Origin of the sequence: Bathymodiolus heckerae thiotrophic gill symbiont (genome assembly GCF_900128515.1) — a bacterium.
Lineage (GTDB): Bacteria > Pseudomonadota > Gammaproteobacteria > PS1 > Pseudothioglobaceae > Thioglobus_A.
The window spans coordinates 1-42,365 of the sequence record NZ_FQTP01000005.1 but is presented as its reverse complement, the minus strand read 5'-3'; the positions used below and the strand labels follow the sequence as shown (position 1 = coordinate 42,365).

Here is a 42,365-nt window from a genome sequence, read left to right as displayed (position 1 = left end):
TCAAAGCATATCACCAGAAAAATACTTAATTATTTCTCTAAATTTCTTCTCTGAAATACGGGAACGATTTACATACTTGTTTTTTTACTTTCATAACGGTACTTTAACATGATTTTAAATATGCTTGAGTTGTCATGACCCATACTTAATTATTTTATTTGTTATAATTAAGCAAGTATAGTTAAACTTACAATGGTTTTAGTGAGTTTGATAATTTTATGATGAATCTTTAGGAGAAAAGTATGAGTTTAAATAAGATAGTTACAGTATCTTCATTGCTATTAATTGTAGGGTTTAATAGTGCGTTTGCAGGCACCAAATATAGTGTTGATAGCCATAATTCAATAGTGAATTTCAGCACTATAAAAAAACAATATGTAGTTGAGCCTGCTGTTTTTAAAAATACACAGGGAACAATATCTGACTCGGGCGATGTGGAGATAAGTATTGATTTGAATAGTATTGATACAAAAATAGGAATAAGAGATACTAGAATAGAAGAATTGTTTTTTAAAATAGTAAAATTTCCTAAAGCCACTATTAAAGCAAAAATAGATATGAATAAAATAAAGTCAATATCTTATTATAGAAAAATGGAAATACCTGCTACTTTAGAACTCTATGGCACCACCAAAAAGATAAAATTAAATATTATGGTTGCTAAAACTTATAGAAATAGACTTTTAATTACCTCTATGCAGCCAATAATTGTTAATACTGATGATTATAAAATTCCTGCTGAAAATTTAGTTAACTTAGCTAACACCGTCGGTGGCTTAAGTCTTTCCAATAAGGCGGCAGTTAATTTTGTATTAACCTTTAAGCCCAACAAATAGGCTGAAATAGTCTAAAAAATTATTCAGCCAATTAGCGTAGTGGCTGAATTCAAGGACTGTCAAATTATGCGTTCAAGCCATGATTTTATCCATATATTTAAGTAACTTCCCCTAAAGGGGTGAATAAAACATTATTGGTTCGCTCAACCAATTATCCTGTTCTAATTTGTTAACCCCTGCGCTTAAAGTGGATTGACTAACAAAACACGCACTTGCCACTTTGGAAAAATGCGGATGTTGCTTTAATACTAATAAATAATACAGATTTTTAATTAAAGGCATTGTAATAATCGTTTTTTACGATTATTACAACCAATATTATTCGTTTTACTTAATAACTTTGCTCATTATAATATCATTTAAGTTTTCATTTTATGGAGGCTTAACTGACAGTTAATTCATTAAATAATAGGAGAGAAAATATGTCATTAAAAAACAGTAGAACAGAGCAAAACTTAAAAGATGCTTTTTCAGGAGAGTCTCAGGCAAATCGCCGTTATCTTTATTTTGCGGCAAAAGCAGATATTGAAGGTTGTAACGATGTGGCGGCTGTTTTTCGTTCAACCGCTGAAGGTGAAACGGGACACGCACACGGACATTTGGAGTATTTAGAAGAAGTGGGTGATCCAGCAACAGGTCTTCCGATTGGCGAGACTGCTGATAATCTAAAGGCTGCCATTGCAGGCGAAACACACGAATATACTGATATGTATCCAGGAATGGTTAAAGATGCAAGAGAAGAAGGATTTGATGAAATTGCTGATTGGTTTGAGACATTAGCCAAAGCAGAACGCTCACACGCTAATCGTTTTCAAAAAGCATTAGATAACTTATAAGCTTTTATAAATGGGGTAATTTTTTACCTCATTTATAAGAGTCTATTGATTACTAATATTTTGAGACCTTTGTATAAATATTAGTAATCAATAGACTCATTAAAAGGAGAAATACCATGCAAGAAGGTAATTTACAAGCCCCAACGCGTCACCCATTAGATTGGCAAAACCCTTCATTTTATGATGAAGAATTATTACACAATGAAATGGAGCGCGTCTTTGACTTATGCCATGGTTGTCGGCGTTGTGTTAGTTTGTGTCAATCTTTTCCAGTATTATTCGATTTGATGGATGATTCCAAAACGATGGAGGTTGATGGTGTTGATAAAAAAGATTATCAAAAAGTGGTAGATGAATGTTTCTTATGTGATTTATGTTATATGACCAAATGCCCTTATACACCACCACATGAATGGAATATTGACTTTCCGCATTTGATGTTGCGCGCTAAAGCTGTGCAATTTAAGCAAAAAGGAGCCAGTATTACCAACCAATTATTAGCCTCACCTCAATTGGTTGGTAAAATGGTTAGTTCGTTAAAACTAGCAAAAATTGTTAATAAAATGAATGACTTTAATTGGGTTAGAAAACTGTTAAAGCTTCATCCTCAAGCACTTATTCCTAAATATCATAATAAAACTGCAACTAAATTATTAAGCAAATTATCAAGCGAACACAAAACCGTACAAAGTGATTACAAAGTTGCTATTTTTATCACCTGTTATGGGCAACACAATGACCCACAAATTGTTACTGATTTGGTGGCTGTGTTGCAACACAATGAAGTTGCTGTGCAATTATTACAAAGAACGCAATGTTGCGGTATGCCAAAATTAGAATTAGGCGATATTCAAAGTGCGATGAATTACGCCCAACAAAATAAAACAATCTTATTAGACGCAGTTAATCAGGGTTATAAAATTATGGCACCAATTCCTTCTTGCGTGCTGATGTTTAAAAATGAATTGCCAATGATGCTACCAGCAGATAAAGATATTCAAAAAATTGCCAATGCTTTTGTTGATCCTTTCGAATATTTAGATTTCTTAAATGATAAAGGCGTATTAAATACTGATTTTGAAAATCAAGAGACCGAGGTGCTTTACCATATGGCGTGCCACCAAAGAGTCCAGAATATTGGCACTAAAACTAAGAAAATTCTATCTTTAATTCCTGATATTACACTCAATCTTGCGACACGATGCTCTGGGCATGATGGTACTTATGGGGTAAAAAAACACAGTTATGAGTTTGCCGTAAAAATCGGCAAACCTGTTGCTAAAAAAGTTACCGAAAAAACCGATTATATTGTTAGCGATTGTGTGATGGCAGGCAATCATATCGCACATATTAATGAAGATAAAGTGCCATCAATCCATCCAATAACCTTACTTAAACAAAAATACAGACTATGAAAATATTAACAAAAAATGATTTATTATCTCCTGAAGATTATGCAAAAAAACGCAATGAGTTCAGAACAGAAGTCATTGCGATTAGAAAAAATAGAAGTGTAATGCTTGGTGAGAGTATTCGCCTATTATTTGAAAACCAACAAACCATTCAATATCAAATTCAAGAAATGTTACGCATTGAAAAGATTTTTGAAGTAGCAGAAATTCAAGAAGAATTAGATACTTATAATCCGCTCATTCCAACAGGTAATAATTTAAAAGCCACAATGATATTAGAATACAGCAATGAAGTTGAACGCAAACAAAAATTGAGCCAATTACTTAACATTGAAAAAAATATTTACTTCCAAATTGGCAATCATCAAAAAGTTTTTGCAATTTGTAATGAAGATTTAGAGAGGCAAACCGAAGATAAAACCTCGTCTGTGCATTTTATGCGTTTTGAATTAAACGCAACAATGATAAAAGATTTTCATACTGCCAAAGTTGAAATTATTGCCAATCATGCTAATTATCAAAGCACAACAATATTATCATTAGCACAGAAAGAGCTGCTAGCATTGGATTTTAAAAACAATGTGGAGCGGTGTCATTAATTTTTTTAATAAAAAGGAGATAGAAATGAACAAAAAGACTTTAACCAACGCAACAGGTTCGCCAGTTGCAGACGACAATAATAGTATTACAGTAGGCGAGAGAGGCGCATTAACCTTTGATAATCACTACACTTTTGAAAAATTAGCCCATTTTAATCGTGAACGAATTCCAGAGCGAGTAGTTCATGCTAGAGGCACGGGTACTTATGGCACATTTACTGTTACAAAATCATTAAAGGATAAAACCATTGCTAATTTTTTACAAACAGTTGGTCAACAAACTGAAGTATTTGCACGATTTTCAACGGTTGGCGGCGGACAAGATTCTAGTGATTATGCTAGAGATCCTCGCGGATTTGCCTTAAAGTTTTATACGAGTGAAGGTAATTATGATATGGTAGGCAACAATACGCCTGTCTTCTTTTTGCGTGATGGTATTAATTTTCCTGATTTTATTCATTCACAAAAGAAAAATCCAAAAACAAATTTGCCTGACCCAGCAGCAATGTTTGAGTTTTGGGCAAATCATCCGCAATCATTGCATCAAATTACAATTTTAATGTCGGACAGAGGTATTCCTGCTAGTTATCAACATATGCACGGATTTAGTTCGCATACCTTTAGTTTTTGGAATGAGCAAGGCGAAAGAACTTGGTTTAAATGGCACTTTAAAACCAATCAAGGAATTAAAAACTTAACCAATGACGAGGCTGCAAAAACATGTCCATTTGGCGCACAAGAAGATTTAGTTAATGCAATTGATAAAGGGGACTTTCCAAGTTGGACAGCCAGTGTGCAAATGATGAGTGAAGATAAGGCTAAAAATTATCATCTCAATCCTTTTGATTTAACCAAAGTTTGGTCACACGCAGATTTTCCACTGATTGAAGTTGGGCAACTTGAACTCAATCGTAATGTTGAAAATTACTTTGCTGAAACTGAACAAGCCTGCTTTTCTCCTGGTAATTTAGTCCCCGGTATTGGCACTTCACCTGACAAAATGTTGCAAACAAGGTTATTAGCATACCCAGATGCTCATCGTTATCGTGTTGGTGCTAACGCTAATCAGCTCCCTGTGAATGCTGCAAAATGTCCTGTTAATCACTATCAAAGAGATGGTAAGATGGCAGGAATGTGTCCTGTTGGTGGCGACAAAATTCAAACTGATAAAGTGAATTTTTATCCTAATAATCAAATCAATGACGGTGCACCAAAACCAAAACCTATATTCGCAGAACCTGCAATGCCTGTTGAAAAAAATGCTTGGATAAATCGTTTTGATACGGTTGAAGTAGAGGATTATTATCAACAAGCAGGTGATTTATTTAGGTTAATGAATGAGTCGCAAAAATCTCAACTTACCACCACAATTGCTGAAGGTTTATCACAGGCAACAGCAGAGGTACAACAAGAAATGCTTGCTCAATTTAATAAGGCAGATAGTGATTATGCTCATCGTATAAAAACTATAATGAAAGACTTATAAAGGAGATAAATATGGCAAACGAAGGTTACCACGAAGCAGAGGAAAATTTAACCCAAGCGACTAAGGATATGCACAAAACAATTGTTTCGCTAATGGAGGAATTAGAGGCGGTTGATTGGTATAATCAGCGCATTGATGCGTGTCAAGATGATGAGTTATCGGCGATTTTAAGACATAATCGCGATGAGGAAAAAGAACACGCAGCGATGGTTTTAGAGTGGATTAGACGCAAAGATAAAGCTTTTGATAAAGAGTTAAAAGACTATCTTTTTACTGATAAGCCAATTACCCACTAAACCCAATAAGGGGCGAGAGCCCTTTTTTTATGGAGAAAAAAATGACAAAACATTACGATATGATAGCAATTGGCGCAGGCAGTGGCGGGCTATCGGCAGTAGAACGGGCAGCAGAGTATGGCAAAAAATGCCTCGTTATTGAGGTAAAAACTATGGGTGGTACTTGTGTAAATGTGGGTTGCGTGCCTAAAAAAGTGATGTGGTTTGCAGCTAATGCCGCTACGCAAATTAACAACGCACAGGGGTTTGGGTTTGCAGTTGATGTTAAGAACTTTTCATGGGAAAAACTTAAACAAGGGCGTGATAATTACATCAAAGGCATTACTACTTGGTATGACGGCTATTTGGAAAAACTGGGCATTGATTATATTCATGGCTTTGGCAAGTTGGTAGATAAAAATACGGTGAGTGTAAATGGTGAGACTTATACGGCCAAACATATTGTACTTTCTCCCGGTGGTGAGCCTGCTATGCCGCATATTGAAGGTGCTGAATATGGTATTACTTCTGATGGTTTTTTTGCATTAGAAACATTGCCCAAAAAAGTAGCGGTGATTGGCGGTGGTTATATTGGCGTTGAATTGGCAGGCGTATTAAATGCACTTGGCTCAGAAGTGGCGATTTTTGGCAGAGCAGATACCTTACTCAGAGGTTTCGATTCAATGATTCAAACTGCGCTTGATAAAGACTACACAGCGCATGGTATTACCATTCATCACGGCTCACAAATTAACAAAGTTACCAACAACAAAACCCTTGTTACCAACAAAGGTGAGTTTTCTGGGTTTGATGAAATTATTTGGGCAGTTGGAAGAAACCCAATGACGCAACACCTAGGTCTAGAAAATGCAGGTATAAAATGCGACCAAAAAGGCTTTATTCCAACGGACAAATATCAAGCTACCAATATTGACAATATTTTTGCACTTGGTGATGCCACAGGTCGGGCGCCTCTCACACCTGTGGCAATTGCAGCTGGCAGAAGGCTGTCTGACCGGCTTTATAACAATATGCCTGATAGACACCTAAATTACAACAATATTGCCACCGTGGTGTTTTCACATCCACCGATTGGCACGATTGGACTCACCGAGAATGAGGCTAATGAGCAATGTAAAAAGGTAAAGGTGTATAAATCAGAATTCACCCCAATGGCAGATACCTTGCTTGATCACAAAACCACCACTGCACTAAAGCTGGTTTGTACAGGCGATAACGAAAAGGTGGTGGGTTGTCATATTATGGGGCACGGCGCTGATGAAATGTTACAAGGTTTTGCGGTGGCTATTAAGATGGGTGCAACCAAAAAAGACTTCGATGATACGATTGCCATTCATCCAACCAGTGCAGAAGAATTGGTCACTATGCGCTAGAGGGATTAACGACGATTTGCCTTACGCCATTGATACGGCTTGATGGGCGGCTTATAGAAACCCCAAAAACCCAGTTTTTTTGACTTAGCCGAACCCTCTTCTTGACGATAAGTGTTTTTATAAGAAAATGCCATACCCAACTCTACCATCGCCCTTCCAATATCAGTATTACCCTTGTAAACACGCACTAAAATGCGTTGATAATGATCAATTGCAATCGGGGTGATGAGTAATTTTCCAGAAGTGGTACTTAGCAGTTTTTTTAAATAACCTTCTGCCAGCCGACCGCAATCGATAGTTTGGTGTTGTATTTTTTGGCATGGCTGGGTGATTTCTGGTGTGTCAATACCCGCAATACGCATTTGCACGCTCACGCTGTCGCCATCAACAATATACAAGGTTTTTTCGCTATTTAGCGTAAAACTATCAATAGCAATGGCGTTACTTACCAACAAAAATAACAGAAAAAATAATTTCATTCAAAGTCGCAAACTAGCGGTAAAATCAATCATTTTATTATATTTTAATACTCAGTGAGTGCATTAGAGAAAATTCGATTTGATGAGAAGGGGCTGATACCAGCCATCGCCCAAGATTTTGTAACGGGCGAAGTTTTGATGTTTGCTTGGATGAATCAAGCATCTTTATCTTTAACCATTGAAAAGCAACAAGCGGTTTATTATTCTCGTACGCGTAAAAAATTGTGGTTTAAGGGCGAAGAATCAGGACACACGCAAAAAATCAAAGAAATCTATACCGACTGTGATAATGATGTTATCCTGCTTAAAGTAGAGCAAGTCGGTGGTATTGCTTGCCACACAGGCAGAAAATCTTGCTTTTTTCAAAAATTAAATGGTAATAACTGGGCGAGCGTTGCCGAAGTATTAAAAGACCCAAAAGAGATTTATGGATAGTGTATTAAAAGAATTAGAGGATGTTTTAGAACAAAGAAAAGCCGCTAAGGCGGATGAGTCTTATGTTGCCTCTTTATACGCCAAGGGAGAGGATGAGATTTTGAAAAAAATTGCCGAGGAAGCTGCCGAGGTAATTATGGCGACTAAAGACGACATCAATGATAAAATCATCTACAAAGTGGCAGATCTTTGGTTTCATACATTGGTATTACTTCGCCTTAAAGGGATAGAAGTGGACGCAATAACAAATGAATTATCCAGGCGTTTTGGCTTGTCTGGTTTAGAAGAAAAAGCCAATAGAAATAACTAATAAATAAGAAAAATACAATGGAATTTATAAAACTTGTGCTGATAGGTGTTATTTTTTATGGCATCTTTATTTTATTTAAGAAAGAAATCGAAAATATTAAAAATAGCAACGATCCTGCCAATACTTGGAAAACAAGAACCATTGTGTATGGTATATTAACGCTTGTCGCTCTTCCATCTATAATATTCGCTATAATATTTGCAATTCTTGCACATAAATCTTATAAAAATGGAAAATTAGAGTTGATAGATGCTAATAGTGATTTAGTACGCTTAGAGAAGTTAAAAGATCTTCTAGAATCTGATGCTATTTCAAAAGAAGAATTTAAGGTTGAAAAAAGTAAAATATTAAATAAGACCTGATCGAATTTCATTGCTTAATTATGCGCATTTGCCAGAGCTGTTTAAGCCGCAACGCCGTATTGATGTTTTAGAGTTGCCAAGTGCCGATGAAAAGCTAGCCATTTTTCAATATTCAATGGATTTTTTATTGGATCAGGGTTATGTTTATATTGGCATGGATCATTTTGCTTTGCCTGAAAACCCTTTGGCCGTTGCTCAAAAAGAAGGGCATTTGTATTGTAATTTCCAAGGTTGTGCAACGCATGCAGATTGTGATATTGTTGGCTTAGGACTTGGCTCTATCGGCCAAGTTGGTGATAGTTTTTCTCAAAATGAGAAAAATATTGAGCAATATTATCAGCGCATTGAGGCTGGGGAGTTGCCAGTGATCAAAGGCCAGTTAATTAACGACGATGACAAAATCAGACGTGCAGTGATTATGGATTTAATTTGTCATTTTGAGTTGGATTTTGCCAAAGTCGAAAATGAGTTCGACATTCGTTTTAATGATTACTTTTCAGATTCGTTGGCAGCACTTGGCGAAATGCACGAAGATGGGCTTTTGCAATTGGACGAATATTCAATCAAAGTGATGGAAAAAGGCAGGCTGTTAATTCGTAATATTTGCATGGTATTTGATGCTTATTTAGCCAGCAGTAAAACCCAGTTTTCAAAAACTATCTAATCACGTCAAAATCTGCACCAAGTGTTAATTTGAAGGTATTTTGTTTAAAGCTAGGGTTTATTTTTAGCTTACTAAAAGATACCAAAATTTGCTGATCCAATCGATTGTTGAGCTTGATTGCAGCTAATTTTTTATCCACAAAACCAAAACTTAAAGTATCGTCTTGTTGCGTGCTATACCAGCGAACACCTTGTTGACTATCTGTAAAACTAGGTAGTGTATCGAGCTGATCAGGGCGATTAATGAGCCAATATAGTGGTGTATTTTTTAACGCCTCAGTAGAGCGCATGCTGGCTTGTTCTAATTCATAATCAACCAGCCATAATTCATTATCGGTTAATAATAATGTTTGCTCAAAAGGTAGATCGGTTTGCCAAATAAACTGTGCAGGACGTTTAAATTTTAAACTACCAGAGGTGTTGGCTAGCACCGCACCAGTATTGCTATAGGTTTGTTGACTGAAGTTGGCGCTGAGTGATTCAAATGAATTAAAAAAAGCACTAAATTCATTACTGGCGGTACTCAAGCTTGAATAGCAAACGGCCAATACCGACAACCATTTAACCATCAGTACTAATTGGCTCTGGCGCTAACACTTGACGATTACCAGCGCTATTCATGGTGCTAACAACGCCTGCGGCCTCCATGTCTTCAATGATGCGTGCAGCGCGGTTATAACCAATGCGCATACGACGCTGTAAGCTCGAAATAGAGGCTCTTCTTGATGAGGTAACGATTTGTACTGCTTCGTCATATAGTGCATCCATTTCACCCGTAGCAACTGATTTGGCGCCAGTTGATGACTCATGTGAATCTTGTGATTCGCTATGCGCATTAAGAATGCCATCAAGGTAGTTGGTTTCAGAATTTTCTTTTAAGAAATTGACCACGCGCAAGATTTCATCATCATCTACAAAAGCGCCATGCACACGGACAAGGTGTGACATGCCAGGACTCATGTAGAGCATATCACCCATGCCTAACAGCTGCTCGGCACCACCTTGATCAAGAACGGTGCGTGAGTCAACCTTGGAAGATACCTTAAAGGCAATACGGGTTGGTACGTTAGATTTGATTAAGCCAGTAATTACATCAACACTTGGGCGCTGTGTGGCGATGATAATATGAATACCTGCAGCACGTGCTTTTTGTGCCAAGCGTACAATTAATGCTTCAACACGTTTAGCTTTAGCACGATCTTCTTGGGCTAGGGCGCCAAGCATATCAGCAAATTCATCAATCACCAGCATGATTAATGGCAGAGTATCAAGCTCTGGTGCTTTCTCGCCTTCTTCTGCAGTATTTTTATTAAAACTAGGGTCTAATAATGGCTCGCCTTTATCTCTGAATTTTTTAAGCTTATCGTTAAAGCCATCAATGTTGCGCACACCAAATTTAGCCAATAGCGCATAACGACGTTCCATCTCATTCACACACCACCAAAGCGCTGAAGCGGCTTCGTTCATGTCAGTGACGACTGGTGTTAATAGGTGCGGAATGTCGGCATAAATAGCCAATTCAACAATTTTTGGATCAATCATGATGATGCGTACATCTTCAGGTTTGGCCTTGTAAAGCACACTTAAAATCATCGCGTTAAGGCCAACCGACTTACCCATTCCAGTTGCACCAGCCACGAGTAAGTGCGGCATTTTTGCTAAATTTGCAATCACCGGCTTGCCATTAATATCTTTGCCAAGCCCCATACTTAAGGTTGATTTTGAAGCTGCAAATTCTTGTGAAGCAAGCACTTCTTTAAGGCCGATCATCTCTCTAGATTCGTTAGGAATTTCTAGTCCGATCACCGGCTTGCCAGGAATTACATCTACAATTCTCACGCTTTCTACTAACAGTGCGCGAGCCAAATCCTTGCTTAGGTTGATGATTTGTGAAACTTTAACGCCTGGCGCAAGGGAGAGTTCAAATTGGGTAATAACTGGCCCAGGCGTTACAGTTGTGACATTAACCTCAAAGCCAAAATCTTTAAGTTTGAGCTCAACTTGGCGTGACATGTCTTCTAAAACTTTCTCAGAAAATCCTTGAGTGTTGACGACTGGCTCGTCCAACAAATCAAGATCCGGCAATCCGGCAACTGCACCTGTATTAAATAAGTTGGATGATGCAGGCTTGTTAATTTTCTTGGTTTTTTTAAATTTGGACTCTTTAACTTTGTCAACAACATCAGGTTTGTTAATAGTCGGTTTGTTGAGTTTGGCTTGTGCGCGTTTTTGTTTAAGATTGGCGAAGAAAGTGGCTAAAAATTCACCGGTAGAAGAAAAAATATTAATCCAAGAGGCGCTTGTGGCAACACTAAAGCTGATCATCATGATGCTCAAGTAAATAATCAATGAAGTGCCACCAAACAAAACGCCAAAATAATCATGCATGCTAATACCAAGATCGCCGCCAGAAGCACCAATATTGGCAAAATTTTGGGCAAGAAAAGCGCTACTAAAAGCGATTAATACGAGCAGCGCAAGCGTGCGAATAAACACCAAAGATTTGTTTGAAGTGCGTTGTTCAGCATTTTTATGGATGCGCCAGCCCAGCCAAACCAGAGAAATAGGAATGATATAAGCACTATAGCCAAAAATAGATAGCGAGATATCACTTAAATAAGCACCAAAAATACCAGCGAAGTTGGCTACTGAGCTATCAAGTGCAATGTCACCAGACAAAGGGGTTTCATGGACTGAATGAGTAAATAGTGCCGCTAAATAAACCAGACCAATTGCCACCAAAGAAATAAACAGAATTTCACTACTGGCTTTTGTGCGCGGTTTGTTCAAGTTTTTTTTGGATTTTATGGTGGTATTTTTTTTCAAGGGGATTTGCGCTTGCTTTATAATGTCTGTATCTAAAAGGCTGATTTTAGTCTGTGTATAAGTATAAAGGATTGAAGTAGAAATGAGTGAAAATAAACATTGTAAGGTATTGATCGTGGGTTCTGGCCCTGCGGGTTATTCAGCGGCTGTATATGCGGCACGTGCAAATTTAAATCCAGTTATTGTAAGTGGCCTAGAGCAAGGTGGCCAATTAATGACAACTACTGAGGTTGATAATTGGCCGGGCGACGATGCGGGTGTTCAAGGTCCTGAATTAATGGAGCGCATGAAAAAACACGCTGAGCGCTTTAATACTGAAATAATTAACGACTACATTACTCAGGTTGATTTCTCAAAACGCCCGTTCACATTATCGGGTGGCTCAACTACTTATACGGCTGATGCGGTTATCATTGCCACAGGTGCTTCGGCACGCTACTTAGGCTTAGAATCAGAAGAGGCGTTCAAAGGCAAAGGTGTTTCTGCTTGCGCGACGTGCGATGGATTTTTCTACCGTGGCCAGAAAGTAGCGGTTGTGGGTGGAGGTAATACCGCAGTTGAAGAAGCACTGTTCTTGGCCAATATTGCAGATCATGTGACCATTATTCATCGTAAAAACAAATTCTCTAGTGAAAAAATTCTATCTGAGCAATTAATCGAGAAATCAAAAACTGGCAACATTACCATTGAGTACAACCAAAATCTTGATGAGGTTCTTGGTGACAACATGGGTGTTACCGGATTACGCTTAAAAGATAACGATGGCGCCACTAAAGAAATCGACGTGCACGGCGTGTTTATTGCCATTGGTCATACGCCAAATACAGGTATTTTCGAAGGTCACTTAGATATGAGTCACGGCTATTTGCACGTTCAAAGCGGCACACAGGGCAATGCAACACAAACTTCAGTAGAAGGCGTATTTGCAGCGGGTGATGTGGCAGACCATATTTATCGTCAAGCAATTACCTCTGCAGGTTCAGGCTGTATGGCGGCACTCGATGCTGAGAGATTTTTAGGCGAGTAGTTTTTAGTTTTAAGGTTGTTTTTATTGGTATAATTCTGACTTTTATGGCCGCATAGCTCAGTTGGTAGAGCAAGGGATTGAAAATCCCTGTGTCCCTAGTTCAATTCTAGGTGCGGCCACCACATTTAAACTATTGTAAAACAGACTTTATTATAGTTTAACTTTTACTTTATTCATACAAATTTTTATTAATTTAAGGATTTTATGGATAAAGTTATTCAAATATTTAAATCAAAATACACTCAAAACAATGGTTTTGAGTGTATTTTTGCGTTTGAAAAACTCTTTTATACACCCCTAAAAAATCTTAAAATCTCTTTAATAGGCAGTGTTTTAGGCGTTCCGTACAACTTGCACAGCTTCCGCCTAGGTTGCACACTTGGTAGTAAAAATGCAAAAACTAATCCTTGCTCTAATAGCCTTAAGCGCTTAATATTTATATTGCTTGCACAGCTTCCGCCTAGGTTGCACAGCTTCCGCCTAGGTTGCACACTTTTCCGCCTAGGTTGCACAAAACTTCCGCCTAGGTTGCACAAAACTTCCGCCTCACTTGCATTCAAAACCTGCTTTTTACACTTAAAAAACATCACTATTTTAAGAAAAATAAGCGCTACAAGTGTCATTATTAAAGCGTTTTTATCAAATTTATTTTACTTGCACAGCTTCCGCCTAGGTTGCACACCCTATAACTATAACAATAGAATAACTTTAATAACAATGTTTAGGAGTATAAAAAATGCCTAATTTTGCTTTGCAAGAAAAACAAGGAGAACTTAACTTTGTTTTCGAAAGTAAACAAATCAATAAATATTTTATTGCGACTGCACTTGCAGCAGCAAAGTGTCATTTTCAAAATATAAACACAAGAAGATTTTGGAGTTTTGCTTATGAAAAAATTAGATCGTCCAAAAAACTAACGGCCAATCAAAATTTTTATATCAAAGATGAGGATTTTTTAAACAACCATCCAATGATTAAATCTAAAAAAATAGGCGTAGAAGAAACCATGTCAGCAATTGTTGCTGATATTAAAAAGAATAATTTTTATCGTGCTTTTCAGCAAAATATGCCATTTGATGATACGGATATATCAATTGTTTCGGCGATCCGAAGAGAAAAATATCGCGGCCAAACGCGTATTCGTCTTAATCAGGATTTTATTAATTTTATTAATACTGAAGTTAATAGATTTGGAGAGCCTAACTATGTTTCGGTTGAAAAAACACCGTTATTAAAATGCAAAACTAATGAAATTTACGATTTGTTCATGCTACTAAAAAAATGGGAAAAAGCCTTTCCTAAAAACCAAAAAGACTGGAACAAAAATAAAAAATATGGTGTATTTGAAATAACGACTCAAGCAATCAGAAACCATCTTCATTTTCCTAGTGAAAACCAACTAACCAGCACAGCACTAACTCGAAGCTTAAAAAGTAAATGTAAACAGATAAATGCCTATGGAGATATTCAAGTTATTGTTGATATTATCAAAATCAGTAACAAAACAGCAGGATATCATTTTGAAATAACGCCAGTTAAGGTGGTTAAGGTGGTTAAGGTGGTCAAGGTGGTTAATGAGCAGCCAACCACTGATAATGCTGTAATTGCGCTAATGATGAGCATTGGAATTAAAGGCAGAGCAACTTCAAACATTTTAAGACAATACACTCAGGATGAAATAAAAATGGCGTTTAGCAATATTCAGGAGAAAGACCCTGCTGAGATAAATAGCAGCAATATGGCTTTCCTATTAGGCATTCTTCATAAACAAACAGGCAAAAAATATGTGCACAAATAACAGGGTGTGCAACCTGGGCGGAAGCTGTGCACATAAAAAATAATTATGATTAAAAAAATCAAAAGCAAATTAGAAAAATATCTTGCAATGTCTAGCTCTTCTAATGAGTATGAAGCTGCTATTGCTCAAAGAAGGTTATTAAGTTTGTTAGCAGAGCACAATCTTAATATTTCTGATATTGGTGTTGAAGCCTCTGAGGTAGAAACAGTAGATAAAGATATCTTCTACGCACCAGGACTACCATTCATTAAGAACTTTGTTTTTGATGTCGCAAAACTGTATTTTTGTAAAGTTTCGTCTTTAAGTATTTCAAGAACAGAAATACGCTATACAGTGTATGGCAAAGATACCAATAGGTTTTATGTGGTGTCTTTATTAAAAACTATTATCGCAAAAATTGACGCACAATCTAAGGGCGACTCTTATTCTCATTATGGGAAGCAAGACAAGTCATACATAGCTAGTTTCAGAAATTCCACTTCACTAACAATTGCCAAAAGAGCAAGAATGTTAAAACGAGAGGCTGAAAATCAAAATATAGAAACAGAAAGTGGTGGCACCCTACCTGCTTTGAATACTTTATACAAGCAAGAAAATGACTTGTTAGAAGGTTATTTTTCTGAAAATAGCATTACGTTTAATGCTGTAACCATTAATCAAGGGTCTACTGAAAATTATGCTGGATGGGAAGCGGGCCATCATTATGGAGAAAGTGTTGGATTAAAGGTTGATATTGACAAGAAGGCTGATAAACAAAAAGCAAAAAAGATTGGTTGTTATGCAAGTTAATACAGTATTGATTAAGCGCTTGAAGGTACCGTGTTTAATGAGGCACGGTGATGACTGAATTGTTGCTTCTTATTGGTGGATTTTGGCTTTTGCAGAGTTCGGATACAACTCTTGAAGGTGTTGAGCCGCTTGTTAAAGACAAAGAGCAGCAGGCGCACTTTGTACAGGCTAATTCCATCCAGCACAATAAAAAAGTTAATCAAACTTCAGAATTTGAAATAATTAACAAAAACGGTATTTGGATATTTGCGCCAGTACAGACCAAAACCCAAAAGAATAAGGTAGTTAATAATCAACAGGATTTATCAGGCAGATTTATTACTTTGCCAGATGGATCAAAAATTGAGAGAGGGTTTTAATTATGGATGAACTTCTTGCGTTTGTTATAGCTGCACTGATAATTGGTTTAGGTGGCTTTATGCTTGGTACAGAAATAGCCACTAACAATTTTCAAAAACAAGCTGCAACCACTGCTTGTGCACAGTACAGCACCGATACTGGTAAGTTTGAATGGATTAATGATGATGTTAAATTGAATATGAGTGCACTAGACGAAAGTATAGAAGAGAAATAAAAATGACAAACAAAACAAAGGAAAACAACAATGAAGCAACTTAAAAATACATTAATTTCAAGCGTGATCGTACTAGCAACAGCGGGTGCGTATTCGACCGCCAATGCAAAGCAGCTAATAACCAATGCAGACGTAATTGAACAGATGAACCAAACCAAGCAACAAGCACAACAAGATCTGATTGCAGAAAAACTAAAAGCTACTTTTGCTAAAACAACATTTACCAATCTTGAATCGTCAATCATGGACGGTTTATGGCAAGCTGAAATTAGCAACCAGGTGGTTTATTTTAATCCTGATCAGGAGTTAATATTCTTTGGCGAAATCTATGACAAAAACGGACTATCACTGTCTGAACAAACTCGCCTTAAGTGGCAAGCCAAACGAACAGCCAAGTTAGATGTATCAAGTGCACTAGTCATTGGCAACGGTCCAATTGAAATCATTGAATTTACCGATCCTGATTGTCCGTTTTGTCAACGATTTAGTGAGTGGGCTGATACCAAGAATGCGCAGTATCAACAAGCTAATAACGGCAAAGACTTATTCACTCGTAAAGTAGTGATGACACCGATTGCTTCACTTCATCCAAATGCACATAAAGAGGCGGTACACGTACTTTGTGTAGCTAAAGATGATCAAACCAATGTAGATACTCATGAAGCTCTATCGCAGGTTCTTAAAGGCACGATTAGCTATGCAGACATGCTAGATTGCGATGAAGGTAAGGATCGTTTAAAACAGCACGAATCAATCTCGGAGTCATTTGGTATATCAGCAACACCAACCTTGGTGATTGATGGGCAAGTGATCCAAGGATTTAACCAAGCCAAGCTTGATCAGATTGTTAGAGCAAAGCTTAACACCTCTCAAGAGAGTACTAAACAGAACCAAATAACAGGAGATGAATAATATGAGTGACTACAGCATAGATGAATATCATCAAAGCAATTTAGATTACATTCTAGATCAATTAAAAGATAAGCCGAATAATGCTAATTTTATTAAGCAAATTTTAGAAGTAAGCAACATCGAAGTTTGATTTAGGTATAAGTAATATTTTTTAAATAGATACAGACGGATATTTTAACAACAAAAGGAGTGATGAAAATGAATAGAAAAAACATCAAAAAAACGCTAGCAACAGGGGTGGTTTTACTAACACTTGGTATGACTAGTACAACTGCTAACGCATTGCAAAAATATGAATATATTGTCATTAAGATATTTGAAAAATATGAAAAAGAAGATGTGGACAGACGTCAGAGCTTTGGAGACATCAAGATTTGGGTGAATAAAACCAAAACCAAGCGACTAAATGAGATGGGTAAGCTTGGATGGGAGTACATACACGATGAGCCTACTGGGCAAGATGGTTTAAAGAGCTTATGGTTTAAGCGACCAATTAACTAGAACACAATCAGTAACAATAACAAGGAAAACAAAATGAACAAATCAGATTTAATAGAAGCAATCGCAACGCAAACAGGCTTAACCAAGGCAGATGCAGGCAAGGCGCTTAATGCAACAACCAGTACTATTACAAGTGCAATGTCTAAAGGTGAAAGTGTGCAGCTTATCGGCTTTGGCACGTTTTTAGTCAGAGATCGAGCAGCTCGTACAGGGCGTAATCCACAAACAGGTGTAGAGATTCAAATCAAAGCCTCTAAGGTTGCTGCTTTTAAAGCGGGCAAACAACTTAAAGAAACTGTTAACAAATAAACAATAACGAATTTGGATTTTATCAAGAATGATTAAAGATAGTCTTTTTTGATGAGGCTAGATAACCAAAAAAATAAACCTTACAGGAAACAATAAAATGAAAAAACAACTACAAAAAACAAACCAATTTTTAAACAATAATAAAGGTTACATTGCTTTAGGTGCTACCTTAATGTTGGCCAGTGTTGATGCGAGTGCATTTACAGCGCCAACAGCCACAACTGATTTTTTATACGATGCTTATGATGTGGTGATTAATAAACTCTCAAAAGGTGGTGTAGGCTTTGCCGTTGGTGCTGCTATGACACTTGGTGCGGCTGTTGCTGCTATGAAAGGTAGTTATGTTATTGCTGGAACAACATTAGTTGCTGCGTTTATCGGTGCAAAACTAGACACTGTAACAACCTCTCTTGGCATGGTTACTTCGTTTTTATAAGAATGTATTATTTTTCAAACGAGCTACACTCAAAACATCGAGTGCTGGGACTTGATGCAGACGATATACCGATGTTGATGATTGTTTATTCCTTGGCGCTTTACGTTTCTTTTTCAACGCTATGGATTACAGTGCCTTTATTCATTGTCTATTACAAAACCAAGCAACAAAGATCTAGAGGATTTTTAAGGCATTTGCTTTATTCGGTTCAAATGGACAATGTAAGCATGTACCCAAGCGCCAAAACACTTTACTTTAAACAATAAAATATGAATTTAAATTTATTACAAACGACTAACGCACTAAAGAAGCAAGAAGTCAATCTACTGCGCGGAAGTTTCGTGGTGTTTTTACTGATTAGTATTTTTAATTACAGCTCTATTGAATCGATTAAAAATAATGAAAAAATTATCGTCAAAACCCTAAATCAATCCAGTCAGTTTTGGGTCTCAAGTGTGGATGCTAGTGATGAGTATTTGGTTGATTTTGGTTTGTACGCTGCGCAACTTAAAAATAATGTCACCCCGTCAAATGTTAAATTAAATTTTGCCAAATTATTAGAACTGGTACATCCATCAAGCCACGAGTCAATCAAGCAGCAGTTAAAAGATGAGGCTACGCAAATACAACGTTATAGTCGAAATGCTTATACATTTAATGTCACTAAAACAGATATTAATCGTAAAACGCAGCAAATCTTTATTAAGGGTGGTGCAACCAGATGGACAAACTCAGGCAAAAAGCAGCCACAACGAAAAACACTAACCATTGGTTATCGTATTGACAATGCGCTGTTTACTATTACTTCAATTAAGGAAGAAAACTATGAATAACATCAAGACAATCATTGGAATTGGGCTACTGTACGTTTTAATGAATAACGCTTCAGCCATTGTGGTGATGCCAGAGATTACGACTGTAGTACCTGTATCAAGTACGGATATGACACGACTCAAATGTGTACACGGTCAAATTAGTGCAGTAGATTATGTTGCAGGTACTGGATTGATTCACACAACACATAAAAATAATAAAAATACAATTATTAATTTTCAGCAATTAGATGATGGTGTTGAGCGCAAGATTATTAGTGCTAAAGTAAGTTTCGGCATTATTTGTGCAGACGAATATTATCAGCTGGTGTTAGATCCACAGCCAATGGAAACTCAGGTTATTCAGTTGCAATTGCCAGAGCTAAAAATTACAGCCAAAAGCAATAAAACAAGCAATGAAAATAAATCCAATGAGCAAGTGTTGCTGGACTTAATTAAACAATCACGTGACCAGTCTTTCAATCAAAAGATCAGTTTAGATGAAAAAATCTACTTAGGCGATCTACAGCTTAAGCTGCTCAATGAAACCAATGTTGCTGGCACGAATTATCAAATTAAACGCTTTGTAATAACTTCAAATAAAGAGGCCAGTCTAAGTGAAAAAGATTTTATTAATACCAAGCTTGGATCTGGGAATATTAGAGCGATTTCATTAGATGATCAGCAGTTGAATAAAGCTAAAAACTACACGTATTTACATCTTGTTTTAGATAGAGGAAATTAGTATGTTTGAGGATATTAAAGCCAATTTTGAAAATTTAGACAAAACCAAACAATTGCGTTTAAAGCAGTTAGGTGTAGGTTTAACTATTATATTGATTTTCTACATAGCATGGGGAACTCAAAGTGAGGAGATTGTTAAAACAACAATCGAGCAGGATAAAAAACAAATATCAAGTGTTCAAATCACCAATGGTGAAATTTTTGAAAATGATATGACTGATGAGTTGAATGAATTAAAAGCCACACTTAAAGAAACTCAAAAAGCCAATCAAGATTTGAAAAAAATGTTTGAGTTTGCAACCATGTCTAATGCCAATGATATTATTGACAATTCAGATACTAAAACATTTTCAAACTCTGAAAGCGCGTCTTTTCCACCACCACCAGCAAGAGGGTCGCCAATACAAAGCTTTCAAGACTCTGGCAATCAGCCACTTATCAATATGCAACCACAATGGATAGGTGGCATCGTGCATGAGTCTTATGAAAAACTAACAACCAGTAAGGCAACGACCGATATTGAAAATCAAAAAAAAAGAGTATTTAAACTTACACCGAGTTTTATGACAGGATTCCTACTTACAGGAATGGACGCAATGACTATTGAAGGTACAAATGACACGCCAGAACCGATGATGATACGTGTACAAGCACCTGCGGTATTGCCTAATGAAGTTAAAGCTAATCTTAAGGGTTGTTTTGTGGTTGCAGAGGGTTATGGCAATCTTGCAACCCATAGAGTTGATGCCAAACTTGTGAGTTTGAGTTGTATTGATATTGCTGGAAAAAGTGTTATTTTTGAAAAAATTAAGGGCTACGTTCAAGATGGAGATGGTAAACGCGGTATCAAAGGCCAGCCTATTCATCGAGCAGGGTCATTATTGGCAAGAAGTGTACTAGCTGGTGTGTTTGAAGGTATTGGTGGCGCACTAACAAATGCTGCACAAACTACAAGTGTGTCTTCTCTAGGACAAGTCAATACCACACCTAGAGATAACTTGTCTGATGCTGCACTAGGTGGTGGTATCTCTTCAGGGGCAAAAGACATACGCTCATTATTTCTACAACTAGCCAAGCAGTCTTCACCTGTTATTGAAGTGGGTGCCGCTAAACGATTATCAGTTGTTATTACTGAATTGGTTGAACTTAAACTACAGGATCTATAAATGAAACATTTAAATATTGCCATTATGGTATTAACGACACTACTTGTTCAAAGTTGTTCGGTGATGCCTTACCAGGAAGAATCATCTTGTAAATTTAATAATTTAGGAAAGTGCCTACCTATTGACAAAGCTTACGAAGAAGCAATAACTGGTATTGATCAAGGTGGTAAAAAAGTTAATGGAGAAGTTGAAGATGCTACTGATAATTTGTTTTGGAGTGCTAACAACGACAAAATAGCTGATATATCAAAACTTAGATCTTCTAAAGCTGACAAAGAGTCTTACCAATCTGCCATTTATCAAAAAATGCAAAAACTAGTTGACCAAAAAGAGATGCCAATTTTAGCGCCAGCAGTAGTGCAAAGAGTGTTGATTCTACCGTACCGATCTAATGATTCAAAAGTTTGGAATGAGGCGCGCCACATTTACTATATTGAAGAGTTGCCACGCTGGACGCTGGACGGATATGCGCCTAATCAGCAACCATCAAATTCACTTAATTTATTCAAGTAGGGCTAAAAAATGAAACAATTTAACTCAGACTTACAACGTGACAAATTGTCAGACTATCTGCCTTGGCTTGCTTATGACACTGATAATCAAGTATTTATCAATACGGATGATACTCATGGTTATTTATTTGAGTGTTCTTCACTGTATTTTTCAGGTGATAAATCTATTAATACACTGACATCAATGATCAAGCAAGATTATGGCAAAGGCGCAGTATTACAGTTTATTTTATTTGCTGATACCAATATCACTAATCATTGCGATCAGGTTAAAGCAGGTGACATTAGGCAAACACCTTTGACGCAAAAAATGAGCGATTATCACACAAAGTTTTTACAAAATCCAGATAAGTATCAAGCCAAAACCAAGGGTAATAAATTAAAAAACTTTCGTTTATTTGTTGCGTTAAAGACTCAAAATAGTCTGGATAAAATGTCTATATCGGCGTTTACAGAAGCTCTGGCGGGCGCAGGATTAAATCCTAGTGTTGCCGATCCTTCGCAATTACTATCACTAGCACGTCAACTTCTCAATGGCTCAAAAAACAATCAAACCCATTATGATGAGTTGAAGCCAATTGCAAAACAAGCTATTTTTGCTGACACTACCATCGACTTTAGTCATAAAAAGTTTATCAAAATTAATGATGAATTTATTAGTGTTATTACGCCTAAAACTTTTCCTGATCAGATGAATAAAGAAGGATTAACCAGTGAACAAATCAGTCAATTAACGGGTGAATATAAAGGCGGCATGGGAGACATGAATCAAATATCTTCACGTTTTATTTGGTCATGTAATATTTTATTAGATAAGGTGAGCCGTGAATTGCAACTTAAATCAGAAATGGCAAATCTTCAAAGAATGGGTGCCAAGCAAAAAAATAATATTGCTGATCGGATTTCTATTTTGGATAGTGCAGTAAAGGGTATTAACAAAGACCATTATTTGAAATTTATACCGTCTATGGTGATTTTTTCTGATTCTGAAAATGAACTGTCAGCCTCTAGCACTAAAGCTATTCGCCTATGGGAAGCGCAAGGCTTTTTGATGCAGCAAGAAAACACCATTAAGCACATTGTGTTTTTACAGTCTTTACCATTTGGTCTATATTTGGGTAAGAAAAATAGAAACATTGGATTTTTGGATCGTCACTTTATTGCTAAAAGCGAGTCTATCGCGGCTCAATTGCCAATTCAAGCAGACTACAAAGGGTTTGGCTTGCCTATTGTGCCATTTGTTGGTAGAAAAGGACAGGTACAAGGGTTGGATTTATATTCAAAAGGCGCTAATAATCATAATTTTTTATGTTGTGCAAATTCAGGATCGGGCAAGTCGTTTTTAATTATTCATTTGCTTGCGAATTATTTTGCTGCTGGTGCAAAAATTAGAATCAACGATATTGGCGGCAGCTATAAAAAAATAGCCAGTTTGTTTGATGGTGTTTATATTGATATTGCTGATAACAGCATTAACCTTAACCCGTTCCAAACACCACACAATCTAAATAAACAATATGAAGAGTTAAATAATGATGACTATGATGAGGTAGATAAAGAGCATGATCTTGAAACCATCACCATGGTACTTGGCGAGATGGTGTATTCAAATACCGAGGATGGCAAACTTACAGGTGAGGAAACAGGGCTACTTATGCACGCTGTAAAAGAGGCTGTAGCACGCGGTATTGTTAAAGATAGTATTGATTTTATCCAGCATTATTTAAACAATTTAAATGAATTTTCTAATAATAAAACAGCAATTCCAGAATCGTTATATAATCGCGCCAAAGAAATGGCTTTTACTTTATGTGAGTTTACTTCAAAAGGTGAATATGGCTATTTATTCAATAGCGAGAGTGAAAACACTTGGCAAGATAACCCGTTTGTTGTACTTGAGTTAGAATCACTCAGTTCTAAGCCAGCACTGATGAAAGTTGTCTCATTGCAGATGATTAACATGATGACTCAAGAAATGTACCAGGGCGATCGCAGTGAAAAGAAAATATCTATCTTTGATGAGGTAGCATTCATGTTTGGATCGTCGCAACGTCTTGCTAAAGTGGTGGAGGATGGCTATCGTCGTGCGCGTAAATATAACGGATCATTCGGTACGATATTCCAATCAATTTTAGACACACAATTATTTGGCCGTGTTGGAGAGGTGATGAATAACAATGCCGCTTTTAAATTCTATCTTGAAAGTGGCGACTATGAAAAAGCTTTAAAACAAGGTGTAATCACTTTAGATGATTTTAGTGCCAAATTGCTCAAAGGCATTAAATCCAACCGTCCGCATTATAGCGAGATCTTTATGGACACTCCAGGCGGTGTTGGTGTCTCTAGATTAATGCTTGGAGAGTATGGTTATGCGGTTGCAACCACTGATGCTAACGAAGTTGCAGAGATTGATTCTTATATAGACGAAGGCCTGCCAATTGACGAAGTTTTAGAAAAATTCGCCTCTAAGAGAGGATTAAATAAATGAAACTGATTGCCTTATTTTTGCTGAGTTTAAATGCACTTGCCACACCAACAATTAGTGTGCAAGAGTTTACAGCGCAGTCAATTCAAGGTATTCCAACTAATGCTAAAGATTTTGCCAGTGGATATATGAATCCAACGTTAGGCAATGAGCAGATAAGCACACCAAACGGCACCACGTTTGATGTTAATTTATCTTGCCCAACCTCTAATGCTTTTTTACAAGTATTCGCTCAAGCGGGAACAAGTGGCGATCTATCTTTATTGCAGTTCTCAAGAGATAAGGATCTTGATGGGAATATTGATCAAGTTCAGAATTTTCCAAAGCCAGTGAGTGGCATTTGCACAACAGGACTGATTAGCTGTGATGCTGGAACGTGGGATAACTGTTCTGGCTACAAATGGGATGCTCAAAACGACAATCTATCTTTGATTGAGACAGGTATTGGCAATCTTGGCGGTTGCTATTGTATTAATGGATCATGTGGTGATACATCTAAATCAACACGCATTATATCTTCAATTGTTTCGGATCTTGGCTCAAGTGCCGCCATCGCTTTAGCAAAAAACAATCCGCAGTATCAGATTAGTGGCGCACAAACTACAGGTCCAATTGCACGATTTTATGGTCAAAAACTTGTTGGTTGTGGCGATGGTAATGCCACACAGATGGCCAGTTATTATCAAAATCCACAAAATATAGAGAGTGAATCTAGCAGTTTGGCTAATAATACAGACGGTGTTTATCAGTTAATTGCTAATTCGCCTGCGGCTAAAAAGTCTATCACCACTTCAAAAAGCTGTTCGATTGCGCGTCATACCAGTTATCAAAACATTCAGCTAGAAGATATTATTAGTTATAACGGTGGCACAGGTGGCATTCACCGTTGTGCGGGTGATGGTTGCTTAGAATTGGTGCTCGGTAGAGTAGGTGATAACTATTGGGACGGACATTGCAATGTTCAACACCAAAAGGTATCTTTCTTTGTTAATATGCCTGAGCGCATATCTCAGGCAACACTGGTTAATGCTCGCTGGGATGACTGGATTAGAGTTGCGGCCAATAATCAAAAAATCTATGCACACCCATATCCTAACTGGGATGGCCAAACCATACCAAGTGGATCTCGATGTGAATGGTCTACTTCGTGGAATACCTCACCCAATACTAACTTTACTAATTTAATTAAACAGCAGGGAAAAATTGATTTTACAGTTGATGTGCAAATTTCAGGTGGTGGCGAAGGTTATGCTTATGCACAGGTTTTCGTTGATGAGTCGTGTGCACTTGATCAAGAGTGGCTATCAAATTCTTGTGAAACAGTTGAGCAAGATAAAAAATGCACTTTAAAAAATGAAACCATTGATGGTGTGCAGACTTATAAAAACTACCATCCAACAGGTAAGACACCTATTGCTACTCAAAGACAAGTTGGTGGCGATAGTTGTGATCTAAATCTTAAGCGCAACTGGTGGCGTGTTGATCGAGAATATGAATGTAAGACGAATATTGATTTAAATTTTGATGAGGCAATAGCGCGCAATGCTAGTGTTCAAGATTCAGCTACAACTCAGGGTTATAGTGATATTGTTGATGGTGTTACCACCTCAGCTACATTTGACTTGCCCGATATTAAAATCAGTAGCTGTAGCAATGCTTGTAAAACTAAACGCATCAAGGATAAAGTCAGCGTCTCAGGACAAGGCCCAGTTAGCAGTAAAACAGGACAGGAATGGGAGACACTTTATCGTAAATGCACGGGTGAAAACCAAAGCATTTGTCCAAACGAACAAGGCGAACAAGTGATTACCCAGTGTTCATGCCTTAATGAATTTGGCACAGCCTCAACTATGATGCAATCACTCAGACAAGCCGCACAGGATCTAATCTGTACGACTGGCAGTCCGCAATCGTTTTGAATGGATTTATAGGAAATTAGACATGAATAAGCCATACTTAATATCAGAGTCATTTGTAAAAATTATATTTGTTTCTACAATTATTCTTATGTTGTTTGTTAATATCTTTGTTTTTTATCTAAAACAGCAAGGAGATATAACGATGGTAAATCAGGCAATATTACTAGGATCTTTTTTATTCATATATGTAGCATTTTTGGTGATAACTTACGCCTATATGTTGCGAGATCTAATGAGAGCGATTCATCGATATTTTTTTATTAATTTATTAAAAAAGGTCGTTATTCATTCTCAGCCAGAATACAGAGATATTGTAAATTTAACAAAGTCCAAAAATCTAACACATACTGATTTAGTTGTTTGCATTGAGAAAATCTATTCAAAGGTGTTGATTGGCAAGGATCAAAAAATAGAAAAGCATAAAAAAACAATACAGGGCTATATTAAAGAATTTCCAATAGAGAGACTGCCAGAGCACATACGCAGAAATATCAAAATACTTAAATCTGCCAAGGTTGACAATGAGCTTATCAATACGATTATTGCCGATACCCAAAAACTTGTTGACACTAATAAAAAACCTTTAAGAACACAAAAGCATTTATCAGCAGCCTCACTTTTTGTAGGACTGGTCGGCATTTATTTGTCAGTTTATTCAATTTATCAACCATAAAGGAGAAAACCATGCAACGAAAAACCAAAACAACACTAAAACTAACAACACTCGTACTAAGCGCTGCACTCATGCAAAGCTGTGGACCGATCGATACACTCAATGAAGCCGCAGGCAAGTTTAACCGCAGCGTACTTAAGCCACTTCATGCAAAGTTAGATGACGCTTGTGGCATTCGAGGTATTGTCTGCTCTAATGAGCGATACAAAGAGCTGGGTTATTTTAATATTCGTGATACTGACTTTGATGATTATATTTGGCACAAGCCTAAGTCAGCTGACGAGTTCTTTGCAATGTGTGAAAGTGATAGATATGGCTGTGGAAAACAACATTATGAGTTTCATCCAAATTGGGAGTTTCGTGATGGTATTTACTACAGTCTATCTTATGGCAAAAAACACCTAAAGCAGATGAAGGATTTTGCACGACATGAAGATAGTTACAACGAGGTAATTAAAGTTGGCACTCAAATCTGTAAAGTTAATCAAGGTCATCAGGATGAAGTTGGCTACACCGAAAGATTTATTGAAGATAGTGGCAAGATCCAAATCCGCCTAAAAAGCAACGGCTTTTTAATCTGGGATGACGCAATCAATTGGTACACATGCTCAAAATAAGAAACAATCATTCAAACAGGCTACGCAAGACCTAACTTGTATAGCAGATAATTTAAGGCAATTTAACAACAGGTAAAAAACAATGAAAAACAAAAGTACAAAAATAACACTATCAGCAATCGCACTAAGTGCACTTCTTTTACAAGGTTGTGCTGGCGAAATTTTGAGGGTAACAGGGGAAGATATTGCTAGAACCATTATTAGTGATGTTGGCGCGGATAAAATCAGAACGTGGTTTTCAGACGATGATTTTGGTTTGATTGATGACGGCTTGGTAGGTAAAAAATCTATCTATGTTAGTTTTAATATGGATCATGACAATCAAGGATTGGCCAATATTATGGGCGAGGCAAGATCTAAACAGATATGTGACTCTTTTAAAGAAGATACTCAGACTTTAAAGATCCAGTATGACTGCTATGTTGTTGCTAATAAGGATAGCGACAAACAAGGAACAAAGATTAATTACGCAAATCCTAAAGCAGATGGCATCTTGTTAAAAGTTGAACCATATACTAGTGGTGGGTTAGCTAATGAGGGGCTATTTACAGGTAGTACATACCAAATAACTTATACAGACTTATTAACAAATAAAGTTGATGTATCTACTTCGCCTGAGTTTTTTAAAATAAGCCAAGTTGTTAAATACTCAACTGAATATTTAACACGTTTGGCACAACAAGCAAATGAGTCGAAACTTTAAAAAATCTTTATTTTTTATTATTGGAGTTATTTGGTTAATTCCAATAAACACACTCGCAAGTAATTTTGTCTGCGGACAAGACCTAGATGGTAATGGTGTGCTAGATAGCTCAGGCGAAACTTCAAGTTGCACTCAAATTGGATCGGAGCAGTTTTGTTCGATTGGTGCGATAAATTGTAATATCAAATATCAATGTGATATTAATAATGAGAAGTATGAGTCTTATGCTTCATGTTCTTTTGGTTGTGGCGGCTCAACATCGACAGAATTAAGTCGTCAATGGCAATCCACTTTTGTATATTATCGTCAAGAACATTGGCGTTCTGATCTACGAGATACATGGGAGCTATATATCAATCTTAATAATCTTCCTTTTGTTCGAGAGTCTGGCAACGGTACCCCACCAAACTTTGTTATTGTTGATGGCACCACCTATGTAAAAAAAGAAATTTGGGAAAGAGTTCGAAGAAATCCATATGATATGGATAGATATGGAGTTGAGATGATTAGCAATTCTATTGGAATCTGTACTGAAAATTCTCCAGCATGCCCTATAGCAGGAAACTCTTGCATCAATAACAACGGCATACAACAATGCTCACCAAACAAATGTATTGATCTGGATACAACACCTGCTGAAGAGGTTACTCCGCCGTCAGTAGTAACACTTGATGATGGCAATCGAACGGCACAAGGCGCTTGTACGGATCAAGCATTAATGTTCAGTGGTCGAAACCTGTCTTGTAAAAAATCAGGACTGACTAAAAACTGCTGTAAAGATACAGACGTAGTTTTTAATGACTCAATGGGTAGTCTTGCAAGCTCTATTGTGAGAGATCAGGCAATGAAAGCAACACAGCAGATGGTGTTGGCCGCTTATGCAGAATACTCCTCATTGATAGCCTCTGGCGCTGGTGCAGAATTGGCAGCAACAGGCGCTTCTTGGGCGGCTGAAGGCGCTATTAGTAGTTTTGGTGTAGATCCTACTACTATCGCTATTTCTATTGCAATAAGTGTTGTGACAGAGTTTGTAGCCTGCGGTCAGCAAGATACTGAAGCTGCCATATTAAAAGGCTCAGGATATTGCCATTTTGTAGGCACTTATTGCTCAAAAAAATGGCCATCGGTTGGCTGTGTTGTTAAATCCGAATCCCACTGTTGTTTTAATTCAAAGCTGGGTCGTATTATTCAAGAGCAAGGCAGAGAGCAAATGGGTATGGATTGGGGTAGTGCCGAGTCACCATCTTGTGGTGGGTTTACACCTGATCAGTTCCAATCATTAGATTTTAGCCGTATCGATATGAGTGAGTACTATGGAGATATTCAAGCTAAAAGCACATCACTCATCCAGCAAAACATTACTCAAGGTGTCGAGGATTATTATAGGCAGATACAGAAATGACTAAATTAATCAAATACTATAAAAACATAAATATTATTATATTATTGCTTGTATGCACTGCCACACAAGCAGTTAATCTTGCCAAAGGACAGACTTTTGATATTGTTGAGCCTAACTTATTAGCTGAAATTAAGAAAAAAGCTAACCAAGTCAATTGGCAAGAGCTGCAAAAAGACATGAAGTTTACTCAAGAGGTTGTGCGTCTGCCAATTTCCAAAGAGGATGGCTCATATTATCACACACCAATTACGTTATTGCCGTTTGAGGTTAAAGATAAAAATGGCAAAATTTTATATCCAAAAGGATTTAAATTTAACCCACTCAAATATACCACCATGCCTAATCAACTCATTGTATTGGGCTCACCTCGTCATCTGCAAACGGTATCTAGCTCCTCCTCTTTGGTTAGTGCAGATGACACCTTATTAATTGTCAATATGGATGCTAGAGCATTCATCAAGCAAACAGGAAAGCGTGCTTTTTTATTAACTAAAGATGCCATCAAGAGATTAGGCGTTAAGACAGTGCCTGCAATCATTAGTCAAGAAGGTGATAAGTTTTTAATTCAAACATTCGCACCAAGGAGTGATTTGTAATGAAAACCTATTTTAATATTTGTATTATTATATTACTAGCCACGTTCGGCTCCAAGGCTTATGCAGGTAGTTGTTCTGATAGTTTCTTATCTATTCCAACCGAAGTTAATTGGCAATGTATTTTTCCAATATCAATTGGTGGCGTTGTTGAAATGGGTGACGGACAAAGTCTGGGTGATGAAGGTATTGGTGATTCTATTTGCGTTTGTGGCAGCTCTAATCCAACAATCGGTATTAGCGTGTCATTTTGGGAGCCTGCACGAGTAATCGACACTGTAAGAGATGCATGGTGTATGAATGCTATTGGTACACAACTCTCTAATCCATCTCCAGGAATGAGTAACGGCACTCAATCCATTGGTGGCAATGGCTCGCGTGAACAACTATTTGCACAAATGCACTATTACAAGTTTCCAGTATGGGCAATTCTTGACATGTTTACCGACTTGCCTTGCCAAGAAGATACTCAGTTTGACATAGCTATGATGAGTGAATTGTTGCCAAATTGGAACGACCCTGTATTAGCATTACTACTCAATCCTGAGGCTTTAGTGTTTGGCAATCCTGTGGCTCAATTAGCCTGTGCCGCTGATTCTGTAGCAGCTGCAACAGGTAGTCCAATTAATCATCTATTTTGGTGTATGGGATCGTGGGGCAATGCCTATCCATTTACAGGAACCATTGGCGCAACTGATCGTGTTCAAGCTAACGCAGGTATCGCTGCAAGAAGTATTTACATGATGGGACGAACTGGATTATTACTTGACCCTGGTGTTGATGCTTGCGGTAGTGTTTATACACCTATTTGGAAAAAAGACCACTATAAATTACAACTCATGCGACCAGTAAAGGACGATGCTTGTCGTCCTATTGGTATGACAGGAATTGGTTGGACTCAAGGTAAAAACAAAATCATTGGTGGCGGTAATTATTCGTGGATGGTGTTTAGGAAGGTTAAGTGTTGTGTTGGATATTCATTTTAATAGCTAGGAGAGGATAAGTTTATGTTTGAATTATTTAAAGAAATGCACATCATTTGGGTAGCGACACTGATTGTCGTTATTGCTATTATGTTGTTTTCATCAGGGTTTGTTCAAGCTGGCAATACTTATCAATATCAAAAACAACAGGCAATCTTTACAAAAGCAGAAATCAATCTATTAAAGGTTTTAGAGCAAGTTGTAATTAATCCTAATTTAGCCATTTATGGAAAAATAAGAGTTGCCGATATTCTAAAGCCAGCAATTCAGAAAAATTCCAATCGTAAAAAATGGTGGTCTGCATTTTCGAAAATAAGTCAAAAACATGTAGATCTTGTCATTGTCGATAAACATGATTATTCAGTGGTGTCTGTGATTGAGCTTAATGACAAATCACACAATCGCAAAGATAGACAGGATAGGGATAAATTTATTCGTAAAGCCTACGCTTCAGCCAATATTGAACTTGTTGAGATCAAAGCCACACGTCATTATTTTGTAAGTGATCTATTAGGGCAATTTAGTGAAACTACACAACGAAAATTACAAGGCAATAATTAAATTAAATGAAAATATATTTTAATATAAGTATTATTATATTATTGCTATCAAGCACAGTGATGGCCACTGGTATCACTCTGCCTGAAATCAGCAATGAGATGAGAGAGCTGGCAAAACAAGCCGTCTCAAAATCAAGGATTGAAGCGCTTAATATTAAACTGCCTACGATTGACCAAGTAACAAAAAATAAAGCCAAACAACTGTCTCAAGTATTAGAACATCGAGCACAAAAAAATCATGTGGCGGTGGACGAGCTGCTTAATAAAACCGTTCGTAATAGTGCTTGGAAATTTAAACAATCGCAACTCATTAAAGGTTTGAATAAAACACTAGAGGTTGACGATCAAGTTAAACCAAGTGTTTCAGGACACCGCCTGTATTTATTTGTCTCGTCATCTATACCAAAAACAAAAATGCGACAGTATGCTAAAGATCTTGTTAAATATCCTAACGCACAGATGGTTATGCGTGGTTTTATTGGTGGTGCCAAAAAGATGCAACCAACCATGGCCTATATTAAATCAATCATCGTCAAGAATGAAAGCTGTATAAATATCAGCTGTAAAAATTACAACACAAAAATTAATATTGATCCAGTGCTGTTTAATCGCTACGGCATTAATAAAGTACCAACACTTGTATATGTGGATGAGTTAAGTGGCGGCGGTTATTGTTCTGAAGGTAATACTGATATTGTCAATGCACAAGGTGTTCATAGATTTACAGGGCTTGCGCCCCTTAAGTACATGATTCGAGAATTGGCTGAAGCCACCAAACTTACAAAACTTGAGCAGTTGTATCAAAGCAATTATGAATCTAATAATTAATAGCAAGGAGTAAAAAAATGACATTATGTAGTAATTTAAATTGTAATAAAAACCAACAATGCGGACGCACACGTCGTGAGTATTTTGGCTCCATATTGCAAGTATTAAGAACATTTAATCCAAGTATTGATCAATGTTTTATTAAAAGGAGAATAACAAAATGAATAGAGTAACTTTAATCGGACACCTAGGTGCTGATACACAGCTTAAATATTCATCATCAGGCGAAGCAATAGCCAATCTTAATATTGCTACTAATGAGCATTATCGAGACAAAGGCGGTAATAAACAAACCACTACCCAATGGCATCGCGTGGTGATTTTTGGCAAGCTGGCTGAGATTGCCTCTAAGCATTTAACCAAAGGATCTCATGTTTTGGTTGAAGGCAAACTAACAACGCGCAAATACTTTGATACTAAAGACAATGTTGATCGTTGGATTGGTGAGGTTGTTGTATCTGGCTATCAAGGCATACTGCAAATGCTGGATAAAAAAGATGACCAGGTGCAAACACAACCGCAAGATCCCAAGCTAACAGTGCCAGAATCAAACATAAGTAACACTAGCATGGAAGATGACGATGACTTGCCATTTTAACAACCGTCTTAAGTTCTCTAATATTAGTGCCACTTTATTGTTACTAATAAGTGCTAATACAATAGCTGTTAATTACGATTCAGAAACAGGCAAGCGAGGCTATTGGAATGATGAGGTTCAGCCTATCAAACCTGTTGAGACAATAGTATTACCTAAGGCACCTAAAGCACCCAGCTCACTGCCATCAACCGAAGTATTGATGAAACTACATCCTGATCAAATTAAAGTACTTTTGGTTCAGTGGCGTAAACACGCCGTTCATACGCTAGCACCAAAAGATGTGTCTGAAGCATTACGCATTCAAGATGTTGCCAGAAAAAAATCAGCCGCATACGCCGCAGTAGTAGGACTGGTTAACCAAATGAATCCTAACCTATCTTTAGCAGATGAGCTGCCAATTACCAATGCAGGCAAGCAATCACAATTTAACCAACGCGCACGCGCAATGGATGATTATATTGGTAAGTCTGCTAGAAGTTATGGGTTGTTATATTTCACATCAAAAACCTGTGAATATTGTCGTGTTCAAGATGCAGTATTAAGTCAATTTTTAAACCAATTTAACTATGAAATTAAAACTGTTGAGTTGAGCAAAAATCCAATGCTTGCACTGAAGTTTAACGTCAAGCAAACACCCAGTGTTATCCTGGTTAATCAGCGCACTAAAAAATGGATTCCTGTCGCATTTGGCGCCACTTCATTGCCAGCCTTTAAAGAGAGTGTTTATCGCGGCGTGCGCTATATTCAAAAAGAAATCACTCCAGCCCAATTCTTTACTAATGAGCGTGATATTGGCACAGGCATGGATCCTACCAACAAACAACAATGACAACATTAACAGAAAAAATTACAATCAGATTAACGCTTGATGAGATTCGAGCTGTAGAGGCGCTTGCCGAAAAAAAGACTGTTGCAAGGACTATTATATTGAGAGAGTTGATTAATCAAGGATTAGACACTAAAGCCAATTTATCTTTGGATTTAGCCGTTGAAAGCATGATGATTTTACGAAGTTTAGTTGGTTCAGAAGAGGACTATGTAAAGATTAAACAGGCGGCAGATCATTACAAACAAACTCATGGAATTGATAATGAGTAAGCGTCATTCAAACATTAAGAACTGGCTTCGAGGTGGACAGATTGTTGATCATAACATTCGCATGTTTAAACAAATTGCCAAACGTGTTGCTTTGGTCTCGTTAACAGTGTCAATAATATATGTGTTGTTTTATGTTGTTAGCAATACCAACGTTTCTCAACGTAAATTGGCACTCAATTATTACTACTCAAGCTTTATGGTTGAAATAGTGCCTGAGAGCATAAATCATGTCAACTACAACAACCGTGATTTTAAGTTTAAACACGCTCAAGTGGTTAGCTCTAAGAACTTCATTCAAGCCAGTAAACAGTTTGAATCAATCACTGTTATTGCACTGATTCAAGCGTTAATACTCAATGTGTTAATCTATTTTTTAATCAGTAGCTATATTCGTCGTCGAGGCAAGATAGAGCAGTCTGATAAGTTTATGCGTGGTGGTGCCATACTGGACAACAAAGCCTTTAAAAAACACCTTAAGAAAAAACACCTCAATAAAGACTTAGCACTAGGTGTTGTGCCAACGATCAAAGATACTGAAACTATCCACTTTGAAATTTCTGGCGCTCCTGGCACGGGTAAATCACAAACACTAAAATCACTGATTGGAGATATTAGATCTCGGGGTGATAGAGCGATTATTTATTCATCATCAACTGAGTTTATTACTGATTTTTATGATGAGTCAACAGACGTTATTTTAAATCCGTTGGATGATAGATCTCCTAATTGGAGTATTTGGAATGAAGTGCAAGAGGTTTATCATTATGACGATATTGCCGCTTCACTTATCCCAGAAGCTGAAGGCGGTGTCAATGATCCTTTTTGGACGCAGGCTGCACGATCTTTATTTGCAAATGTTGCTCGAAAACTCAAAGAGAGTGGTAATTATTCTACTAAACTATTGTTTGATAAGCTTTTAAGCTCATCTTTGGGAGAAGTTGCAAAGTTAGTTAAAGATACTGAATCGGCTATTCTTTTTTCTGATGGTGCTCAAAAAACAGCGCTAAGTGTTAGGGCCACATTGTCATCTTATTTATCAAGTTTTAAGTTTTTAACCAATCAGAAAGGAGACTTTAGTATTCGTAATTGGGTTAAAAATGAAGACAATAATCAAGGCTTTGTATTCATCACCTCAATTGCTGATCAGCATGAAGTAATAAGGCCTCTGATTAGTTGTTGGGTTGATACATTTGCCTCAAGTCTAATGAACCTTGGCGAGGATCGCGCTAGAAGGATATGGTTGATTATTGATGAGCTTCCTAGTTTGCAAAAGCTTAAATCTTTAGAAAAAATTCTTGCTGAATCACGTAAATATGGCGGTTGTGTGGTACTAGGATATCAAAGCTATTCCAAAGTCGAAGCAATATATGGCGATAAAGGCGCTAAAACACTCTCTGATCTCACTGCCAGTAAAATATTTTTTAGATCTAACGATCAATATAATGCGCAACACGCTTCAGACCAGCTAGGGCGTGAAGAGATTAAAACTGCCAGTGAAAACATCTCTATGGGCGCACACACCATGCGTGACTCTGTTTCTATCACTGAAACTGAGAAACTAAGAGAATTGGTACTACCGACCCAAATCCTTAATCTTGAAAACCTGCACGGTTTTTATCGCCTGCCAGGTGATTATCCTGTGGTGAGTTTTAAACAGTCTTTGTTTAAATCAACTAAACAGCAAGTACCTGGCTTTATTGCTAGCACCAAAACTGATCACCTTTACATGCTCGAAGGCAGTACTCAGGAGGGTGATGCAACACAAGAAAGTTCGAGTGCTGATTTGCATTTGTTTGATGAAGCCAATTTAGAAGAGATTCCATCGCACGTTACTGAGCAGATTCCAACTGAAGAAAAACTGACAAATACTAGCGCCCAACAAGACTTGGGACTTGACGCTAGTAAAAAACCAGATATTGGCAAAGGTAAGCCTAATCAAGATACAGACACAAGTGCAGGCTCTAAGGCAAAAATCAAACCCACCATGAACGCTAATATCATGCTTGGCAAGGGAGGCTAATGTTATCAATTGCTAAAATATCCACTTCAGGCTCAGGCTATCTTGCTCGTGATAACTATTACGTTAAAGGTGAAGAGGATGCAGGCCAATGGTTTGGTAAAGGCGCTAAACAACTCGGCCTTGAAGGCGGTGTTGATAATGATAAGTTTGATGCGATGCTTAAAGGTAGGTTTGGTGAAGTTGAGCTGGGTCGTATGAAAGACGGCAAACTTGAGCATCATCCTGGCTGGGATCACACTTTTAGTGCGCCCAAATCAGTCTCACTTTTAGCGCTAGTGGCCAAAGATACACGCCTGGTTGAAGCGCACGATAAAGCGGTTGATTTTGCGCTTAACTATCTTGAAAATAACCTTATTGGCTCTCGCTTTAGAATGGGTGACAAGATCGAGTTCCAGCAAACTAATAATATGATCGCCGCTAAATATCGCCATGACATCTCACGTGAAAAAGACCCGCAACTGCACACTCATGCTGCTGTTCTTAATGCAACGCTAGGGCATAACGGCGCACTTAGATCGTTAGACTCTCCAGTGTTGTACGAGCACAAAATGCTCATGGGTGCCATGTATCAATCACACCTTGCTAATCAAGTTAAAGAATTAGGCTTTGAAGTAGAGCTAAATGACAATGGTACATTTGATATTAAAGGCGTTGATAAGGATATTATTGATCAGGCTAGCAAGCGCAGACAAGCCATTGTTGAAGATATGAAGCTTAAAGGTGTAAGTGGTGCTTTGGCTGCACAATATTCATCACTGGCCACACGCCCGCAAAAAGAAGAGCTCTCGCATCATGAAAAACAAACATTATGGAAAGAGGACTTTGGAGATAAGGCGATTGACGAGATGGTTAAACTTTCAAAAGAAGTTGTAAAACAAACACCGCACACATCTGAACAAATAAAACAAAGAGAGTTGGTGGCAGCCGAATCTGTTGGTAGTGCAATTCGTCACCTGTCAGAAAATGAAGCGGTATTTAAAACCATTGATATTGCACGCGAGGCAATTGTCAGCTCATTGGGTGATACTGATCCTCATCTAATCAAAAATGCTATTGATGACAAGGTTAAACAAGGTGAGTTGCTGCACGCCAAAACCGCTGAGGTTATGATCTTGGACAATAAGCCAAAATCCATCGATAAAAGAGCCTACACCACACCTGAACTCATACAACAAGAAAAACTAACCCTTAAGATCATGCGTGAAGGAAGACAGCGCGTTGAGTCAATCATTACAAACGATACCAGTCTAAAGCGTGAAAACATATTTACTAAGGGCCAGCTTAATGCTGCTAAAGCAATCCTAACAACCAAAGATAGATTTATCAATGTTAATGGCCTAGCAGGTACTGGCAAAACCTTTATGTTAGAAGAGGTTAAAGAACAAGCAGACAAGCATAACTACAAAATTATTGGCATGGCGCCCAGTGGCTCGGCTGCAAATATTTTGCAAAATGAAACTGGTGTTAAGTCACAAACACTGCAAAGTTTTTTAAAACAAGGCTTGATTGAACTTAACCAATCAAAATCAAATAACCATGCAAAAGACACTCAACTCGAACAAAACACGCCTGAAGTAAAACAAAAAGAAATTTGGCTGGTGGATGAGTCAAGTTTCATCTCCACCAAACAAGCTTTAGCCATCACTAAATTGGCAACCAAACGTGATGCACAAGTAGTTTTATTAGGCGACTCTAAGCAATTATCAGGCATTGAAGCGGGTAAGCCATTTACCATTAGCCAAGATAAAAAATACGGTCTGCAGACGGTTGAAATGAATGAGATTATCAGGCAAAAAAATATTGAACTTAAGCAGGCGGTTTACTCGGCCACTAAGGGCGATGTTACTGGTGCGTTTGAGAAGATCAATAAAAATATTATTGAAGTCAAGGATAAACACGGACAGGACGAGCCCGTATTAAGGCGTGAAATCATGGCCAATACTTATCTATCAATGGGTAGTAAAGAGCAAGACAAAACTCTAATTTTAGTGCCTGCCAATGAGGATCGAGACTCAATTAACAATCACGTTAGAGATGGGTTTATTGAAGAAGGCATATTGGGCAAAAAAACTATTCAAGCAACTAATCTGATTAATAAAAATCTAACTATTGAAGCCAAAACCAAATCCTTTAACTATTTAAAAAACAACATTGTTCGCTTTAATAGAAACTATAAGAAATTAGGTATTGATAAAGGTAGCTACCTAAAAATTAAATCCATTAATCATGACTCTAACCAACTAACTTTATTAAGTCCAAAAGGCAAGGATATTATCTGGAACCCTAAAGAGATTGCCTCGAGTGGTGTTGAGCTATACACTGAGCAAAAGCGCGAACTGCGCGAAGGTGAAACCCTATTTTGGCGACGTGCCAAATCCAGCAAAGATAACAGCGATACTCGTAGAACCAATGAGAAGCTAAAAATCTTAAAGATTAACGAGCTCTCTAAAAGCGTTAAGTATGTTGATACCGCTACGGGTGATATTAAAACCATGAACCTCAAAGATTTTAGTAACAAACATTGGGAATATGCTTATTGTCTAACCGCTCACCAGGCACAAGGACAAACAGCTGATAAGGTATTGATTAACCTTGAGTCTTGGCGCTCAGAGCTGTCTAACCAGCAAGCTTTTTATGTAGAGATTTCACGTGCCAAACATGAAGCCATTATCTTTACCGATGACAAAGACAAAATACAAAGACAGCTGCTCACTAACACGGGAGAGAAGTCATCCTCTATGGAGCAGGTAACAGATAGTAGATTATTAAAAATTGACGACATTCTAGCTAAACAACAAGGTCATGCAACCAGTGATGAAGCTAGGCAAATACAACAAGCACAACTTAGAGACAAGGCTGATGATTACATTAAAGTGCTAGATCCTGAGCAAGCTAAAAAACTCGAGTCAGAGTTTAGAAAAACCCAGTCACCAACCATGCTTAACATGTACGACAAAACCACCAATGTAAAAATGAAGCAAAACTACCAGGATCAAATTAGGATTCATGTAGAGAAAAATAGGCTGAATGTTAAGACTAAGGATCTAACGCTTGAGCAAGGACAAACTACGTCTAGTAAAGACCAAACAATGAACACAGCTAACATTAAAGAATTAGAGCGCGAGCAATCAAAACCTGTGGAGCTAGAAAGATGATGTTTGCTGATAAGTCGAACAATAGACTATTTACTGAGTTTATGCTTATTTTGTTCTTGCTAATGCTGGTGGGTAACATTTATCTCTTTAATGTTGAAAAAGAGGCTGCTATGGAATATAAGTATTTATTGTCGGCTGTTGCTACGCTTGGATCAATTGCCTTTGTTGGTATGTTATATGCTTATTTGTTATTTGGAATTGTAGATTATATAAAAAGAATTTTATTCGCTAACATTATAAAAACAAAATTAAAACAAGGTATTGGTTATCAGCATGTAGCCAAGCTTGCTAAGTTGCGTTATTTGGATAATGAACAACTAGAGAGAATTCTTTATAGATTGCTTGTTATATGTGACGATGAAGAAGAGATGCAAACGGTTAATGGCTATATTGAACAACACAAAAAACAACTTCAATTTATTGATTTTGATAAGAGTTTGTCTAATGCAATTCAAACACTTTCTAAAATTGACGATAGTAATCGATCTACTCAAACATTATGGCAAGTGCTGATATATGAAACACAAGCAATGTCAAAAATACATAACAAGAAGCTTAAGCGCCAACAGTACCTAACGTTAATTGGATTTGGTTTTGCTCTAGCAGGCTTTATTGAAGGCGTAATTAAATTATTTTAAAAGGATAAATATCATGAATAACAAATACTATATTAATATATATATTATTATATTATCTCTATCAGTCAATGTTAATGCAGGTTGGATGGACGATTGGGTAGATCAATCAACCAGCTCGGGTCCGAGTTATTTTGAAGGGCAAAAGCGTGGTTATTTTAATGGCGGTAGTTATTCAGCGCGTTATCGCCAAAGTAATGAGTATTTATTTAGCGTTTCTAAGCCACGACTAAAAAGCGGTTGTGGTGGTATTGATTTATTCCTGGGTGGTGTGAGCTTCATGGATCCAGAGTATCTCATGCAAAAACTCCAGCGTGCGATTCAAATGGCACCTGCTGTGGCATTTGACTTAGCTTTAAAAACTATGGCTCCTGAAATCTCTTCAACTGTTAAAGAATTCGAGGCACTCATTAACGATCTTAATGATATGCAAATATCTGAGTGTGCAATTGCCAAAGAAGCGGTAAGCGCTGCTCAAGGTAAATTTGAGGGCGAATCAGGCGGTCTTAGTGAAATTTATTCATTATTTGATTCAAAACTCTCGGCTGATAATTCTGGTGCTAAAAACTACACCAACTCAAAAGAGCAACAACGCGCTAATGATGGCAAGACAATTAACGAACAAAAAGATAGTGTTAAAGGCTGTTCAGCAAAATTTAAATCGATATTTACCACTAATGGCTCTGTGCTAAAGCATGTTGCTGATAGTAAAGGTTTAGGGCAATACGCTGATTATATGCGTGCCTATCTAGGTGACGTTATTATTGGTTATAGTGATAAGCAGTTCACCAGTCGTATGATCGGAGCCTGTGAAAATCAAGACGTTACCAAGATTGATGATATTATTTTGGGGCAAGGGAAAATTAAACCTGTTAGTGGCAGTTGCACTACTGCTGGCGATAGAGCGTTATTAACCACAGTTGAAACCCACTTAACCTCAATTGCACAAAAAATGAAAACCAAATCATCACCTTCAGCGAATGAATTGAAATTCTTAAACGCCTTACCTTTTAATATTTTTAATGCTCTTAGATATGCTATTGATGAAGGCATTCAAGACTCATTTATTGCGACTTATAAAGATATTATTGCGCGAATGATGGCATATGCCATAGTTGAAGATCTAATCAGTTCAATATATGAGTTAACGCGTGTTGCCAGTGCGCAAGCCTCGCAAGGTAATAATGGTGCTAGCACATCAAGCTGTGAGGTTGTGGTAGTTACTCCCGTGCTACTCAAAGTTGAAAAGCTTAAGCAAAATGCTTTACTGTTGCAAGGCGCTATCCGTAAGGCACGCTCTGAGCTAACTAAGGAAGTTAATAACACTATTCAATTTAATAAGCATTTTACTACCTCTAAATAACACAACAACATTATGAAAAAACTACTAGCCTTAATTTGCCTTTCAATGATCACCACCAGTGTACTGGCCATAGATATGGAATATTACGCGCCAGGTGGCATGCCTACCATTGCAAATGCTTTTAAGCGCCTGGCATTAATTTTTAGTGATTCAGATTACAGGATGTTCTTCGGTGCTACCGCTGCACTAGGCATGTTAATCGCATTATCAAATGGATTCTTAATTAAACCATTGACTGAAGGAATTGGCAGCTCTAGGCCACAATCTTTTATCATTCCACCTATTATCGGTGCAGTATTGTTGTCATCATTTTTTGCTACGGCAACGATTCATGTTTATGATCCTGTTAAAAACAAAACTGAATCGGTACCAGGTGTGCCACAAGCCATTGTTTTAATCGCAGGTATGACTAACATCATTGAGCGAAAAATGGTTGAAATCACCGATACCGCTAGTGCTTACCCATATTCTAAAAATGCAGGCGGCGTTAATTTTGAAATGTTCTTGTCAGCCGTCAAAGCAGGTAAAAACTCTAAGAAAAGATACCTCAAAGAAGACATTCGTACCTATACTAAAGAATGTGGATCACTTAGTATGGCAGTACCAAGCCTTGGTCTTACCAACGAGCAAGAACTTCGCACTGGTGTTAATTCTCCTTCTGGTGTATTGACAGAGTGGGTTCACCTTGGTTGGTGGCTAAATATGCGTGGCACTAATGGCCAATACACTAATATGACTTGCACTGAAGCTTGGAACAATGTACTTAAGCCACAATTAGTACTATCTAATTTTAATGCTGAGGTAGATGAACTTTGTAAGCAAGCGCAATACGACATTACCGATTCAGCCCAAAAACAAGCTTGTTACAATTTAACGGGACAGGGCAACAAACTATTTGGCAGCAGCTCAACTTCTGCACCTAATCTAGTGAGAGAGTCTTTAGTGGCCAGCTCAATTTTGCAAGAGTTGAATGAATCTGATCCAAGTGCTGCCACTGAATCACTTATTGGTCGTCAACTTACCTTACAAGGTATGGGTGCTATTGCCGCTGAACAATCCACTTTATCAGCTAATAAGTCAATCATGACCGCTATTATCCTTGGATTAATACCGTTTTTAACCTTATTCCTAGTCACTTCACTATGGAGTAAAGCTTTAAAGTTTATGGTGGGTTCCATGCTCTGGCTAACCACCTGGGGCATTATGAGTGCCGTTGCTCACGCAGGGGTGATGGATGCAG

Annotated in this window: 48 protein-coding genes and 1 tRNA gene; 45 read left to right on the top strand and 4 right to left on the bottom strand. The window is 37.5% G+C overall.

From position 1 onward, the window contains the following. The first annotated feature begins 242 nt into the window (after positions 1-242). Positions 243-836, top strand: a complete 594-nt coding sequence (locus BTHERMOSOX_RS01545) for a YceI family protein (protein ID WP_138118732.1) — start codon at positions 243-245, stop codon at positions 834-836. Positions 837-947: 111 nt separating this feature from the next. Here the strand turns inward: BTHERMOSOX_RS01545 and BTHERMOSOX_RS01540 are convergent, their stop codons facing one another. After that, positions 948-1,118 (bottom strand): LysR family transcriptional regulator, encoded by a 171-nt coding sequence (locus BTHERMOSOX_RS01540; RefSeq protein WP_138118730.1) that lies wholly within the window; start codon positions 1,116-1,118, stop codon positions 948-950. Positions 1,119-1,258: 140 nt separating this feature from the next. Between BTHERMOSOX_RS01540 and BTHERMOSOX_RS01535 the strand changes: the two genes are divergently transcribed. From BTHERMOSOX_RS01535 to gorA, 6 genes are all read left to right on the top strand, one after another. Further along, positions 1,259-1,672, top strand: a complete 414-nt coding sequence (locus BTHERMOSOX_RS01535) for a rubrerythrin family protein (RefSeq protein ID WP_138118728.1) — start codon at positions 1,259-1,261, stop codon at positions 1,670-1,672. Between the two features lie 116 nt (positions 1,673-1,788). After that, positions 1,789-3,087, top strand: a complete 1,299-nt coding sequence (locus BTHERMOSOX_RS01530; RefSeq protein WP_138118725.1) for a (Fe-S)-binding protein — start codon at positions 1,789-1,791, stop codon at positions 3,085-3,087. Further along, positions 3,084-3,683, top strand: coding sequence for a DUF3501 family protein (locus BTHERMOSOX_RS01525; RefSeq protein WP_138118723.1), 600 nt, complete (start codon positions 3,084-3,086; stop codon positions 3,681-3,683). Before BTHERMOSOX_RS01530 ends, BTHERMOSOX_RS01525 begins: the two co-directional genes overlap by 4 nt. A 25-nt stretch (positions 3,684-3,708) precedes the next feature. Further along, entirely contained in the window at positions 3,709-5,169 is a 1,461-nt protein-coding gene (locus BTHERMOSOX_RS01520; protein ID WP_138118721.1) for a catalase, read from the top strand. 11 nt (positions 5,170-5,180) lie between these two features. Continuing rightward, positions 5,181-5,465: an encapsulin-associated ferritin-like protein gene (locus BTHERMOSOX_RS01515; RefSeq protein ID WP_138118719.1), complete on the top strand. Its 285-nt coding sequence runs from the start codon at positions 5,181-5,183 to the stop codon at positions 5,463-5,465. A gap of 41 nt (positions 5,466-5,506) precedes the next feature. Beyond that, positions 5,507-6,838 (top strand): glutathione-disulfide reductase, encoded by a 1,332-nt coding sequence (gene gorA, locus BTHERMOSOX_RS01510; RefSeq protein WP_138118717.1) that lies wholly within the window; start codon positions 5,507-5,509, stop codon positions 6,836-6,838. Positions 6,839-6,843: 5 nt separating this feature from the next. Here the strand turns inward: gorA and BTHERMOSOX_RS01505 are convergent, their stop codons facing one another. Next, positions 6,844-7,317, bottom strand: a complete 474-nt coding sequence (locus BTHERMOSOX_RS01505) for a thermonuclease family protein (protein WP_138118715.1) — start codon at positions 7,315-7,317, stop codon at positions 6,844-6,846. A gap of 54 nt (positions 7,318-7,371) precedes the next feature. Between BTHERMOSOX_RS01505 and hisI the strand changes: the two genes are divergently transcribed. The 4 genes from hisI to BTHERMOSOX_RS11735 are packed head-to-tail and all read left to right on the top strand — an operon-like array spanning position 7,372 to position 9,088. Continuing rightward, a complete protein-coding gene (hisI, locus tag BTHERMOSOX_RS01500; RefSeq protein ID WP_138118713.1) occupies positions 7,372-7,752 on the top strand; it encodes a phosphoribosyl-AMP cyclohydrolase in 381 nt (126 codons plus the stop codon). Next, positions 7,745-8,062, top strand: coding sequence for a phosphoribosyl-ATP diphosphatase (locus tag BTHERMOSOX_RS01495; protein ID WP_138118711.1), 318 nt, complete (start codon positions 7,745-7,747; stop codon positions 8,060-8,062). The genes hisI and BTHERMOSOX_RS01495 overlap by 8 nt, the downstream gene beginning before the upstream one ends. Positions 8,063-8,079: 17 nt before the next feature. Then, positions 8,080-8,424: an SHOCT domain-containing protein gene (locus BTHERMOSOX_RS11740; protein ID WP_249360573.1), complete on the top strand. Its 345-nt coding sequence runs from the start codon at positions 8,080-8,082 to the stop codon at positions 8,422-8,424. Between the two features lie 10 nt (positions 8,425-8,434). Next, positions 8,435-9,088 carry an oxygen-independent coproporphyrinogen III oxidase gene (locus BTHERMOSOX_RS11735; RefSeq protein WP_249360572.1) on the top strand — a complete coding sequence of 218 codons (654 nt, stop codon included), beginning with the start codon at positions 8,435-8,437 and terminating at the stop codon, positions 9,086-9,088. Here BTHERMOSOX_RS11735 and lolA read toward each other — a convergent pair. Together lolA and BTHERMOSOX_RS01480 are read right to left on the bottom strand one after the other, a co-directional pair. Further along, complete coding sequence (gene lolA, locus BTHERMOSOX_RS01485) at positions 9,081-9,656, bottom strand: outer membrane lipoprotein periplasmic chaperone LolA (protein WP_138118709.1); 576 nt, start codon at positions 9,654-9,656, stop codon at positions 9,081-9,083. The two genes, BTHERMOSOX_RS11735 and lolA, sit on opposite strands and share 8 nt — an antisense overlap. Then, positions 9,649-11,877 carry a DNA translocase FtsK gene (locus BTHERMOSOX_RS01480; RefSeq protein WP_249360571.1) on the bottom strand — a complete coding sequence of 743 codons (2,229 nt, stop codon included), beginning with the start codon at positions 11,875-11,877 and terminating at the stop codon, positions 9,649-9,651. The genes lolA and BTHERMOSOX_RS01480 overlap by 8 nt, the downstream gene beginning before the upstream one ends. Before the next feature lie 118 nt (positions 11,878-11,995). Between BTHERMOSOX_RS01480 and trxB the strand changes: the two genes are divergently transcribed. The 34 genes from trxB to BTHERMOSOX_RS01315 form a co-directional block, all read left to right on the top strand. Next, positions 11,996-12,940 (top strand): thioredoxin-disulfide reductase, encoded by a 945-nt coding sequence (gene trxB / locus BTHERMOSOX_RS01475; protein WP_138118705.1) that lies wholly within the window; start codon positions 11,996-11,998, stop codon positions 12,938-12,940. 46 nt (positions 12,941-12,986) lie between these two features. Next, a tRNA-Phe gene (locus BTHERMOSOX_RS01470) sits at positions 12,987-13,062 on the top strand. Positions 13,063-13,676: 614 nt separating this feature from the next. Further along, positions 13,677-14,738, top strand: a complete 1,062-nt coding sequence (locus tag BTHERMOSOX_RS01465) for a hypothetical protein (protein WP_138118702.1) — start codon at positions 13,677-13,679, stop codon at positions 14,736-14,738. A 45-nt stretch (positions 14,739-14,783) separates the two neighbouring features. Further along, a complete protein-coding gene (locus BTHERMOSOX_RS01460) occupies positions 14,784-15,527 on the top strand; it encodes a DUF2786 domain-containing protein (protein WP_138118700.1) in 744 nt (247 codons plus the stop codon). Positions 15,528-15,577: 50 nt separating this feature from the next. After that, positions 15,578-15,886: a hypothetical protein gene (locus BTHERMOSOX_RS01455; protein ID WP_138118698.1), complete on the top strand. Its 309-nt coding sequence runs from the start codon at positions 15,578-15,580 to the stop codon at positions 15,884-15,886. Positions 15,887-15,888: 2 nt separating this feature from the next. Further along, positions 15,889-16,101 (top strand): hypothetical protein, encoded by a 213-nt coding sequence (locus BTHERMOSOX_RS01450; protein ID WP_138118696.1) that lies wholly within the window; start codon positions 15,889-15,891, stop codon positions 16,099-16,101. 30 nt (positions 16,102-16,131) lie between these two features. Then, the gene (locus tag BTHERMOSOX_RS01445; protein ID WP_138118694.1) at positions 16,132-17,013 is read left to right on the top strand and encodes a disulfide isomerase DsbC N-terminal domain-containing protein; all 882 of its coding nucleotides are present in this window, start codon (positions 16,132-16,134) and stop codon (positions 17,011-17,013) included. A gap of 1 nt (position 17,014) precedes the next feature. Further along, positions 17,015-17,143 (top strand): hypothetical protein, encoded by a 129-nt coding sequence (locus BTHERMOSOX_RS11900; protein WP_283204832.1) that lies wholly within the window; start codon positions 17,015-17,017, stop codon positions 17,141-17,143. Positions 17,144-17,211: 68 nt separating this feature from the next. Beyond that, a complete protein-coding gene (locus BTHERMOSOX_RS01440) occupies positions 17,212-17,514 on the top strand; it encodes a hypothetical protein (protein ID WP_138118692.1) in 303 nt (100 codons plus the stop codon). Positions 17,515-17,547: 33 nt separating this feature from the next. Then, positions 17,548-17,823 carry an HU family DNA-binding protein gene (locus tag BTHERMOSOX_RS01435; protein WP_138118690.1) on the top strand — a complete coding sequence of 92 codons (276 nt, stop codon included), beginning with the start codon at positions 17,548-17,550 and terminating at the stop codon, positions 17,821-17,823. Between the two features lie 97 nt (positions 17,824-17,920). Beyond that, complete coding sequence (locus BTHERMOSOX_RS01430) at positions 17,921-18,259, top strand: hypothetical protein (protein ID WP_138118688.1); 339 nt, start codon at positions 17,921-17,923, stop codon at positions 18,257-18,259. Positions 18,260-18,261: 2 nt separating this feature from the next. Continuing rightward, complete coding sequence (locus BTHERMOSOX_RS01425; protein WP_138118686.1) at positions 18,262-18,525, top strand: type IV conjugative transfer system protein TraL; 264 nt, start codon at positions 18,262-18,264, stop codon at positions 18,523-18,525. A gap of 3 nt (positions 18,526-18,528) precedes the next feature. Continuing rightward, the gene (locus BTHERMOSOX_RS01420) at positions 18,529-19,092 is read left to right on the top strand and encodes a TraE/TraK family type IV conjugative transfer system protein (RefSeq protein ID WP_138118684.1); all 564 of its coding nucleotides are present in this window, start codon (positions 18,529-18,531) and stop codon (positions 19,090-19,092) included. Continuing rightward, positions 19,085-19,816, top strand: a complete 732-nt coding sequence (locus BTHERMOSOX_RS01415) for a TraK domain-containing protein (protein WP_171004616.1) — start codon at positions 19,085-19,087, stop codon at positions 19,814-19,816. Before BTHERMOSOX_RS01420 ends, BTHERMOSOX_RS01415 begins: the two co-directional genes overlap by 8 nt. Before the next feature lies 1 nt (position 19,817). Next, the gene (locus BTHERMOSOX_RS01410; protein WP_138118680.1) at positions 19,818-20,981 is read left to right on the top strand and encodes a TraB/VirB10 family protein; all 1,164 of its coding nucleotides are present in this window, start codon (positions 19,818-19,820) and stop codon (positions 20,979-20,981) included. After that, positions 20,982-21,494: a TraV family lipoprotein gene (locus BTHERMOSOX_RS01405; RefSeq protein ID WP_138118678.1), complete on the top strand. Its 513-nt coding sequence runs from the start codon at positions 20,982-20,984 to the stop codon at positions 21,492-21,494. Positions 21,495-21,503: 9 nt separating this feature from the next. Beyond that, positions 21,504-23,981: a TraC family protein gene (locus tag BTHERMOSOX_RS01400; RefSeq protein WP_138118676.1), complete on the top strand. Its 2,478-nt coding sequence runs from the start codon at positions 21,504-21,506 to the stop codon at positions 23,979-23,981. Next, positions 23,978-25,897 (top strand): hypothetical protein, encoded by a 1,920-nt coding sequence (locus tag BTHERMOSOX_RS01395; protein WP_138118674.1) that lies wholly within the window; start codon positions 23,978-23,980, stop codon positions 25,895-25,897. Before BTHERMOSOX_RS01400 ends, BTHERMOSOX_RS01395 begins: the two co-directional genes overlap by 4 nt. A gap of 22 nt (positions 25,898-25,919) precedes the next feature. Further along, positions 25,920-26,570, top strand: a complete 651-nt coding sequence (locus tag BTHERMOSOX_RS01390; protein WP_138118672.1) for a hypothetical protein — start codon at positions 25,920-25,922, stop codon at positions 26,568-26,570. An 11-nt stretch (positions 26,571-26,581) separates the two neighbouring features. After that, positions 26,582-27,187 (top strand): hypothetical protein, encoded by a 606-nt coding sequence (locus BTHERMOSOX_RS01385; RefSeq protein WP_138118670.1) that lies wholly within the window; start codon positions 26,582-26,584, stop codon positions 27,185-27,187. A gap of 82 nt (positions 27,188-27,269) precedes the next feature. Further along, positions 27,270-27,890 (top strand): hypothetical protein, encoded by a 621-nt coding sequence (locus BTHERMOSOX_RS01380; RefSeq protein ID WP_138118668.1) that lies wholly within the window; start codon positions 27,270-27,272, stop codon positions 27,888-27,890. Next, positions 27,874-29,292 carry a conjugal transfer protein TraN gene (traN, locus tag BTHERMOSOX_RS01375; RefSeq protein WP_138118666.1) on the top strand — a complete coding sequence of 473 codons (1,419 nt, stop codon included), beginning with the start codon at positions 27,874-27,876 and terminating at the stop codon, positions 29,290-29,292. The genes BTHERMOSOX_RS01380 and traN overlap by 17 nt, the downstream gene beginning before the upstream one ends. Next, positions 29,289-29,888, top strand: coding sequence for a hypothetical protein (locus BTHERMOSOX_RS01370; protein WP_138118664.1), 600 nt, complete (start codon positions 29,289-29,291; stop codon positions 29,886-29,888). The genes traN and BTHERMOSOX_RS01370 overlap by 4 nt, the downstream gene beginning before the upstream one ends. Then, complete coding sequence (locus tag BTHERMOSOX_RS01365; protein WP_138118662.1) at positions 29,888-30,871, top strand: TraU family protein; 984 nt, start codon at positions 29,888-29,890, stop codon at positions 30,869-30,871. The genes BTHERMOSOX_RS01370 and BTHERMOSOX_RS01365 overlap by 1 nt, the downstream gene beginning before the upstream one ends. Before the next feature lie 21 nt (positions 30,872-30,892). Continuing rightward, entirely contained in the window at positions 30,893-31,429 is a 537-nt protein-coding gene (locus BTHERMOSOX_RS01360; protein ID WP_138118660.1) for a DUF2726 domain-containing protein, read from the top strand. Between the two features lie 5 nt (positions 31,430-31,434). Continuing rightward, entirely contained in the window at positions 31,435-32,256 is an 822-nt protein-coding gene (locus BTHERMOSOX_RS01355) for a type-F conjugative transfer system pilin assembly protein TrbC (RefSeq protein ID WP_138118658.1), read from the top strand. A 160-nt stretch (positions 32,257-32,416) separates the two neighbouring features. Further along, positions 32,417-32,854 carry a single-stranded DNA-binding protein gene (locus BTHERMOSOX_RS01350; protein WP_138118656.1) on the top strand — a complete coding sequence of 146 codons (438 nt, stop codon included), beginning with the start codon at positions 32,417-32,419 and terminating at the stop codon, positions 32,852-32,854. Then, positions 32,832-33,683, top strand: a complete 852-nt coding sequence (gene traF / locus BTHERMOSOX_RS01345; protein WP_138118654.1) for a conjugal transfer protein TraF — start codon at positions 32,832-32,834, stop codon at positions 33,681-33,683. Before BTHERMOSOX_RS01350 ends, traF begins: the two co-directional genes overlap by 23 nt. Continuing rightward, entirely contained in the window at positions 33,680-33,952 is a 273-nt protein-coding gene (locus tag BTHERMOSOX_RS01340; RefSeq protein ID WP_138118652.1) for a hypothetical protein, read from the top strand. The genes traF and BTHERMOSOX_RS01340 overlap by 4 nt, the downstream gene beginning before the upstream one ends. Continuing rightward, entirely contained in the window at positions 33,945-35,972 is a 2,028-nt protein-coding gene (gene traD, locus BTHERMOSOX_RS01335) for a type IV conjugative transfer system coupling protein TraD (RefSeq protein WP_171004615.1), read from the top strand. The genes BTHERMOSOX_RS01340 and traD overlap by 8 nt, the downstream gene beginning before the upstream one ends. Next, a complete protein-coding gene (gene mobF / locus BTHERMOSOX_RS01330; RefSeq protein ID WP_138118648.1) occupies positions 35,972-39,127 on the top strand; it encodes a MobF family relaxase in 3,156 nt (1,051 codons plus the stop codon). The genes traD and mobF overlap by 1 nt, the downstream gene beginning before the upstream one ends. After that, positions 39,124-39,765: a hypothetical protein gene (locus BTHERMOSOX_RS01325; RefSeq protein ID WP_138118646.1), complete on the top strand. Its 642-nt coding sequence runs from the start codon at positions 39,124-39,126 to the stop codon at positions 39,763-39,765. The genes mobF and BTHERMOSOX_RS01325 overlap by 4 nt, the downstream gene beginning before the upstream one ends. A 13-nt stretch (positions 39,766-39,778) precedes the next feature. Beyond that, positions 39,779-41,125: a conjugal transfer protein TraH gene (locus tag BTHERMOSOX_RS01320; RefSeq protein WP_138118644.1), complete on the top strand. Its 1,347-nt coding sequence runs from the start codon at positions 39,779-39,781 to the stop codon at positions 41,123-41,125. Positions 41,126-41,137: 12 nt separating this feature from the next. After that, the coding region (locus tag BTHERMOSOX_RS01315; protein WP_138118642.1) for a conjugal transfer protein TraG N-terminal domain-containing protein at positions 41,138-42,365 on the top strand (1,228 nt) is incomplete at its 3' end.

Bases quoted from the DNA above. Each gene is read 5' to 3' on its own strand.
- BTHERMOSOX_RS01390 (WP_138118672.1), top strand. From the start codon at position 25,920: ATGAATAAGCCATACTTAATATCAGAGTCATTTGTAAAAATTATATTT.
- gorA (WP_138118717.1), top strand. From the start codon at position 5,507: ATGACAAAACATTACGATATGATAGCAATTGGCGCAGGCAGTGGCGGG.
- BTHERMOSOX_RS01515 (WP_138118719.1), top strand. From the start codon at position 5,181: ATGGCAAACGAAGGTTACCACGAAGCAGAGGAAAATTTAACCCAAGCG.
- BTHERMOSOX_RS11900 (WP_283204832.1), top strand. From the start codon at position 17,015: ATGAGTGACTACAGCATAGATGAATATCATCAAAGCAATTTAGATTAC.
- BTHERMOSOX_RS01365 (WP_138118662.1), top strand. From the start codon at position 29,888: ATGAAAACCTATTTTAATATTTGTATTATTATATTACTAGCCACGTTC.
- mobF (WP_138118648.1), top strand. From the start codon at position 35,972: ATGTTATCAATTGCTAAAATATCCACTTCAGGCTCAGGCTATCTTGCT.
- BTHERMOSOX_RS01325 (WP_138118646.1), top strand. From the start codon at position 39,124: ATGATGTTTGCTGATAAGTCGAACAATAGACTATTTACTGAGTTTATG.
- BTHERMOSOX_RS01455 (WP_138118698.1), top strand. From the start codon at position 15,578: ATGACTGAATTGTTGCTTCTTATTGGTGGATTTTGGCTTTTGCAGAGT.
- traF (WP_138118654.1), top strand. From the start codon at position 32,832: ATGACGATGACTTGCCATTTTAACAACCGTCTTAAGTTCTCTAATATT.
- BTHERMOSOX_RS01385 (WP_138118670.1), top strand. From the start codon at position 26,582: ATGCAACGAAAAACCAAAACAACACTAAAACTAACAACACTCGTACTA.
- BTHERMOSOX_RS01440 (WP_138118692.1), top strand. From the start codon at position 17,212: ATGAATAGAAAAAACATCAAAAAAACGCTAGCAACAGGGGTGGTTTTA.
- BTHERMOSOX_RS01370 (WP_138118664.1), top strand. From the start codon at position 29,289: ATGACTAAATTAATCAAATACTATAAAAACATAAATATTATTATATTA.
- trxB (WP_138118705.1), top strand. From the start codon at position 11,996: ATGAGTGAAAATAAACATTGTAAGGTATTGATCGTGGGTTCTGGCCCT.
- BTHERMOSOX_RS01425 (WP_138118686.1), top strand. From the start codon at position 18,262: ATGTATTATTTTTCAAACGAGCTACACTCAAAACATCGAGTGCTGGGA.
- BTHERMOSOX_RS01545 (WP_138118732.1), top strand. From the start codon at position 243: ATGAGTTTAAATAAGATAGTTACAGTATCTTCATTGCTATTAATTGTA.
- BTHERMOSOX_RS01540 (WP_138118730.1), bottom strand. From the start codon at position 1,118: ATGCCTTTAATTAAAAATCTGTATTATTTATTAGTATTAAAGCAACAT.
- BTHERMOSOX_RS01460 (WP_138118700.1), top strand. From the start codon at position 14,784: ATGATTAAAAAAATCAAAAGCAAATTAGAAAAATATCTTGCAATGTCT.
- BTHERMOSOX_RS01530 (WP_138118725.1), top strand. From the start codon at position 1,789: ATGCAAGAAGGTAATTTACAAGCCCCAACGCGTCACCCATTAGATTGG.
- BTHERMOSOX_RS01380 (WP_138118668.1), top strand. From the start codon at position 27,270: ATGAAAAACAAAAGTACAAAAATAACACTATCAGCAATCGCACTAAGT.
- BTHERMOSOX_RS01430 (WP_138118688.1), top strand. From the start codon at position 17,921: ATGAAAAAACAACTACAAAAAACAAACCAATTTTTAAACAATAATAAA.
- BTHERMOSOX_RS01355 (WP_138118658.1), top strand. From the start codon at position 31,435: ATGAAAATATATTTTAATATAAGTATTATTATATTATTGCTATCAAGC.
- BTHERMOSOX_RS01450 (WP_138118696.1), top strand. From the start codon at position 15,889: ATGGATGAACTTCTTGCGTTTGTTATAGCTGCACTGATAATTGGTTTA.
- BTHERMOSOX_RS01445 (WP_138118694.1), top strand. From the start codon at position 16,132: ATGAAGCAACTTAAAAATACATTAATTTCAAGCGTGATCGTACTAGCA.
- BTHERMOSOX_RS01410 (WP_138118680.1), top strand. From the start codon at position 19,818: ATGTTTGAGGATATTAAAGCCAATTTTGAAAATTTAGACAAAACCAAA.
- BTHERMOSOX_RS01320 (WP_138118644.1), top strand. From the start codon at position 39,779: ATGAATAACAAATACTATATTAATATATATATTATTATATTATCTCTA.
- BTHERMOSOX_RS01350 (WP_138118656.1), top strand. From the start codon at position 32,417: ATGAATAGAGTAACTTTAATCGGACACCTAGGTGCTGATACACAGCTT.
- BTHERMOSOX_RS01495 (WP_138118711.1), top strand. From the start codon at position 7,745: ATGGATAGTGTATTAAAAGAATTAGAGGATGTTTTAGAACAAAGAAAA.
- BTHERMOSOX_RS11740 (WP_249360573.1), top strand. From the start codon at position 8,080: ATGGAATTTATAAAACTTGTGCTGATAGGTGTTATTTTTTATGGCATC.
- BTHERMOSOX_RS01435 (WP_138118690.1), top strand. From the start codon at position 17,548: ATGAACAAATCAGATTTAATAGAAGCAATCGCAACGCAAACAGGCTTA.
- traD (WP_171004615.1), top strand. From the start codon at position 33,945: ATGAGTAAGCGTCATTCAAACATTAAGAACTGGCTTCGAGGTGGACAG.
- BTHERMOSOX_RS01405 (WP_138118678.1), top strand. From the start codon at position 20,982: ATGAAACATTTAAATATTGCCATTATGGTATTAACGACACTACTTGTT.
- BTHERMOSOX_RS01465 (WP_138118702.1), top strand. From the start codon at position 13,677: ATGCCTAATTTTGCTTTGCAAGAAAAACAAGGAGAACTTAACTTTGTT.
- BTHERMOSOX_RS01420 (WP_138118684.1), top strand. From the start codon at position 18,529: ATGAATTTAAATTTATTACAAACGACTAACGCACTAAAGAAGCAAGAA.
- BTHERMOSOX_RS01505 (WP_138118715.1), bottom strand. From the start codon at position 7,317: ATGAAATTATTTTTTCTGTTATTTTTGTTGGTAAGTAACGCCATTGCT.
- BTHERMOSOX_RS01535 (WP_138118728.1), top strand. From the start codon at position 1,259: ATGTCATTAAAAAACAGTAGAACAGAGCAAAACTTAAAAGATGCTTTT.
- traN (WP_138118666.1), top strand. From the start codon at position 27,874: ATGAGTCGAAACTTTAAAAAATCTTTATTTTTTATTATTGGAGTTATT.
- lolA (WP_138118709.1), bottom strand. From the start codon at position 9,656: ATGGTTAAATGGTTGTCGGTATTGGCCGTTTGCTATTCAAGCTTGAGT.
- BTHERMOSOX_RS01520 (WP_138118721.1), top strand. From the start codon at position 3,709: ATGAACAAAAAGACTTTAACCAACGCAACAGGTTCGCCAGTTGCAGAC.
- BTHERMOSOX_RS01400 (WP_138118676.1), top strand. From the start codon at position 21,504: ATGAAACAATTTAACTCAGACTTACAACGTGACAAATTGTCAGACTAT.
- BTHERMOSOX_RS01340 (WP_138118652.1), top strand. From the start codon at position 33,680: ATGACAACATTAACAGAAAAAATTACAATCAGATTAACGCTTGATGAG.
- BTHERMOSOX_RS01415 (WP_171004616.1), top strand. From the start codon at position 19,085: ATGAATAACATCAAGACAATCATTGGAATTGGGCTACTGTACGTTTTA.
- BTHERMOSOX_RS01360 (WP_138118660.1), top strand. From the start codon at position 30,893: ATGTTTGAATTATTTAAAGAAATGCACATCATTTGGGTAGCGACACTG.
- BTHERMOSOX_RS01525 (WP_138118723.1), top strand. From the start codon at position 3,084: ATGAAAATATTAACAAAAAATGATTTATTATCTCCTGAAGATTATGCA.
- BTHERMOSOX_RS01395 (WP_138118674.1), top strand. From the start codon at position 23,978: ATGAAACTGATTGCCTTATTTTTGCTGAGTTTAAATGCACTTGCCACA.